A 57184-nucleotide genomic window follows, 5' to 3' on the forward strand; every position below is an offset into this window, starting at 1 on the left:
TCTACCGGGACTGGTTCCGCACCGAGGTCGGCGGCCTGGAGCACGTGCCGACCGACGGTGCCGGCCTGGTGGTGGGCAACCACTCCGGCACCGTGGCGCTGGACGCGCTGATCCTCTCCACCGCGCTGCACGACCGGCATCCGGGCCACCGCTACCTGCGCCTGCTCGGCGCCGACCTGGTCTTCCGGATACCGGTGGTCTCCGAGCTGGCCCGTAAGACCGGCGGCACGGTCGCCTGCAACCCGGACGCGGAGCGGCTGCTCGGCAACGGTGAGTTGGTCGGCGTGTTCCCGGAGGGCTTCAAAGGCGTCGGCAAGCTCTACGCCGACCGCTACAAGCTCCAGCGGTTCGGCCGGGGCGGGTTCGTCTCCGCCGCGCTGCGCACCGGCACGCCGATCGTGCCGGTGGCGATCGTCGGCGGCGAGGAGATCTATCCGATGCTCGCCGACATCAAACCACTCGCCCGGCTGCTCAAGCTGCCCTACTTCCCGGTGACGCCGACGTTCCCGTGGCTGGGGCCGTTGGGCATGGTGCCGCTGCCGAGCAAGTGGCTGATCGAGTTCTGCCCACCGATCCCGACCGCGCACCTGCGCGACTCGGCGGACGACCCGCTCGTCGTGTTCAACCTCGCCGACCAGGTGCGGGAAACCATCCAGCAGACGTTGCACGGGTTGCTGGAGCGCCGGCCGGACCCGTTCGGCCCCTGACCGGCGCGGCTCCGCTCAGGCGCGCTGGCGGCGGCGGTGCAGCGCCAGGCCGGCGGTGACCGCGCCGGCGAGCAGGCCGGCGGCGGCGGTCGAGGGCACCGCGATGCGTACGGCCCGGCGGCCGGTGCGGAAGTCGCGGACGTCCCAGCCCTGCTCGCGGGCGCGCCGCAGCAGCGCCGGATCGGGGTTGACCGCCACCGCGTGGCCCACCGCGGACAGCATCGGCAGGTCGTTGGCGGAGTCGCTGTAGGCCGTGCACCGGGCCAGGTCCAGCCCCTCCACGGCGGCGAGCTGGGTGACCGCCTCGGCCTTCGCCGGCCCGTGCATCAGGTCGCCGACCAGCCGGCCGGTGTAGGCGCCGTCGACCACCTCGGCGACAGTGCCGACCGCGCCGGTCAGGCCGAGCCGGGTCGCGATCACCCGGCCGATCTCCACCGGGGCGGCGCTGACCAGCCAGACCCGCTCGCCCGAGTCGAGGTGCCGCTGGGCCAGCCGGCGGGTGCCGGCCCAGATGCGCGGCGCCATCAGCTCGTCGAAGATCTCCTCGGTGAGGCGCTCCACATCGTCGACCCGCCAACCCTGCACGAAGGCGAGCGCGGCCTCCTTCGCCTGCGACATGGTGCCCGCGTGCTCGGTGGCGAGCAGCCGGAAGCGGGCCTGCTGCCAGGCGAACCGGGCCAGGTCACCGGCGGTGAAGTAGTCGCGGGCGGCAAGCCCCCGGGCGAACCAGTAGATCGACGCGCCCTGCATCATCGTGTTGTCCACGTCGAAGAACGCGGCGGCGGTCGGATCCGGCGTGCCGGCTGTCGCGGGTGCCGCCGGGGTCTCCGCCCAGCCGGCGGTGTGTCCGTGGGCGTCGGTGCTGACCGTCACCCGGTGGGACTCGGTCATGGCGACCTCCCTCCCTCGACGACGGCGTACGGGGCCCGTGTCGAGCGTATCCGGCCCGTCGTGACGGCCGGGTGACCGCCGGGAGAAGTGTGGCCGCGGGCTCAGCGCTCGCCGGGGCAGGTGCTCGGCGCGGGGCCGAGCGTGTCACTGGCGGCCGGTGCGGGCAGCCCGCAGGCGATCGCCTCACGCAGCGCGTCGGCGCGCCGGCCGGCCGCGTCGAGCAGCGCCAGCGAGCGGCGGGTGCGGTCCCGGTCGGCGTGGTCGGGGCGGTCGAGCAGGCCGCTGACCACCCGGCGCTGGCCGGCGAGGAAGGTGTCCACCGCGTCCAGCGCCGTCGGGTCGGAGCGCTGCGCGGCCACCGTGGTCAGCAGGCGTACGCCCTGGCGGGTGTCCGCGTCCATGTCGTCCAGCACGGCGCTGAAGCCGAGCCGGTCGTGGCGGACCGAGGCGGCCTCGTCGAGCCGGGTGCGGGCGAAGTCGAGGAAGAGCTGACCCCGGCTGATGTCCGAGTTGGCCAGCGCGAGCTGGGCGCGTTCGGTGGAGCGCTTCATGCCGTAGAGCGCGTCACCGGGCAGCGCGTTCTCGCTGGCGGCGGAGATGCCGGAGAGCGCGATGGCGCCGGCCGCCACGCCGACCAGGATCGCACCCCGGGCCCGGGCCCGCCGGCCGGTGATGGCGGGCAGCAACGCGCCGCGCAGACCGGCCCCGGAAGCGGTCGCGGCCGTGACGCCCTCGCGCTCGGCGGTGGCCACGAGCATCGCCCGCAGGCCGGTGCGGAACCCGGGATCGACGTCGACGGTGGGTCGTTCGACGGTGAGCCGTCGGCCCACCGCGACGAGCGCGGTCAGCTCGCCGTCGGCCCGGGACCGGACGTGGTGTCGGCGTCCGCCGTTGGCCTCGTCGAGGAGTTGCGCGAAGCGCTCGGCTCGCCGACCGGAGAAGAGGTCGCTGTCCACCGCGGGCACCCCCTTCCGCTGGTCACGGCCGGGTGGCCGTCATCGTCACCAGCGACCGGTGGCAGCGTGTGGCCGATTGTCGACCGGGACGGCCGACCTGACCCGCCGGACCGGGTGGCCCGGGGGACGCCGGGACAACCACTGGTCGCACCCGGAGAAACGGTTCGCGCGGGTCGCCGGTTACGGCCCGATCGGCGGCGAAATCACCGGGTCTGACGGGCGCTGCGGAGGGTGTCGGAAACACGCCGACCACCGGCGCCTGCGCCGGTGGTGCGGACGGGTCGGGTCAGCCGTGGAAGCCGTCGGGCAGCAATCGGGCCAGGGCCCGGACCGCCCGGTACTGCAGGGCCTTGATGGCGCCCTCGTTCTTGCCCATGGCGCGGGCCGTCTCGGCGACCGAGAAGCCCTGGAGGAACCGCAGCACGATGCATTCCTGCTGCTCCGGGTTGAGCTGCTTGACGGCGGTGAGCAGGGCGACGTTGGTGATGTGCTCGACCACCGCCGCCTCCGGGCTGCCTTCCGGTCCGCGGTCCTCCCGTTCGGCGTCCAGGACGTCGCCGGTGGTCACCTCCAGCCGGTAGCGGCCGGACTTGAAGTGGTCGGCGACCAGGTTGCGGGCGATGGTGACCAGCCAGGCCCCCAGGTCGCGCCCCTGCCAGGTGAAGCTGCCGATCCGCTTGAGCGCCCGCAGGAACGTGTCGGAGGTGAGGTCCTCGGCGAGTTGGCGGTTGCCGACCCGGAAGTAGACGAACCGGAAGACGGTGTCGACGTACCGGTCGTAGAGCAGGCCGAACGCCTCGGCCTCGCCGGCCTGCGCCCGTTCGACGAGCGCCCAGACCTCGGTGGCGGGGTCGGACGGGTCGGGGCGGCTCGGGAAGCCGGTGGCCGGGGTGGCGGCGGGGACGGCCGGCAGCACCGCGGTGTCGCCGGCGGTCACCGCGGGCAGCACGGCGGTCTCCGCGGCGGACGGCTCCGCGCTGGTGGCGGCCTCGCCCCGCCGGACCTGGGTCGGTGGGCCGGGACGGGGCGGGGCGCCGAGCCGGCCGCCGGCCGGTTTCGCGTTGGTCCCGGGCAGCGCCGGGCGCAGCGGCGCCTCGTTGCCGTGGTGCGTGCGGCTGCGCGTTCGCCGGGCCGCCGCCTCGCTGCGTGCCGTGAGCAGGCCGTCGACGCGCGGGGTCGGGTCGGCGCGTTCGTTGAGCGGGTTCCGCTGGGTCGGGCCGGTCAACCCGGCCGGCCGGTCCGCGTAACCGAAGGTGGTCACCGTGCCTCCCCGATCCAGGTGGACAGCGACCGCGCCGGAACCGCGAGGCCGGGTAGGACCCGGTCGGGCACGGCCGGTCCGGGACGTGCCGGCGGGCGGCAGATCCCCTTGAGGTGCTGGTCCAATGCGCTCACGGGCACGGGGGCCTCCTCGGGCTGAGGGGTGTCGACTCACGGCAAATGGGGTGAGCCGACCCGAGTGATGATAGGCCCAACGTCACCCGCGCGTGGCAAGTCCGTTACACAGAGCGGAAGTATTTCCCGTCCGGTCGCACTGCCGGCGGACCCGTTGTCCGTCGTCGGTGGTTGACTTTCGCGACGGAACCTGGTGAATGATGGAAGTCCAGGTAGGACCCGATTTTCTTTTCGCCGGGCGTGTCGCGGCGGCGATCCGGGCGGCTCGGGGCGCGCACTCCTCCACCGCCTGATGAAGATCTAGATCCCATCGCCGGGAATCCCATGAGATATCAATTGCAGGTCCCGTGCGGCGGACCCGGGCCGGTGTTCGGGCATGGTCCGGCGGACGCGCCTGTGCCAGACTCAGCCACCGTGCAGGACGCCGCCGACAGCCCCGCGCCGAACCTCGCCGACCGGCTCCGCCGGGCGGCGACCGACCACGGCGGCCGGGCCGCGCTGCACTGGCGCGACCGGACCCTCTCCTGGTCCGCCCTGGACGCCGCGGTCACCGCCACCGCCCACGCGCTGCGCGCCGCCGCGCCGGCGCCCGATCCGACACCGCACCCGCCCCGGGTGGCGGTGGCGTTCGGCAACACGCCCGACTTCGTGGTCACCTACCTGGCCGTGCTGCGCGCCGGCCTGGTCGCGGTACCGGTCAACCCCACGCTCACCGCCCGGGAACTCCGGCACGTGCTCGCCGACTCCGGCGCCGCCGTGCTGGTCGGCGCCCCCGAGGTCACCGCCCGGGTGGACACCGCCGACCTACCCACCCTGCGCGCGGTGCACACCACCCCGCCCGTCGCCGCCGAGGACGCCCCCGCCCGGTTCCCGGAGCGCGGCGGCGAGGACCTGGCCGTCCTGCTCTACACCTCGGGCACCGAGGGTCGGCCCAAGGGCGCGATGCTGTCGCACCGGGCGTTGGCCGCCAACCACGACCAGGTCGACCGGATCGACCCGCCGGCGGTCGGCGCCGACGACACCGTGCTGCTGGCGCTGCCGCTGTTCCACGCGTACGGGCTGAACTCCGGGCTCGGGGCCGTGGTGCGCCACGGCGCCACCGGGGTGCTCGTCGACGAGCCCGGCCCGGACGGCGCGCTCGACGAGATCGCCCGGCACCGGGTCAGCGTGCTGCTCGGCGTACCGTCGATGTTCCTGGCCTGGGCCGACGCGGGCGCGGCGCTGGCCGGCGTGCGCCTCGCGGTGTGCGGCGCGGCGCCGCTGCCGCCGGCGGACGGGGCGCGCTTCACCGAGCTGACCGGGCACCCCGTGCACGTCGGCTACGGGCTGACCGAGACCGCGCCGGTGCTCACCTCCACGCTCGTCGGCGGCGAGCCGAAGCCCGGCTCGATCGGTCGCCCGCTGCCCGGCGTCGAGCTGCGCCTGGTCGGGGCGGATGGCGGCGAGTTGTGGCGCGACGGGGTGCCCGCCGCCGAGGCCGACGACGACGGGATGGACCTCTCCGACGACCCGACCGGCACCGACCCCGGGCAGATCGTGGTGCGCGGGACGAACCTGTTCACCGGCTACTGGCCGGACGGGCGGGGCGGGCCGGCCCCGGACGGCTGGTGGGCCACCGGCGACGTGGCCTACGCCGACGGCGACGGCGACCTCTTCCTGGTCGACCGGCTCGGCGAGCTGATCCTGGTCAACGGCTTCAACGTCTACCCGCACGAGGTCGAGCTGGTGCTCCGGGCCCACCCCGGGGTGGCCGAGTCGGCCGTCCTGGGGGTGCCGCACCCGCGGACCGGCGAGACTGTCCGGGCGTACGTGGTGCGGGCGGCCGAGGTGTCGGCGGAGGAGTTGCTCGCCCACTGCGCGCGTAACCTGGCCCGGTTCAAGTGCCCGACCGCCGTCGAGTTCGTCGACGCCCTGCCGTACTCGGCGATCGGGAAGGTGCGCAAGACCGAGCTGCGCCCGGCGCCCGTGGTGCCGTCGCCGTCGCCGTCGACCGAGATCCGCACGGAGGTACCCGATGTCCAGTGACCCGCGGCTCATCCTGATCACCCGGCCCGGCTGCCACCTCTGCGACGACGCGAAGGCGGCGCTCGACCGGGTGGTGGCGGTCACCGGTGACCGCTGGGTGGAGAAGGACGTGACCGGCGACGTCGAGCTGGAGCGCGACTACGGCGACCGGCTGCCCGTGGTGCTGCTCGACGGCAAGGAGCACGGCTACTGGCGGGTCGAGGAGGACCGGCTGCTGCGGGACCTGACCACCCCGCAGCTTTAGCTATGGTGCTCGGGTGACGAGGACGCGGCGCCACCTGGTGTGGGACTGGAACGGGACCCTGCTCGACGACCTCGACCTGGTGGTGCGCGCCACCAACGTGGCGTTCGCCAGTGCCGGCGGTCCGGCGGTCAGCGCCGACGAGCACCGGGTGCGGTTCCGCCGGCCGATCGTCGACTACTACGCCGAGCTGCTCGGCCGGGCGCTGGACACGGAGGCGTTCGCCACGCTGGACCGGACCTTCCACGACACCTACCGGGCCGGGCTGACCACCTGCGCGCTGACCGCCGACGCCACCGCCGCGATCGCCGCCTGGCCGGGCAGCCAGTCGCTGCTGTCCATGTGGTTCCACGACGAGCTGGTGCCCACCGTGCACACCTACGGCCTGACTCCGCACTTCGACCGGGTGGACGGGCTGCGGGCCACGGTGGGCGACGGGCACAAGGCCGGGTGGCTGGAGAAGCACCTGGCGGAGCTGGGGCTGCCCGGTCGCGAGGTGGTGCTGATCGGTGACTCGCTGGACGACGCCGACGCGGCGGTGTCCGTCGACGCCCGCTGCGTGCTCTACACCGGCGGCCTCTCCGACCCGGCGGTGCTGCGGGCCAGCGGCCATCCGACCGCCGACACCCTCACCGGAGCGGTGACCCTGGCCCGCACCCTCCCCTGACTGCCCGCGGCTCGTCGGGCAACCGGCCGCGAACGGGGTCAGGCGCGCAGGTGGGCCAGGACGGCCAGCACCCGGCGGTGGTGGGTGGTGGCGTCCGGCGGCAGGTCCAGCTTGGTGAAGATGTTGCGGACGTGCTTCTCGACCGCGCCGTCGCTGACCACCAGCGCCCGGGCGATCGCGGTGTTCGAGCGCCCCTCGGCCATCAGCGCCAGCACCTCGCGCTCGCGCGGGGTCAGCGCCGCCAGCGGATCGTCGCGCCGACGCCGCACCAGGAGCTGGCTGATCACCTCCGGGTCGAGCACCGTCCCGCCGGTGGCCACCCGGGCCAGCCCGTCCAGGAACTCGTCGATCGCGGCCACCCGGTCCTTGAGCAGGTAGCCGATGCCGCCGCCGGCGCCGCCCGCGGTGTCCAGCAGGTCGTCGGCGTAGGAGACCTCGACGTACTGCGAGAGCACCAGGATCGGGGTGCCCGGCACCCGGCGGCGGGCCTCCACCGCCGCGCGCAGCCCCTCGTCGGTGTGCGAGGGCGGCATCCGCACGTCCACCACCGAGATGTCCGGCCGGTGCGCCAACACGGCCTCGACCAGGGCGTCCCCGTCACCGACGGCCGCCACCACCTCGTGCCCGGACTCGGTCAGCAGCCGGATCAGCCCCTCCCGGAGCAGTACGGCGTCGTCCGCGATCACCACCCGCATGGGTCCGGTGTCTATCACGTCCGGGTCCCACGGTGGGGTCTCCGCCGGGCCGGGAGCGTCGCCGGCGGACGTCACCGGGGCAGTTCGGCGTGGATCCGGGTCGGCCCGCCGGCCGGGCTGTGCACCGCCAGCGTGCCGCCGGCCGCCCGGACCCGGTCGGCGATGCCGCTGAGGCCGTGCCCCTTGGCCAGGTGCGCGCCGCCGACCCCGTCGTCGTGGACGCTGATCTCCAGCCGGCCCACCTTCCGGGTCACCTCCACCCGGCAGGCGCCGGCCCGACTGTGCTTGGCCACGTTCGTCAGCGCCTCGGCCACCACGAAGTAGGAGGTGCTCTCCAGCCCCGGGTCGAGCCGTCCGCCGACGGTGCCCAACTCGTCGTCGACCACCAGCTCGGTCGGCGCCAGGGCCTGGGCGGCGAGCGCGGCGAGCGCGCTCGGCAGGCCCCGGTCGACCAGGATCGGCGGCGCGATGCCCCGGGAGAGGGCGCGCAGCTCGTCGAGCGTCTCCCGGGTCTGGGCGACCGCCTCGTCCAGGGTGCGCCGGGCCGCGTCCGGGTCGGCGGCGAGCTGCTGGCGGGCCCGGCCCAGGTCCATGGCGAGCCGGACCAGGCGCTGCTGTGGCCCGTCGTGGATGTCGCGCTCCAGCCGGCGCAGCGCGGACGCCTCGGCCGACGCGGCGGCCCGCTTCTGCTCCTCCAGCGTGACGATCCGTTGCCGCATCTCGGCCACGCCGGTGAGCAGGGAGTACGCCAGGGCGGCCTGGACCCGGGCCAGGGCCCGCGCGACCAGGGGGAGGGTGAGCAGGGCGAACAGCCCGATCGCGGTGTTCAGCGCGATCCGCGCTCCGGTCCCGTCGCCCATCCCGAGGAGCTGGCTCAGGTCCTGGTCGTCCGGGCCACGGGGGATGGCCCAGTCGTACGCGCCGTAGAGCGTGCCGGTCAGCGCCAGCGCCCACCACACCAGCATCAGCACGAACGTGGGCAACGCCACCACCAGCCGGAGGAAGGCGTGCAGCAGGTCGAGCCAGGACTGCGGGTCGCGCATCGGGGTGAACACCCGCCGCCAGAAGCCGGCGCCCCGCGCCGGCGTCAGATAGACCGGGCGGACCCGGGGCCGCGCGAGCACCCCGGGGAGCCGGAGCCGTTCCAGGTCGGCCAGCCCGCGGGCGGCGTAGAGCACGCCGGCGAGGACCGGCAGGCCGAGCGTGGTGACCAGCAGGCCGGCGGTGAGTGAGATCCCCGCCACGGCGAGCACGAAGCCGATGACCGCCAGCGGGAGGCTGAAGAGCACGTAGCCGGTGTCGCGGGTGAGCTGACGGAGGAAACCGCGGGCGGGCGAGGCGGGGACGGGAAGGGCGGCCATGGTTCGAGGCTATGGGCGTGGCGGAGCCCGGCCCATCCCGCTCGCCGGCCTCTCCCGGGTGGGGTTCTCCCTACTCCGGAACGTGAGCCGCGCCTCGCCCACGCCGATCACGGAGCGCTACCGGGCGCGCGCGATTGGTCAGAGAAGTCTGGATTGAGCAATAATCGCCACGCGCCGCGGAGGAAGCGCGGTTTATCGATCTTGTAGGAATGGAGGAGCAGGTGGAGCCGCGTCGCGAGTCATCAAGATCGCGATTTGTGCACCTCTTCACAAGCGCCTACTCTGTAGTTCCGACGCGCCCTGCTAGCACAGCCGGCAACATCGGTCGCCAGCGGGAGTCCCGAAACGGCCGGCCCCCGACGCCGGTCGAGGATCGCACCGCACGGAGTCTCATGAGTCAGCACCGTCCTTCTGGCGCGCCCGGCCGCACCGGTGCCGTACCGGCGCTACCGGAGCTGCCCGAGGCGACCGTGTCCCGGCTCCCGGAATACCTGCGCGCGCTGCACACGCTCGCCGACTCCGGTCACGAGACCGTGTCCAGCGAGGGCCTGGCCAGCGCCGTCGGCGTCAACTCCGCCAAGCTCCGCAAGGACCTCTCCCACCTCGGCTCGTACGGCACCCGGGGCGTCGGCTACGACGTCGCGCTGCTGATCGACCAGATCTCCTCGGTGCTCGGGCTCACCCAGTGCCGGGCCGTCGCGCTGGTCGGCGTGGGTAATCTCGGCCACGCCCTGGCCGGCTACGACGGCTTCGCCAGCCGGGGCTTCCGGATCGCCGCGCTGCTCGACGCCGACCCCTCCCGGGTCGGCGAGGAGATCCACGGCCTGGTCGTCCGGCACGTCCACGAGCTGCCCCGGGTGGTCGCCGAGGAGTCGATAGCGATCGGCGTGATCGCCACCCCGGCGCCGGCCGCCCAGGCGGTCGCCGACCAGCTCGTCGCCGTCGGCGTGACGAGCATCCTCAACTTCGCGCCGTGCGTACTCTCGGTCCCGGAGGGGGTCGACGTGCGCAAGGTCGACCTTGCGATCGAGCTGCAGATCCTCTCCTTCCACGAGCATCGCAAGGCGTCGCTGACCGCGCTGCCCGCCACCGGCGGGACCGGCCTCACCGCCCTGCCCGGCGGGCTCGCCACCCCCGACACCCAGGAGGCGATCGGCACGTGAAACTGCTCGTCGTCGGCGCGTCCTACCGCACCGCCCCGGTCGCCGCCCTGGAACGACTGGCCGTCCCGCCCGCGGATCTCACCCGCACGCTGGACCGGCTCGTCGCCCAGCCGTACGTCGCCGAGGCCGTCCTCGTCTCCACCTGCAACCGGGTGGAGGTCTACGCCGCCGTCTCCGGGTTCCACGGTGGGCTCGGCGACATCTGCGCGGTCCTGGCCGAGCAGGCCGACTGCCCGCCGGCGGCGCTCGCCGGTCACCTCTACGTGCACTACGACGCCGCCGCCGTCGACCACGTCTTCCGGGTCGCCGCCGGGCTCGACTCGATGGTGGTCGGCGAGGCGCAGATCCTCGGGCAGCTCCGGGACGCCTACCACTTCGCCGGCGGCGCCGACACGGCCGGGCGGCTGCTGCACGAGCTGATGCAGCAGGCGCTGCGGGTCGGCAAGCGCGCCCACGCCGAGACCGACATCGACCGGGCCGGGCAGAGCGTGGTCACCGCCGCGCTCGACCTCGCCGCCGACCTGCTCCACGGCGACCTGGCCGGCCGAACCGCCATGGTGGTCGGCGCCGGGGCGATGGGCTCGCTGGGTGTGGCCACCCTGTCCCGCCTGGGCGCCGGCCCGCTCACCGTCACCAACCGGGGCGCCGCCCGCGCCGTCCGGCTCGCCGAGTCCTACGGCGCGACCGCCGTGCCGATGGCCGACCTGGTCGAGGCGCTCTCCACGGTGGACGTCGTGGTCGCCGCCACCGCCGCCACCGAGGCCGTGCTCACCCGCGACGTGGTGACCCGGGCGCTGGCCCGCCGGGACGCCGACCGGGGTCCGCTGGTCCTGCTCGACCTGGCCGTCCCGCGCGACGTCGAGGCGGGCGTGGCCGAGCTGCCGGGCGTCGAGGTGATCGACATCGACCGGATGGCAGGCGTCCTCGCCGACGGGCCGGCCGCGGCCGGCGCCGCCGAGGTCGGCCGGATCGTCGCCGGCGAGGTCGAGGCGTTCCTGAGCTGGCTGCGCGGCGCCGACGTGGCACCGACCGTGGCCGCCCTGCGCGGCCGGGCCGACGACGTGGTGACCGCCGAGCTGCGCCGGCTCGGCCAGCGCCGCCCCGACCTCAGCGACGACCAGCGCGCCGAGGTCGCCCGCACCGTGCACCGGGTCGTGCAGCGGCTGCTGCACCAGCCGACCGTACGGGTCCGCCAGCTCGCCGCCGAGCCCGGCGGCGACCAGTACGCGGCCCTGCTGCGCGAGCTGTTCGACCTGGAAGTTCCGCAGACGTCCCCGGTCGACACCGTCCCCGACGTGGTCGCCACCGACCTCGACGGCCGCTCGTCGTTCGACGCGGCCGACGTCCCGCCCACCGGAGGTGCGCGATGACCGCCCCCCTGCGCCTCGGCACCCGGGGCAGCACCCTGGCGATGGCCCAGTCCGGCCACGTGGCCGAGGCCCTCACCGCGGCCACCGGCCGCCCGGTCGAGCTGGTCGAGGTGGTGACCGCCGGCGATCGCTCCACCGCCCCGGTGCAGCGGCTCGGCGTCGGCGTCTTCGTCTCCGCGCTGCGCGACGCGCTGACCGCCCGGAAGATCGACTTCGCGGTCCACTCGTACAAGGACCTGCCCACCGCGGCGGCACCCGGCCTGCACATCGCTGCGGTGCCGCCCCGGCAGGACCCGCGCGACGCGCTCGTCGCCACGGACGGCCGTACGCTCGCCGAGCTGCCGCCCGGCGCGCGGATCGGCACCGGCGCGCTGCGCCGGATCGCCCAGCTGCACGCGCTGGGCATGCAGTTCGAGGTCACCCCGATCCGGGGCAACATCGACACCCGGCTCGGCCGGGTGCTCGGCGAGGACGCCGACCTCGACGCCGTCGTGCTGGCCCGGGCCGGGCTCGCCCGGATCGGTCGCGCCGACGCCATCACCGAGACGCTCGACCCGATGCTCATGCTGCCCGCGCCCGCCCAGGGCGCGCTCGCCGTCGAGTGCCGGGCCGACGACCACGACCTGGTCGAGCTGCTCGCGCGGCTCGATCACGCGCCGTCCCGCGCCGCGGTCACCGCGGAACGGGCGCTGCTGGCCACCCTGGAGGCCGGGTGCAGCGCACCCGTGGCCGCCTACGGCGAACTCGCCGAGGGTGAGACCGGTGAGGAGATCTACCTGCGCGGTGCGGTGATCAGCCCGGACGGTTCCCGTGACCTCCGACTGTCCCGCACCGGAACGCCCGCCGACGCGGCGGAGATCGGCAAGGCACTCGCCGCCGAACTCCTCGAACTCGGCGCCGACTCGATCCTCGGCCAAGAAGGACACGCCGGCCCGGGGACCCAGCAACTTGGGAGCACAGAATGACCCGCACCCGTAAGCCCGTAGGCCGGATCGCTTTCGTCGGGGCCGGCCCCGGCGACCCGGGCCTGCTGACCCGCCGGGCGCTCGACGCCCTGGTCGAGGCCGACCACGTGGTGTACGACCGGGGAGTCCCCGAGTCGCTGCTCACCCACGTCCGCGCCCAGGCCAGATCGGACGCCGAGTTCAGCCCCGCCGAGGGCGTGCCGGGGGACGTGGCGAAGGTGCTGATCTCCGCGGCCCGCTCCGGCCAGAACGCCGTGCACCTGGTCGCCGGCGACCCGTTCGGTCACGACTCGGTGGTCAAGGAGGTGCAGGCGGTCGCGCGCACCGCCGCGCACTTCGAGGTGGTGCCGGGCGTCGGCCAGGCCGAGGGCGTCGCCACGTACGCGGGCGTCCCGCTGCCGGGCGTCCGTACCGCCGCCGACGTCGAGGACGTCACCACGCTGGACTTCGACGCGCTCGCCGCGGCCGTGGGCCGGGGCTCGCTGGCGCTCGCGGTGGACGCCGGTGACCTGGCCGCGGTCCGGGACGGGCTGCTGGCCGCCGGCGTCGACGGCGCCACCGCGGTCGGGGTGACCGGCGACGGCACCGGCGAGACGCAGTACACCACCACGTCGAGCGTGGACTCCTTCGTCGCGGCGGCGCTCGGCTTCACCGGCCGCGTCGTGCTCACCGTCGGCGCGGGCGTCACCGACCGCGACAAGCTGAGCTGGTGGGAGAACCGCCCGCTGTACGGCTGGAAGGTGCTGGTGCCCCGCACCAAGGAGCAGGCCGGGGCGATGAGCGCGCGGTTGCGCGCGTACGGGGCGATCCCGTGCGAGGTGCCGACCATCGCGGTCGAGCCGCCGCGCACCCCGGCCCAGATGGAGCGCGCGGTCAAGGGCCTGGTCGACGGCCGGTACGCCTGGGTGATCTTCACTTCGGTGAACGCGGTCCGGGCGGTCTGGGAGAAGTTCGGCGAGCACGGCCTGGACGCCCGGCACTTCGGCGGCGTCAAGATCGCCTGTATCGGCGAGGCGACCGCGGACGCGGTCCGCGCGTTCGGCATCCAGCCGGAGCTGGTCCCCGCCGGGGAGCAGTCCTCCGAGGGCCTGCTGGCCGAGTTCTCGCCGCACGACGAGATCCTCGACCCGGTCGGCCGGGTGCTGCTGCCCCGGGCCGACATCGCCACCGAGACGCTGGCCGCCGGCCTCACCGAGCGCGGCTGGGAGGTCGACGACGTGACCGCGTACCGGACCGTGCGGGCGGCGCCGCCGCCGGCCGAGATCCGCGACGCGATCAAGTCGGGCGGGTTCGACGCGGTGCTCTTCACCTCGTCCTCCACGGTCCGGAACCTGGTCGGCATCGCCGGGAAGCCGCACGCGCGTACCGTTGTTGCCGTCATCGGGCCCAAGACGGCGGAGACCGCGACGGAGTTCGGCCTGCGGGTCGACGTGCAGCCGCCGCACGCCTCGGTGCCCGACCTGGTGGAGGCGCTCGCCGCCTACGCCGTCGAGCTGCGCGAGAAGCTCGCCGCCATGCCGGCGAAGCAGCGTCGTGGCTCGAAGGTGCAGGGGCCGACCGCCCTGAGGTTCCGCTGACAGGAGGCACCCCATGCCGTACCCCGAGATCCGGCCCCGCCGGCTGCGCCGCAACGCGGCCGTGCGGCGGCTGGTCTCCGAGACCCGCGTCGCCCCGGCCGAGCTGGTCGTGCCGATGTTCGTCAAGGAGGGGCTGGCCGAGCCGCGGGCCGTCGCGTCGCTCCCGGGGGTGCTCCAGCACTCCCGGGACTCGCTGCGCAAGGCGGCCGTCGAGGCGGTCCAGGCCGGGGTCGGTGGGATCATGCTGTTCGGGGTGCCGGCCGAGCGGGACGAGACCGGCTCCGGCGGCCTCGACCCGGCCGGCATCCTCAACGTGGCCATCCGGGACGTGATCGCCGAGGTCGGTGACTCGACGGTGGTGATGAGCGACCTCTGCCTGGACGAGTTCACCTCGCACGGGCACTGCGGCCTGCTCACCCCGGACGGCGGAGTCGACAACGACGCCACGCTTTCCGCCTACGCCCGGATGGCGGTCGCTCAGGCCGACGCCGGGGTCCACGTGGTCGGGCCGTCCGGGATGATGGACGGCCAGGTCGGCGTGGTCCGCAGGGCGCTGGACGCCGCCGGGCACCAGCACGTCTCGGTGCTCGCGTACGCCGCCAAGTACGCCTCGGCGTTCTTCGGCCCGTTCCGCGACGCGGTGGAGTCGGCGCTGGACGGCGACCGGCGCGCCTACCAGCAGGACCCGGCGAACCTGCGGGAGTCGCTGCGCGAGGTCGAGCTGGACGTCGCCGAGGGCGCCGACATGGTGATGGTCAAGCCGGCGCTGCCCTACCTCGACGTGGTGTCGGCGGTCCGGGCCGCGGTGGACGTCCCGGTCGCCGCCTACCAGGTCTCCGGCGAGTACGCCATGGTCGAGGCCGCCGCCGCCAACGGCTGGATCGACCGGGAGCGGACGATGCTGGAGACGCTCACCTCGATCCGCCGGGCGGGCGCCCAGATCATCCTCACCTACTGGGCGGTCGAGGCGGCCCAGATGCTCCGCGATCGCTACTGACCGTACGGCCGTCGCTCGCGCAGCGCGTCGCCCCACCAGCTCAGCTCGTCGAGCGTCGCGTCGGCGGCCCGCTCCAGGGGGCCGTCGGCGGCCAGCTTGCCCCGCCGGTCGAGGCGGTTCCACGGGCCGGTGAGCACCACGCCGCTGCGGGTCGTCATCGCGTGCAGCTCGGCGAAGACCAGCCGGAGCTGTTCGACCGCGCGGATCCCGCCGGAGCCGGCGCCGTAGGAGACGAACCCGACCGGCTTGGCGACCCATTCCCGGTGGTGCCAGTCGATGGCGTTCTTCAGGGCCGCCGGGAAGCTGTGGTTGTACTCGGGCGTGACCACGACGAACGCGTCGGCGGCGTCGAGGCGTCCGGCGATCGGGCTGGCCGGGTTGCCCTCGGGCGGCGTGTCGGCGAGCGGGAGCGGCACCTCGGCGAGGTCGACCAGGTCGGTGCGAAGGCTGTCACGGTGTGCGGCGTGGCCGACGAACCAGTCGGCGATCATCCGACCCATCCGGGGGCGACGCACGCTGCCGACGAGCACGGCGATGGTGAGCGGCGATTCTTGCGTCGTCATGGGATGGACGCTAAGACTTAAACAATTGTTGAAGTCAAGTCGTTGCGGGGTGGACATGCTGACGGTCGGAGAGGTGGCGCGCGAGGCGGGGGTCAGTGGTTCCGCGATCCGCTTCTACGAACGCCAGGGCCTGATCGAGGCCGGCCGGACCAGCGGCAACCAGCGCCGGTTCGGTCCGGACGCGGCGTGCCGGGTGCGGGTCGCCCGGGTGGCGCAGCGGATCGGCCTGAGCGTCGGTGAGATCCGCGACCTGCTCGCCGCCCTGCCGCCGGAGCCGGCCCTGACCGACTGGCAGCGACTGCACGGCCGGCTCACCGCCGAGGCGGAACGGCGCATCGCCGAGCTGCACGCCGCGCTCGACGACGTCCGCTCCGGCCGCCGCCTCTGCGACCTGTGACCCCGGCCCGGCCCGCTGTCTCGCGCGTGGGCACGGCGCCTCGGTCCGGACCCGGCCGGCGGCTCGCCACGGATAGCCGACTCGGCTATCCGTGCGCCGGATGCGGCCGAGCGACCCGCCTTGGTTACGTAACGTCACATTCGTCTGCCCACCGCAGGGCACTCGCTGCCGCCTTTGCTCTGCAGCCATCGACGCAGCGGCAATCCTCAGTGACCACTGCCTCCGTGGCTGCAGAGCAAAGGCACCGTTGGATGCGTGGGCCGTCGGGCCAGGCCGACAGGAATTGTCCGTTGAGCGGCTTATCCGGGCCCGGAGCGAGGTGGAGAGGCATCACTAGGCGTAACGGACCGTGAATGTCACAGTCCGTGAGTATTCGAGCTGGCGAACACCGCTTCGAGGGGCGCGGACGACCGCCGCACGGCGGGTTTTCCACAGCCGCGACGGGCGAGGTTGCCGGTCCGGCGGGGAAGCGCGAGCGTGGCGCTATGACCGGCCCTACCGACGACGCCGCGACCGAAGCGACCCCGACCTCGACCTCGGCCCCGACCTCGGCCCCGATCCAGGCCCCGATCCCGGCCCCGGGCCGGGTCCCGGGCCGGGATGCCGCGCCCGAGCCGGCGGCCATGGGTGGCGGTGTCGGCGGGTCCGAGGAGGACGAGCGGCCCGCGCTGCTCACCGAGCGGTTCGACGTGCCGTTCCCGGCCGCCGGGATCGTCCGGGCGGTCCGCCGCCGCGCCGACGCCAGCCAACGGGAACTGGCCCGGTTCGCGCGGGTGCACCCGACCACGGTCGGGCGGATCGAGGCCGGCGCCCTGGTGCCGAGTCTCGCCATGCTGTGCCGGCTCGTCGGCACGGCCGGCTTCCGACTCGTCGTCGTCGACGCGTGGGGCACGGTCCTCCAGCCGATGCGGGACCGGGCGGACCTGCGGGACGGCGCGGAACGCCGATACCCGTCGCACCTCGACGTGGTCACCGACCCGCGGCCCGGGGAGTGGTGGGCCGACATCTACGGGCTGGCCCGGCCGCCGGAGACGTTCTACCGGAACCGGGCCGTGCGGGACGCGCTGCGGCGGCGCAGCCAGTGGGAGGTCCGGGTGGCCAAGTACCGCAACGTGCCGCCCCCACCCGACCTGCAGCGGCGCGAATACGGCGGCGGCCCGCCGCCCGGCTGGAGAGCCGGATGACGGGCCGCCGCGCGGAACACCGCTCAGTCGTCGTTCAGAATCGTCCCGACACCGGACGGGTCGACCAGCCGGAGACCCGGCACCCCTGCCACGTGCAGGGTGAGCCGCTCGTCCGCCTCCCGCTTGCGGTCCCCGCGCACGGTGACCGGGAAGGCCAGCGACGTCCGGCCCGCGGCCAGCACCCGGCAGCCGACGTACGGGTCGTAGTCGGAGCCGGCCTGCGCCGTGGTGCCGTAGGTGGCCGCGCAGAGCAGGGCCGGCTCGGAGAGCGGTCGGGACACGGTGACGGTGAACGTCATCGTGGTGGTGCCCCTGTCGCCCTCGGTCACCGAGGTGTCGGCCACCCGCAGCGCGGCCCGCGAGGAGAACCGGGCCACCGTCGGGTCGTGGTCGCTGGCGCCCCGGTCACCCAGCTCCGGTGCGTCGGTGGGGTAGTCGGCGTTGATGTGCGCCGTCCGCACCTGCACCAGGTCCTCGTGCATCGGGTCGTTGACGAACATGTTGTCGAGCGTCTGCGCCTGCCCGCTGAAGGTGTACGAGTAGGCCGCCGCCGGCGCTTCCGCCACCAGGTCGTCCCAGAGGTTGTGCAGGCCGGCCTGGTAGAGCGGGGCGAGCTGGTCCGACGGGGTGGGGTTCTGCCCGGTCGCGATCGGGTCGTCGGGGCGCGGGAAGACGTTCAGGTCGCCGCCGTAGACCACCCGCGCGTCCGGGTCGGTCGCCTCGACCGCCCGCACCATCGCGGCGCCGTACGCGGCCTGCTCGCGGCGCTGCCCGACCCGACTGTCCGGACCGGACGAGAAGTGGTTAACCACCGCCCAGAGCGTGAACCGCTCGCTCGACCCGGGGGCCGCCCTGACGGTGAACCGCGCCAGCTGCGCCGCCCGGGTGTAGACGTTGCTGCCGTCCACGCCTGTCGACCGATCCACGTCGGTCGGCAGCACCGCGTTGAACGCCTTCGGGTTCTGCACGTCCGCGTTGGACGGCAGGGCGGCCGAGCGATAGTCGACGGTCGGCGCGGCGCCCAGCAGCGGGTTGGTGGCGGTGGCCTGGGCCAGCGTCAGCCGGTCGGTGCGATAGAGGAAGGCCGAGGCGATGCCCCGGGCGTCCGCGCCGGTGCGGTCGTACGCGGCGGCGTAGGCCGGGCCGCCGGCTGCCGCGACGGCGAGCGCCAACTCCTGCACGGTGTCCGGCGCGCCGTCGGCGTCATTGGTGTCGCCGCAGGCCAGGCTGCCGTCGACCACCGAGCAGATGTCCTGGTCCTCGGCCTCCTGCACCAGGATCAGGTCCGGGCTGTGCAGCGAGTTGACGATCTGCCGAGCCTGCGTGGCCAGCTTGGCCGCGTACGCCTCGGGGCTGGCCGGCACGTAGTCGAACGGCGGGCTGACCCCGGGGCAGCCGGTGTTGCCGGCGAAGTCGCAGCCGTCGAACGGGTCGTCCCGGTAGTCGTACAGGTTCTCCACGTTGTAGGTGGCGACCGCGACCTCGCTGTTGCGGTCAGCCGGCCGCGGCGGGTGGTTCTCCGCCGGGTCCGCGCCACCGGTCAGGGTGAGCTGCTCGGGCTGCACGCTGTACTTGCTGAACGCGTACGAGACGGAGCCGAAGGCGTCCTCGGTCAGCGTGTCGAACGTGCGCGCCTCGGGCAGCAGCGCGCCGGAGTCACCGGCGGTCGCCTTCACGCCACCGGCCCCCAGCAGGATCCGCTGGTTGTTGCCGTTGTCGAAGAGCGTGCCCGGAATGTCGTCGAGCGGGTGCGCGTCCCGGAACACCCGGCGGGCGTACGGGTCGGACCGCTTCATGATCGGGTCCTCGCGGTCGAGCACGTAGATCTCGGAGTCCGCGGTGGAGGCGTAGATGTGCCGGGGCGCGGAGACGCCGCTGCCGGCCCGGACCCGCATCCGCTCACCCTCGTGCCGCTCCCAGAACCTGTCGGCGGCGTCCGCCTCGGCCGGCGGGATCGCGTCGTCGGCCCGGACGGCGGTGTCCACGTCGAGACCCGAGTCGAGCTTGCGGACCAGCGAGGCGCTGGAGAGCTGGGTCTGGTTGAAGTATTCCGAGACCCGCCCGCGGAGCACCACCTCGTCGCCGACGGTCGGCGCGTAGCCGCCGATCAGCGTGGTGAAGGAGCCCGTGAAGACGAAGATGCCGTCCGAGGTGAGCGGGTCACCGTCCTCGGTGCCGAGCCGGCTCTGCAGGTAGAAACCCCACTGGTCGGCCCCGGCCGAGCTGCGGGTCAGCGACTTGCTGGTGATCACGCCGCGTACGTCGTGCAGCGTCGTGCTGGTGCCGTTGCCGCTGGCCGGCGCGAGCGGAGACCGGTCGGTGCGGCCGCTCTCGTCGTCGCCGGTGCGACCCTGCACCTCGCCGACGGAGAGCACGCTCGTCGCCTGCACGGCGAGCGTGCAGGTGGCGGTGCCGCCCTCGGCGTCCGTCGAGGTCACCGTGACGGTGTAGCCGCCGGCCGGCAGGCCGGTCGCGGTCAGCGTCGCCCGGGCGGTGCCGCCGGCCGCGGTCGCCGGGGTGAACGCGGTACGGCTGATCGAGCCGCTCGCCGGCGCCGGGACGACAGAGGTGACGGCGAGGTCGGTGATCGTGTCGTCGGCGTCGGTCGCGGTCACCTCGCGGGTCGCGGTGGCGCCCGCCTCCAGGGTCAACGCGCCGCCGCAGGCCACCGTGGCCGGCTGGTCGACCGGGCCGCCGCCGTCGACGGTGTGGCTGCCCAGCCCGTCGAACGTGTCGGTGGCGAAGCCGGCCCACTGGGCGGCCGGGTCGAACGCGTCGGCGGGGTCGGTGTCGCCGGCGCTCACCGAGGGCAGCCGGCGCAACGTGTTGTCGGCTGTGCTGATGAGCCCGCTGCCCCACTCGGTGCCCGGGTCGACGCCGACCTGGCCGATCGAGTCGACCACCGTCTCGCCCTTGCGCAGCACGATCGCGTCGTCGCCGTTGAACAGCGCGCCGCCGTACGTCTGGTCGGCCTGGGCGAGGATCGCCGGCGCCGCCGACGCGGCGGCGAAGACGAACACGTCCCCGGCGGCGACGGTGCCGCTGAGCGCCACGTTCGTCGAGGTGGTCGCGCCGTTGAAGAAGAGCTGGAGCTGGTAGCCGCCGGCGGCCAGGTCGACCGGGGCGCCGGTGCCGTTGAACAGCTCGACGGCCTTGTTGTTGGACGACCCCTCGACGTATTCGGAGATGAGCAGGTCGGTGGGCGCGGCACTGGCCGCGGGGGGTGCGATGCCGATCGCCGTGGCGGTGACGGCGGCGGTGGTCGCGAGCGCGGCCAGTGTGCGGCGCGGGCGCATGGAGCCTCCACGATGGGTGGGCGGGAACTAACGCACGTTAAGGGGCGCGGCCGTCCGTCGTCCATCCCCCGGGCAGCCGTTTGGTGAACAAGGGTCAGCGGTGACTGTCCAGCCGGTGCACCAGCTCGCCGACGTCCACGCCGTATTCGCACCAGTCGCGGTCGGGCCGGTAGCCCAGCTCGGCGTTGACCTTGAGCATCGACTCGTTGACCTGCGCGTTCCAGGTCTGCACCTCGGCCACCTCGGGCTCGGCCGAGCGCAGCTCCAACAGCATGCGCGCCTTGATGGCCCGGTCGATGCCGTAGCCGCGGTGGTCGCGGACCACGATGGTGTCGTACTGGTCGGCCCGGGTCGGGTGCTGCGCCGGCACCACCACCTCGGTCAACCCGGCCACCTCACCGGTCTGCTCGTGCAGGGCCAGCACGATGTACGGCTTCATGCCCCGTCGGTGCAGGGTGGCGAGGCTGTCGCGGAGCCGCTCCGGATCGTAGGAGCTGGGCCGCAGCTCACCGTCGTCCACGTCGCGCACCTCTGCCTTCGCCCGCGCGTACGCCTCGATCAGCTCGTCGGGCGGACCGCCCGGGCAGAACTCGACGTGGTAGCCCGCGCCCACCTCGGTGGCCATCTCGGTCAGCGCCGGCCAGTCCACCGCGCCGAGGTCGAGCACGCTGCGGGTTTCGACGTATTCCCTGGTGAAGCCCAGCGCCTCGTAGAACCCGACGGCGGGGGTGTCACCGACCACCTCGACGCCGATCGACTGGAAGCCCTCGTCCCAGACCCGGCGGGCGGCCACCCGCACCAGCTCGCGGCCGATGCCGGTGCGCCGGCGCGCCGGGTGCGTCAGCACCTCGAGCACGCCGATGCCGCCGAGCAGCAGCACGTGCACGTGCCCGACGATCGCGCCGGGGGTGCCGTCGGGCGCCGGGTCGTCCTGGGCCACCCAGGAGATCCGTCGTTCACCGGGCATCACCTCGGACAGGTATTCCCGCAGGGAATTCGCCCGCCAGGGAGGATCCTGCGGAAGATCCGCCGCCAGGACCGCGTTCAGCGTGTCCAGCAGCGACGCGATCTCGGCGGACGACGCGGTCCGAGGGTCCCACTCGCGCACCATCACCCGTCTAGCTTGCCGTCAACCGCAGCTCGGGGGAAGGGTTGAGTCCGCGAATGTACGCGCGTCGTCACATCACGTGCCGCTGGAGCGCCCGTACTCGTCGGCCTTCGTGAAGACCTCCTGAGCGTAGCGCCGCACATCGTTGTAGGAGAGGATCGCGCCCCACCAGTCGCCCGGGATGGTCAGGTTCCGGCCGCCCTGGCACAGGTATTCGCCGGCGGCCAACGCCGCGTCGTCGATGTCGTGCGGGTTCTTCACGCCGTCGTTGTCGGCGTCCGCGCCGATCTCCTGCCAGGTGCTCGGGATGAACTGCATCGGCCCGAGCGCCCGGTCGTAGGTCTTGTCGCCGTCGAGCCGGCCCTGTTCGGTGTCGAGGATCCGGGACCGGCCGCCCTGCCCGTCGAGCGGCGCTCCGAGGATCTCCTTCGAGGTGAGGCCGTTGGGCAGCAGGGTCGCCCCGCCGAACGAACCGTGCCGGGACTCCACGTAGCCGATCGCGGCGAGCGTGGTCCAGCTCAGTTGGCAGCTGCGGTGGGTCTGGGCCAGCACCAGCTCGGCGTAGCCGTACGCCTGCACCGCCACCGCGGGGATCCCGGTGGTGGCGGCGACCCGCTGCGCCCATCCGCTGAGCGCGTCGGCCGGGCGGCCGGTCGGCAGCACCGGGGTGGCGGTGGCGCCACCGGCCGACGGCGTGCCGGTCGGGCCCACCGTGCCGGGCAGGCCCGGCCGGCCGGTCGGGACGGGCGTCGCGGTCAGCCCTGGCACGGCGCCGGTCTGCGGCACGCCCAGGACCGGCGCGGCGCTGGTGGCCTCGACCGCTACCGGCTCGGGCTTGCGGACGGCGGCCGGCACCAGCACCGCGCCGGCCGCGACGGCTGCGCCGACCAGGACGAGCAGGAAGAGCGCGGGGACCGTGGTGCGCCCGCTCGGCCGGCGCGACCAGGCCCGGGTGGCCCGGGCGGCGCCGACGGCGAGCTGCCGCGGGCGGACCCGCCCGGCGTGCGCGAACGGCACCCGCCGCCGGCCGGCCGTCGGCGGCTTCGGCTCGGGGGCGGCGCCGTCCGTGCCCGTCGGGCCCGACTCGGAGGTGGGGCCGTCCGAAACCGGCTCGGCGTCGGGAGTGGTCGCGCCGGTCTCCGGTTTCACGCCGGCTCCGGGCCCGCTCTCCCGTGCGGCCACGGCCGCGGACGCGCCGCGTCGAGGGCGGGGGACCGGCCCGGCGTCGCCGTCGGGCGGCGCGGCGGGTCGCAGGGGCCGGACCGTCGGTCGCCGTTCGCCGTCCACCACCCGTCGAGTATCACCCATCCGTGCGACGGCGTCAGGCCCGGCCGTACGCTGGCGGCATGCCCCGGTACGAGTTCCGTTGCCGCGCCTGCGGCGACACCTTCGAGGTCAACCGCCCGATGGCCGAGGCCGGCCGGCCCGCCACCTGTCCACAGGGCCATGCCGACACGGTGAAGCTGCTCTCCACGGTGGCGTTCACCGGGCGGGGCGGCGGCGCCGGGCCGGCCGGTGGGGCGTCCACCCCGGCCGGCGGTGGCTGCTGCGGCGGCGCCTGCGGCTGCTGATCCGGGCGGCGGGCCACGCCTCGTCCGTGGGAACGTTTGGTCGGAACCTGCCCGACCGTTCTCACGATGCGTGACGACGCGATCATAGGGCAGCATGAACCCGACGTCAGCGGGCGGAGGTTCGACGTATGTCGCCACGGATCCACCTCCCGAGCGGGTGGGTGACCTTCGTGTTCACCGACATCGAGGGTTCGACACGGCTGGCCCGCATGCTCGGCCCGGTCTACCGGCCGGTGCTGACGGAGCATCGCCGGCTGCTGCGCGACACGCTCACCGGCACCGACGGGGCGGAGCTGCTGACCGAGGGCGACTCGTTCTTCCTCGCCTTCCCGGACGCGGCCGCCGCGGTGCACGCCTGCCTGACGGCGCAACGTGCGTTGGCCGCCCACGAGTGGCCGAACCCCGACGCCACGCCCCGGGTGCGGATGGGCCTGCACACCGGCTACGCGGAGCCACGCGACGGCGAGTACGCCAGCCCGGAGGTGCACCGGGCGGCCCGGGTGGCCGCCGCCGCGCACGGTGGTCAGGTGCTCTGCTCGGCCGCCACCGCGCGGCACGCCGACCCGTTGCCCGACGGCGCGTCCCTGCTCGATCTCGGTCTGCACCGGCTGCGCGGCTTCGACGACCGGGAGCGGCTGTTCCAGCTCGTCGCGCCCGGCCTGGAGCGGCGGTTCCCGCGTCCGCGCACCGCCGACGCGGCGGCGCACAACCTGCCCACCCAGGTCACCTCGTTCGTCGGGCGGCACTTCGAGCGGGCCGAGCTGGGCCGGCTGGTGGAGGCGTACCGGCTGGTGACCGTGCTGGGTGCGGGTGGCGCGGGCAAGACCCGGTTGGCCGTGGAGCTGGCCTCCGGGATCGTCGAGAACTATCCGGACGGGGTGTGGTTCGTCGACATCGCCGCGGTGACCGACCCGGGGCTCGTCGCGTTCGAGATCGCCGCCGTGCTGGGGCTCCGCCCGGAGCCGGGCCGGCCGATGGTCGACACCCTGGTCGAGTACGCGGCGCCGCGCCGGATGCTCGTGGTGCTGGACACCTGTGACGCCCAGCCGGCCGCCTCGGCCGAGGTGATCTCCCGGCTGCTGGCCGGTGGCCGGGGGGTGCGGGTGCTGGCGACCAGCCGGGAGTCGTTCGGGGTGCCGGGCGAGGTGGTGTGGCGGATCCCGCCGCTCTCGGTGGACGAGGGCCCGGGTGTCGGCGGTAGCGACGCGGTGGCGCTGCTGCTGGACCGCACCGCCGCGGCGCGGGGTGGTCGGCCACCTGACCCGACGGAGCAGGACGACCTGCGTCGGGTGGTGCGCCGGCTGGACGGCCTGCCGCTCGCCATCGAGTTGGCCGCGGCACGGTTGCGGGTGCTCTCCGCCGGGCAGTTGGCCGAGCGGCTCGACGACATGCTCGGCGCCCTGGACGCGGGGCGGGACGCCGCGGAGCCGCCGCCGGTGGAGGCCGGCTGGAGCGGCAACCAGCAGGACACGGTCGACCTGGTGGCCGCCGCGACCGGGTCCGCCCCGCCGACGCCGGCGTCCCGGGCGGTGCAGCGGTCGGCCAGCGAGCGGCACCTGACCATCCAGGCCACGGTGACCTGGTCCTACCGGACACTCGGCGCCCGCTCGTCGCGGCTGCTGCGGTGGATGGCGGTCTTCGCCGGCCCGGTGGACCTGCCGACCGTGCAGTGGTTGCTGAACGAGGATCCGCTGGATCCGCTGTCGGTGCTGGTGGACAAGTCGATGGTGCTGGCCGAGCCGCACGCCTCGGGCAGCACCTACCGGATGCTGGACCCGATCCGGGCGTACGCGGCTCGCCGGCTGATCTCCACCGGCGAGGAGCAGACCGCCCGGGACCGGCACGTGGCCTGGTCCCGGCACGCGCTGGACCGGGCGCACCTGGGCCCGGACGGCCGGCCGGTGACGCTGTCGCTCTATGCGTTGGACCCGCTCGCCGGGGAGTTGCGGGCCGCGTTGCGGTGGTGCGCCACCGGCGGCAGCGCCCGGTCGGGGCTGCACCTGGCCGGCGGGTTGGACCAGTGGTGGCGGGAGCGCGGGCTGGCCCGGGAGGGTCGGCTGTGGCTGTTCCGGCTCTACGGGCGGATCGCCGAGACCGGCGAGGACATCCCGGAGGCCGAGCTGGCCGCCGCCTACCACATGCATTCGCTGCACGCGGGTGCGGACGGCGAGTTCGCCGAGGAGTTGCGCTACTCGCAGCGGGCCGAGGCGGCCGCCCGGCAGGCCGGCGATCTGGGCCTGCTGGCCCGGGTGCTGGCCGGGCGCGCCGCGCCGCTCGTCGACATGGGGCAGTTCGCCGAGGCGGAGCGGGTCTGCCGGGAGGTGCTCGACTGGGCGTACGCGCAGGACGTGGTGGGTGACGCGTTGCTCGCCGTCTACAACCTGGCCGAGCTGCTCTGGCGGCGGGGTGCGCTGGACGAGGCGGCCGAGGTGCTCGGCGCGGCCCGTCCGGTGGAGGCGGGCCGCCCGGTGGAGCGGGGCCGCCGGTCGGTGGACATGCTGCTGGGGATGGTGGCGCTGGCCCGGGGTGACCTGGTGGCGGCGCACGAGCACCTGCTGGTGGCGTTGCGGTCCCGGATGAGCCACGGCTACCTGGGCCGGGCCTGCGAAACGATCAACGCGATCGCGGTGCGCTGCGCGCTGGCGGGGGATGCGGTGGCGGCGGCCCGGCTCTTCGGCGCGGCGCAGGCCACCCGGGCGAGCCTGCGGGCCACGCCGGGCATCTTCGAGCCGTACTGGCTGGCCCGGCAGGCTGATCTGCGCCGGTCCCTGGGCGACGAGGCATTCGACGCGGCCTACGGCGCGGGGGCCGGGCTGCGGCTGGACGAGGCGGCGGCGTTGGCGTTGCACGTCGAGCATCCGGACCTGACCACCGACTCGTTCTGGTTCGGCCCGTCCGGCTCGCGGCCGGCGGCCGAGCCGCGCAGCACGGCGGGCTGAAGGTACCCGAGCCGGCCGCCGGGGAGCCCGACGGGCGGGCTCCCCGGCGGCCCGGTCAGCTCCGGACGGCGGCGCGACGCTCGGCGTCGGCCTTCATCCGCGCGGCGCGGTCGATGTCGGCCTGCTTGACCGCGGCGACCGATCCGAACACGCTCACCGCCTGGTAGTAGGTCCAGGCGAGGCTGTAGCAGGCGGGCCGGACGATCGCGTTGTAGGTGGCGCAGACCCGCTTCAGGTCCTCGTAGAACGCGCTGTCCAGGCGGGACTTGTTGGCCGGGAAGATGCCCATGGCCTTGTGGTTGCGGTAGCCGAAGTCGTGCCGGTAGCAGGAGAGGTTGAACGAGAAGCCGAGCGGGTTGTCCGGGCTGGACGAGCAGTAGTCGGTGGACCAGTCGAAGCCGTACTCGGCCCAGGGCGTCTTGTTGAGCCGGGCGCTGTTCCAGGCGTTGTAGCTGCTGGCGCTGGTCTGCGTCCAGCTGGACAGCACCGACAGCTTCTGTTGGGTGCTCACCGCGGCGGCGGCCGGTGAGGCCAGGCCGAGCACGGTGAGCAGGGCGATCAGGCCGGTGGCGAGGGTGGTGGCGAGGCGTCGGGACATGGGGGACCTCCGCGTGGTCGGCATCGGGTCGGCCGCTCCGGGATCTCCGGAATTCCAAGATTGTCGATCAATGCGGTGACGTCGGGGGATGGTCGGGAAGGCCGCTTGCTGACATCCGCCCAAACAGACGAATGACTCCCGGCGGGGATCCGCATATGCTCGCTTACGAGTAATCGGATGCGAGGAGTCGGTCGTGGCGAAGCGACGCCGGGTCGGGAACCTGCTGGCGCTCGCCGTGCTCTCCGTGCTCGTCGAGCGCCCCCGCCATCCGTACGAGATCGCCACCGTGCTCCGCGAGCGCGGCAAGGATCAGGACATGCCGATCAAGTGGGGCTCGCTCTACACAGTGGTGGCGAACCTGGAACGGCACGGCCTGCTCGCGGCGGTGGAGAGCGGGCGGCAGGGGCGGCGTCCGGAGCGGACCGTCTACCGGATCACCGACGCCGGCCGGACCGAGCTCGTGGACTGGACCCGGGAGCTGGTCGCCGTGCCGGAGCGGGAGCATCCTCGCTTCGAGGCCGGTCTGTCCGTGCTCGGCGCGCTCCACCCGACTGAGGCGACCGAGCTGCTGCGCCGGCGCCTCGACCGGCTGACCGGGCAGCTCGACGCGCAGCGGGCGGCGCTGGCCCGGCACGCCCGGGAGGTGCCCCGGCTCTTCCTCGTCGAGGCCGAGTACGACCTGGCCGTCCGCGAGGCCGAGGCGACCTGGGTGCGCGGGCTGCTCGACGAGTTGACCACCGGCTCGTTGCCCGGGCTGGCCGCCTGGCGGGCCTGGCACGAGACCGGCGCCATGCCGCCCGAGTGGGCCCAACCGGCGGAGAGGGGGACCGAGGAGCACTGACCCACGGACCCCGGCGGGGTGCGGTAACACCGCCGCCGGGGCCCTGACCTGCGAACCGATACCGCGGGAACGGCAACCCGGCCGCAAGGTGGCAACCGCAACGATAACCGGGCGTCCGTCCCCGGGTCGGTTCGTGTCCGCACGAATCGAGACGGAGGAAGAGATGGGTACGAAGGATCTGCGCGCGCCCAAGCGCAAGGTGATGCCCGAGATGGAGGGGGCGGCCGCCCGCTGGTACGCCCGCAACCGCGGCTCGGCGGCGCAACTGGTGGAGTACCGCCGGCAGGCCGTGCGGCTGGCCGAGGGGCTGCCCGACGGGGCGGCCGTGCTGGAGGTCGCGCCCGGCCCCGGCTACCTGGCGATCGAGCTGGCCCGGCTCGGGGCGTACCGGATCACCGGGTTGGACGTCAGCCGGACGTTCGTGGCGCTGGCCGGCGAGGCCGCCCGGCGGGCGGGCGTGGTTGTCGACTTCCGCCAGGGCGACGTCCACGACCTGCCGTTCCGGCGGGCACCTTCGACCTGGTGGTCTGCCAGGCGGCGTTCAAGAACTTCGTCCGCCCGGTGCGGGCGCTGGACGAGATGCACCGGGTGCTGCGGCCGGGCGGCCGGGCGGTGATCCACGACCTGCGGGCCGACGCCTCGGCGGCGGACATCGCGCGGGAGGTGGCCGGGATGGGCCTGGGCCGGCTGGACGCCTTCTGGACCCGCTCGGCGTTGCGGATGCTGCGCCGGCGGGCGGTCACCGGCGACACCTTCGCCCGGCTCGCCGGGCGAGCGCGTTCGGCGGCGCCGAGGTGGACCGGGACGGGGGGATCGGCCTGGAGGTCCGGCTCACTCGGGCCGGCTGACCTACGCGGGAGGCGCCCGGGGCTCCCCGACGGGAGCCCCGGGCGTCAGCGGTCAGCGGTCAGCGGACGAAGCGCGGCGGGCTCGCCGGGCTCTCGTTCGCCAGGCGGTCCAGCGCGGTCACGTAGTAGGTGTAACGGCTGCCGGCGACCGCCGTGGTGTCCACCCAGGACCGGGTGGCGCCGTCGGTGGCCCGGACGGTGCCGACCAGGTGGGACGCGTCGGCGAAGTCGCAGCGCCCGGCCAGGCCGAGACCGTCGAACCGGTAGATCGCGTACGAGGTGGCGGTGCCGAGCGGGCCCTTGCCGTCGGCGGGCTGCCGCCAGCTCAGCCGCACCCCGTCCGCCTCCCGCTGGGCCTTGGTGACCACCGGGAAGAGCAGCGGCTTGTGCGGCAGGTGCGTCATGGTCGGCACCAGCGCGGGCCGCGAGTAGTGCTCGGCCGCGTAGATGTCGGTGGCGCCGAGCCGGTTCGCCCGCACCTGCACCGCCGAGAAGTGCACGTTGCCGAGCACCTCCGGGTACGACCGGTTCAACGTCAGGTGGTTCGACAGCTCCTGCGGGTTCATCCAGAACGACCCGTACGCCGGTTCGCCGCTCTTGTAGTCGGCCTGGCCGATGTAGAGCTGGACGTGGGTGCCGCGCACCTGCTCCGCCCACCACGGCACGAGCCGGGCGTAGTCGGCGGCCGGGTACTGGCCGATGTACCAGTAGAGCTGCGGCACCACGTAGTCGATCCACTCCTCCTTGATCCACTTACGGGTGTCGGCGGAGATGATGTCGTACGACTGCGAGCCGGTGGTGTCCGAGCCGTTCGGGTCGGCGGACGCGTTGCGCCAGATGCCGAACGGGCTGACCCCGAACTTCACCCACGGCTTGGCGGCCTTGATCTTGGCGTTCATCTCCTGGACCAGCAGGTTGATGTTGTCCCGCCGCCAGTCGGCCTTGTCCGTGAAGCCCCGGTTGTACTGGGCGAAGGTGGCGTCGTCGGGCACCTGGTAGGTGCCGCTCGGGTACGGGTAGAAGTAGTCGTCGAAGTGCACGCCGTCGACGTCGTACCGCTTGACCGCGTCCATCATCGCGGTCTGGACGAACTCGCGGACCTCGGGGATGCCGGGGTTGTAGTAGAGCCGGCTGCCGGCGACGCCGGCCGGCGGGTAGGCGAACACCCAGTCCGGGTGGGCCCGGGCCGGGCTGTCCGGCGCGAGTTGCGACAGGTCGGCGCCGGCGCCGCCGGGGGCCGGCATGGAGACGCGGTACGGGTTGAACCAGGCGTGGAACTCCAGGTTCCGCTTGTGCGACTCGGCGACCAGGAAGGCCAGCGGGTCCCAGCCGGGGTCCTTGCCGCGCACGCCGGTCAGGTACTCCGACCACGGCTCGTACGGCGAGGGCCAGAACGCGTCCGCGGTCGGGCGGACCTGGACCACGACGGCGTTGTGGTTGAGCTTCTGGGCGAGGTCGAGCCAGCCCAGGTATTCCGCCTTCTGCTTGGCCACCTGGTCCGGCGCGGTCCAGGAGTCCTTGCTGGGCCAGTCGATGTTCGTCACCGAGGCGATCCACATGGCCCGGAACTGCCGCTTGGGGGTGGCCGGGTTCGTGACGCAGTCGGCGGTCGGGGAGGTTGTCGTCTCGTTCGGGGCGGCCTGCGCCGGTGCGCCGGCGACCAGCGCGCCGAGCAGCGCCACGGCCAGCGCGGCAGCCCTGAGCGGAGTTGCCTTCATGCGGTGCGGTCCCTTCGTGGGGTCCGGGGACGGACGGCGGCTACGGCAACATTCGCCGCTCAGTTAAAGCCACCGGTAGAAAACTTTCATCTATCCCGACCTGGCGCAAGACCCCGGCCCGGATCGATGCGCCATCGCCCGCCGCCCGGGCCACGGCGAGGGGCGCACCTCGCGGATGGTGGCCATTCCGACACCGCCCGTACGGGATTGGGTGGGGGGAGCGGCTGGCTAGCCTGGCCGGTCACACGAGCCGCCGACCGCGGCGGTTCGCACCGTTGGGGGAGGTGATCCATGTCAGTCCCGCGCACCAAACCGATCAAGGACGTGCTCGCCCAGGGCGACGCCGACGGCGAGGACGGCAAGCCCGGGCTCAGGCGCCGGCTCGGCCCGGTCGACCTGATGGGCTTCGGCATCGGGATCGTGATCGGCACCGGGATCTTCACGCTGACCGGCGTGGAGGCGAAGAACAGTGCCGGCCCGGGCGTGGTGATCTCCTTCGGCATCGCCGGCGTGGTCGCGCTGCTCGCCGCGCTCTGCTACGCCGAGCTGGCCTCCAGCGTGCCGACCGCGGGCAGCGCCTACACCTACGCGTACGCCACCATGGGCGAGATCGTCGCCTGGATCATCGGCTGGGACCTGCTGCTGGAGTTCGCGCTCGGCGCCGCCGTGGTGGCCCGCGGCTGGTCCGGCTACCTCGCCGACCTGTTCGGCCTGCCCAGCGCCTGGTTCGCCGAGGAAGGCAGCATCGTCAACCTCGGCGCGATCGGCATCGTGCTGCTGCTCGGCGTGGTGGCCATCGTCGGCATCCGCGAGTCCGCCCGGGTCACCAACGTGCTGGTGCTGGTGAAGGTGGCGATCTGCGCCTTCGTCGTCATCGCCGGGCTGTTCTTCGTGAAGGCGGCCAACCTCACCCCGTTCATCCCGTCCAGCGAGCCGGCCGGCGCCGGCGACGACGGCATCAAGCAGCCGGTCACCCAGGCGCTGTTCGGGCTGGAGCCCTCCGTCTTCGGCTTCGTCGGGGTGCTCACCGCCGCCGCGGTGGTGTTCTTCGCGTACACCGGGTTCGAGGCCGTGGCGAACCTGGGCGAGGAGACCCGCAAGCCCAAGCGCGACCTGCCGCTGGGCCTGCTCGGCACGCTCGTCATCTCCACCGTGCTCTACATCGGCGTCTCGCTGGTCGTGGTCGGCATGGTCAGGTACACCGAGATCGACGAGGGCGCGCCGATTGCGTCCGCGTTCCGGGCGGTCGGCGCCGGCTGGTCCGCGACGCTCGTCTCCATCGCCGCCGTCGCCGGCCTCACCAGCGTGATCCTGGTCGACCTGGTGGCCATGGGGCGGATCGGCTTCGCCATCGCCCGGGACGGGCTCATCCCGCCGTCGATCGCCAAGGTGCACCCGCGCTGGGGCACGCCCTACCGGATCGCCGCGATCATGACGGTGGCGGTCGTGCTGCTGGCCGGCTTCCTGCCGCTGTCCGCGCTCGCCGATCTGGTCAGCATCGGCGCGCTCTGCGCGTTCATGCTGGTCGCGATCGCGGTGCCGATCCTGCGCAAGCGGCGTCCCGACCTGGACCGGCCGTTCAAGGTGCCGTTCTCGCCGGTGCTGCCGATCGTGACCGCGGTGGCCTGCCTCTACCTCAGCCTCAACCTGTCGGTGGAGACCTGGGTGCGGTTCCTGATCTGGATGGCGCTCGGCGGGATCATCTACTTCGGTTACGGGCACCGCAAGAACCGGCTGGCCCGCCGCGAGCACGCCGAGGACACCCCCGAGCCCGCCCCCACCCCCTGACCCCGGTGTAAGCAGGGGCCCCCTCTTAACACCCGGTGGTGAGAGGGGGCCCCTTCTCTACCGGAGGCGTTAAGAGGGGGCCCCTCCTTACCGGGTCACCTCGCGGAGTGGGCCGCGTACCGAAGGCTTGCCGTCGGTCCAGACCAGCTCGTTCAGCCACACCTGGCGGCCCGGGTCGGTGGTGCCCTCCTGGCCGGGCGGCCAGGCGTGATACAGCAGCCAAGTGCGGCCGTCCCGCTCGACGATGGAGGCGTGACCCGGCCCGGTGGCCACGTCGTTGCTCTTCAGGATCGGGTTCTCCGGCGCCTTCACGCACGGCCCGGTCGGGCCCTCGCAGACCGCGTAGCCCTCGGCGTAGGTGTCCTTGTCGTAGGCGTTGGCGGCGAAGAACAGGAACAGCTTCCCGTCGTGCCGGTGGAAGAACGGCCCCTCGATCAGGGTGCCCTCCCACGGCTCGGTCTGCCGCAGCAGCTTCGTCGCCGGGCCGGTCAACCGCAGTCCGTCCGGCGTCAGGCGCTGCGACCAGAGCCAGGTGTCCACCCCGATCGCGTTGCCGTCGTTCTTCCACAGCAGCCACCGGCTGCCGTCGGCGTCCCGGAACGGGCTGGCGTCGATCGAGCCGCCCAGCTCCGGCTGGCAGACCAGCGGCTTGTCCGAGTCGTCCGCGTACGGACCGAGCGGCGTGTCGGCCACCGCCCGGCCCAGGCACTGCCGGCCGGAGGCCCGGTCGGCCACCGTGTAGTAGAGGACGAACCGGTCCGGGGCGAGCTGGATCGCCTCCGGCGCCCAGGTCTTCCCCGCGTCCGCCCAGTCCGGCAGCTCCGGCAGCGCGTCGCCGGCCGGCGTCCACTCGACCAGGTCGGGCGAGGTCAGCACCGGCACGTTCTGGCCGCCGGCGTTGGTGTGGAACAGGTACCAGGTGTCGCCCACCCGGATCGCCTGCGGGTCGGGGGCGTCGGTGCGGATGACGGGATTGGTGAATACGGTCGTGCCCTTCGGCGTACTCGATTCGGTGGTGGGCCCGCCGCCGCAACCGGCGGCGAGCAGCGCGGCGGCCAGGGCCGCCGCGCCGCGCCGGGACCGTCGGCCGGTCATCCCTTCAGGCCGCTGCGGGAGACACCCTGGATGACGTGGCGCTGGGCGAACACGAACAGGATCAGCACCGGCACGCTCGCCAGCATCGCACCTGCCATGATCACCGGGTAGTCGGTGACGTACGCGCCCTGGAGCAGGCCCAGACCCGCCGGCAGGGTCAGCCGTTCCGGGCTGAACAGCACGTACACCGGCCAGAGGAAGTCGTTCCAGTTGGTCAGGAACGACAGCACCGCCAACGTGGCCAGGGCCGGCTTCGACAGCGGCAGCAGCACCTGGCGGAAGATCTGCCACTGGTTCGCCCCGTCCAGCACCGCCGCCTCCTCCAGCTCCGCCGGGATGGAGAGAAAGAACTGGCGCAGGAAGAACACCCCGAACGCGCTCGCCGCGCCCGGCACGATCACCACGGCCAGCGTGTCGATCCAGTTGATCCGCTCGGCGATGATGAAGTTCGGGATGATCAGCGAGGTGGGCGGCAGGAAGAGCGTGCCCACGATCAGCGCGAACAGCACCCTGCGGCCGCGGAACCGCATCCGGGCCAGGGCGTACGCGGCCATCGACGCGGTGACCAGCACCAGCAGCGTGTGCAGGCTGGCCGCCAGCATGCTGTTGACGAACCAGCGCAGCACCGGATTGGCGGTGCTGTGCAGGATCTGGTCGTAGCCGTAGGTGGAGAACGGGTCCGGCAACCAGCTCGGCGGGACCCGCTGCGCGGCGTCGTAGGTCTTCACCGACGTCAGCAGCATCCACACCAGCGGGGTCACGAAGATCGCGGTGATCAGGAGCAGTACGCCGTAGCGCAGCACCGGACGGACTTTCGACATGGTCGGTCCCTCAGTCTTCCCGGTAGCGGAACAGCCGGAAGTTGACGATGCTCACCACGGCCAGCATCAGCGCGAAGAACACGCTCATCGCGGCGGCCCGACCGGCGTCGTAGTCGCGCAGGCCCTCGTCGACGATCCGCCACACCACCGTCCGGGTCTGCTCCCCCGGCGCGCCCTGGGTGATCAGGAAAGCCTGCCCGAAGACGTTCGCCGAGGCGAGGATCGTGGTGGTGAAGACGAAGAGCATGACCGGGCGCAGGCCGGGGATCGTGACGTGGCGGAACCGGTCCCATCCGCCGGCCCCGTCGACCTTCGCCGCCTCGTACAGCTCGGCCGGGATGTCCTGGAGGCCGGCCAGGTAGATCACCGCGTTGAAGCCGCAGGTCCACCACACGGTCACCCCGACCAGGGAGACCCAGGCCCACGGCACGTCGGTGACCCACGGCGTGTCCGACGGCAGCCCGACCGCGCCGAGCAGTCGGTTGACCAGGCCCAGGTTGGCGTCCAGCAGGAACCGCCAGAGCAGGCCGATCACCGCCACGCCCAGCACGTACGGGGCGAAGAACGCGGCCCGGAAGAACGTGCGGCCGGGAAACGAGCGGTTGAGCAGCAACGCCAACCCCAGCGGGACGACCACCAGCAGCGGCACCGAGAACAGCGTGAAGATGCCGGTGGCCCGGACGCTGGACCACCAGTCGCCGTAGATGGCCGACTCGCTGGAGAAGAGGTCCCGGTAGTTGTCCAGCCCGATGAACGGCCGGTTGGGCAGTTGCAGGTCCCACTGGTGCAGGCTGATCCAGGCCCCGAACAGGATCGGCGCCAGGCCGAAGACCCCGAACAGGATCAGGTACGGCGCGAGGAAGAGGTACGGCGTCGCCCGGTTGCCGCGTTCCGTCGCGCGCCGGCGACGGGTGGGCCCCGCCGGGGGCGGCGCGCTGTCCCGCGCCGCCCCGGCCTCGATCACGTCCGCCACGACGGATCAGTTCCCGTACTTCTTGCGGTTGTCCTCGAGCTGCTTGTTCGCCTTGGCCACGCCGTCGTCCAGCGCCTGCTTCGGCGACTTCTTGTTCAGCGCGGCCTCGTTGAAGGCGTTGTAGAACGTCAGGATGACCTCGCCGAGACCCGGGGTGGCCGGCGGGAACGCCGCGTACTCCAGCTCGGGGGCGAGCGCGTTCACCTCGGTGAGCGCCTTGAACTCGGCGCTGTCCCGGACCGCCTTGCGGGCCGGCACCTGGCCGCCCTTGGCCCAGTCCAGCGAGTGCTGGCTCAGCCAGTTGATGAAGACCTTCGCGCCGGAGACCTTGTTCTCGTTGGTCGAGCGCTGCTTGACGATGGTGAAGTTGTGCGAGTTCGCCCAGGCGGCCTGCTGGCTGCCGATCTGCGGCAGCGGCGCCACGCCCCACTGCACGTTCGCGCTCTTCTTCAGGTCGTTGATCTGCCAGATGCCGTTCCAGTTGAAGGCGTTCTTGCCGCTCTTGAACGCCAGGTAGTCGGCGTCCTGGCCGACGTTGGCCGGCGAGTGGCCCTGCTTGATCAGGTCGACCAGCCAGGTGCACGCCTCGACCGCCGGGTCGGAGTTGAAGGTCGCCTTCGCCACCTCGTCGTCGAAGAGCTTCCCGCCCCACTGGTGCAGCAGGCTGTAGAACGTCATGCCGCCGGTGAACTGGAACGGGCTGACCCAGAAGCCCTGCACGCCCGACTTCTTCAGCTCGGTCAGCGCGGCGGTGTACTCGTCCTTCGTCGCCGGCGGCTTGTTCGGGTCGAGGCCGGCCTTCTGCATGACGGCCTTGTTGTAGTAGAAGCCCAGTGGGTGCATGTCCAGCGGGATGCCGTACCGCTCGTTGTGGTAGAGGCCGCCCTGCCACACGGTGGGCGCGAAGTCGCCCTCGTTGAGTTCCAGGTTCTTGGCCACGTCGTCCAGCTCGCTGATCGTGCCGCGGGCGGCGAACGTGGCGAGCTGGTCCATGTGCATGACCGCGATGTCCGGCCCGTTGCCGCTGGAGACCGCGCCGGGGAGCTTGCTGTAGTAGTCCTCCCACTGGTAGGTCACCACGCTGACCGCGATGTTCTGGTGCTCGCTGTTGAACTGCTGCACCAGCGACTTGAAGATGTCGCCGTCGCCGCCGGTGAAGCCGTTCCACAGCTTCAGGTCGACCTTCGGACCGGTGTAGTCCTTGCCACCGTTGCCCGCCGAGCCGGCGCGGTCCGGGCTGCTGCTGCCGCCACCGCAGCCGGCCAGGGTCAGCGAGGCCGCGGTGCCGAGGCCGACACCGAGGCCGAGCAGGCGCCGCCGGCTCATCTCGTTCTGGATCATGCGAACTCCTTGGGGGACGGAATTGGAGTGTTGACTGGTCACGACTGCGGGACGAAACGCAGCAGGTTCCAGGAGGTGGCGGGCAGCGCCACGGTGCAGCGGCCGCCGTCGAGGGCGGGGGTGGTGAGCTCCCGGGGCGTTACCCGCTCGGGGTCGGCCTCGGTGTTGGTGGCGGCCGGGTCGGCGCCGGCCGCGACCGTGGTGTGCCCCTCGCCGCGCAGTCCGGGCAGGCCGCGCAGGTCCAGGTCGAGCGGGAGGTCGTCCGGGCCCCGGTTGACCGCGAAGACGGCCAGGCCGCCGGTCTCCTCGTCGTGCACGGCGACGGTGTCCAGCACCGGCACGTCGCCGTACCGCTTGGTCGGGTAGGTCGGTCCGACCGGCTCGGTGCGCAGCACGCTGCCGCGCGCGTACCGGGCGGTGAGGGCGAACGGGTGGAAGATGCTCTGCCGCCAGGCGGGGCCGCCGTCGCGGGTGCGGATCGGGGCGATCACGTTGGCGAGCTGCGCCTGGCAGGCCACCCCGATCCGGTCGGCGTGCCGGAGCAGGGTGATCAGCAGGTCGCCGACCACCACCGCGTCCTCGGCGGTGTAGTCGTCCTCGATCAGCGCCGGCGCCTCGACCCAGCCGCGCCGGTCCAGGTCGGCCTGGAGACGGGACTGGTACCAGACGTTCCACTCGTCGAAGGAGATCTTCAGCTTGCGCTTCTGCCGCAGCTTGGCGCCAACGTGATCGGCGGTGGCGGTGACCTCGGTGATGAAGGCGTCCATGTCGACCGCGGAGGCCAGGATGCTGGCCCGATCGCCGTCCGAGGGGTCGTAGTAGGTGTGGGCGGAGATGTAGTCGACGTGCTCGTAGGTGTGCTCCAGCACGGTCGCTTCCCATGAGGCGAACGTGGGCATGCCCCGGTTGGAACTGCCGCAGGCGACCAGGCTGATCGACGGGTCGATCATCTTCATCGCGCGGGCGGTCTCGGCCGCCAGCCGGCCGTACTCGTCGGCGGTCTTGTGCCCCACCTGCCACGGCCCGTCCATCTCGTTGCCCAGGCACCACAGCCGTACCCCGTACGGCCGCTCGGCGCCGTGCTTGCGGCGCAGGTCGGAGAGCTGGGTGCCGCCCGGGTGGTTGGCGTACTCCAGCAGGTCGCACGCCTCGGGCATGCCGCGCGTGCCGAGGTTGACCGCCATCATCGGCTCGACGCCGGCCTCGGCGGCCCAGGTCATGAACTCGTCCAGCCCGAAGGCGTTGGTCTCGATCGTCTTCCAGGCCAGGTCGAGCCGGCGCGGCCGGTCGCCGACCGGGCCGACGCCCTCCTCCCAGCGGTAGCCGGAGACGAAGTTGCCGCCGGGGTAGCGGACCACCGAGACGCCCATCTCGCGGGTCAGGTCCAGCACGTCGCGGCGGTAGCCGCGCGGGTCCGCGTTCGGGTGCCCGGGTTCGTAGATGCCGCCGTAGACGCATCGCCCCATGTGCTCGACGAAGGAGCCGAAGATCCGCCGGTCGGCCTCGCCCACCCGGAACGCCGGGTCGACCGTGAGCTGCGCGTTCGGCACGGATGCCACCTTTCCCTCGGAGCCGCTTGTCGGTGACGACGGTCACCGTGTCCCTGGTTTCTACAACGTTGTAACCCGTGCTGTAAAGAGGTCGTTACGACGTCGTGACGCGGTAGAGTGCGCCCGGAGCGCTCGGCGGGGAGGAAGTTCAGTGCGGCACAGGCTCAAGGACGTGGCGGAGCGGGCCGGCGTGTCGGTGAAGACCGTCTCGAACGTCGTGAACGGCTACCAGCACGTGCGCGCCGACACCCGGGCCCGGGTCGAGGAGGCCATCGCCGAGCTGCACTACCGGCCCAACCTGTCGGCCCGCAACCTGCGCAAGGGGCGCACCGGCGTGATCGCGCTGGCCGTCCCCGAACTCGACATCCCCTACTTCGCCGAGCTGGCCCGCCACGTCGTCGCCGCCGCCGCCGAGCACGGCTGGACGGTGCTGATCGACCAGACCAGCGGCGGCCCGGAGCAGGAACGCAAGGCCGCCAGCGGCATCGGCGACCACATGATCGACGGTCTGATCCTCAGCCCGCTCGCGCTCACCGCCGAGGACCTCGCCGGCCTCGACGGCCTGCCCATGGTGCTGCTCGGCGAACGGGTCGACCACGGCCCGGCCGACCACGTCATGATCGACAACGTGGCCGCCGCCCGGGAGATCACCGCCCACCTGGTCGGGCTCGGCCGCCGTCGGATCGCCGCCATCGGCTCCCAGCGCACCCCCGAGGGCGCCAGCGCCCGGCTCCGCCTGGCGGGCTACGCCGCCGCGCTGGCCGAGGCGGGCATCGGATACGACGACAGCCTGGTGGCGCCCGCGCCGGCCTGGCATCGCGCGGACGGCGCGGCCGCCATGCGGCACCTGCTCACCTCCGGGGTACGCCCCGACGCCGTCTTCTGCTTCAACGACACGCTCGCCCTGGGCGCGCTGCGCGCCCTGCACGAGGCCGGCCTGCGCGTGCCGGAGGACGTCGCGGTCGCCGGCTTCGACGACATCGAGGACGGTCGCTTCTCGATCCCCACGCTCAGCACCGTCGCTCCCGACAAGGAGCGCATCGCCCGCCTGGCGGTCGAACTGCTGGCGGGCCGCCTCACCACCGACCGAGACGCCCCGCCCCGCGAACTGGTCGCCCCGCACCGCCTCTCCCTCCGCGAATCCGCCCCCCGCCCCTGACCTCCACCCCCTCCCTCCGCGATGTTGCAGTTGGTGCCCCGGCATTCGGGGCGAATGCCCCGTCCGAGGGGCACCAACTGCAAGATCAGCGAGGTGGGCGGCGGGGTCAGTCGAAGAAGCGGGCCAGGTGGGACGGGGATGGCGGGGGAGCATCGGCGGGGAGCGGGGTGAGGTCGGCGAAGACGGAGGCGCCGTCGCAGGCCACGTGCAGCGGGTGCCAGCGCGGGGCGCCCGGTGGGCGTTGACCGCAGATGCCCTTGAAGGTCTGCACGTCGAGCAGGCGGACGTGGGTGGGGTCGGCCACCGCGTTGACGTGCCGCCACCACGGGCTCATCACGTGCAGCACCCCGCCGGGCCGCAGCACCCGGTGGCACTCGTCGAACAGCGGCAGGAAGTCGATCAGATGCTCGACGATGTGTACGGCGAAGAAAACGTCCACCGAGCCGTCCCGCAGCGGCAGCGAGCCGGAGAGGTTGGCGACCGCGTCCACCCCCGGCGCCGGATAGATGTCCAGCCCCAGGTTGCCCGGCCACTGCTTGGTCGCCCCGCAGCCCAGGTCCACCACCACCGGTGGCCGGCCGGCCACGCCGACCCGGCACCACACCCCGAGCACCCCGTCCAACCGGCCGATCAGCTCCCGCACCAGCCGCAGCTCGGCCGGTTCGGCGACCTCCCCGGTCAGGTGGGCCACGCCCCGGTCGAAGCGCACCTCCACGGTGGTGCCGCGCAGTCGTTCGTCGTGCCGCGCCAGATCGGCCCACGCCTCGGCGAGGAAACCGTCGGCCTGCCGGAGCCGTTCACCCGAGAGCGCGGCCTGCCCCATCGCCACCATGCGCCACCTCCGGCCGCGCGTTACCCCCATTCCGCCCCGATACACGCCCGGCCACCCTGCCCCGCGCCTTCGCGTTTGCGCCCGCCTTCGCGTCGCGCCCGCCTGGACCGGTGGCCCCCGGGCGTGTCGCCGCCCCCAAGAGGCACCACTTCAGAGCGTTATACCTCAGAGGCATAAAGTCGGGCGCGTCGATGCCCGACGCGAACTCCTTGGTCAACTCCGAGGGGGGCGTCGGGCGGGTGGGGAGGGGTGGGGGTCAGGTGGAGAGGGTTCGGCGGGAGGGGCGCATGCGCTGGCGAGGCTGCGGAGCGGCCGGCTTCGGGCGTTTGAGGTGGTAGCGGTGCAGCTCGTTGCTGCCGGGCAGCGACGGGTCCTCGCTCATCGCGACCAGCTCCCAGCCCTGGTCGCCGGCCCGGTTCAGGTGGGCCAGGGCGGTGTCGCCGTAGGGCGTCACGTCGACCATGGAGCCGTCCGGGCCGTACCAGATGAAGACGATCTCCCAGCCGGCGTCGGTGGTCGCGGCCTGGCGGCGGCGGACCAGCAGCGCGTACTCCCACTTGGGCATGGGCTCATTGTGGCCCCGCGCGGGCCGGTCGGCACGGATCAGTCCTCGGCGATCCGTCCGTCCGTCACCCGCAGCCGCCGGTTCACACTCACCGCGTCGAGCATCCTCCGGTCGTGGGTCACCAGCAGCAGCGTGCCGGGATAGCTGGCCAACGCCGACTCCAACTGCTCGATCGCGGCCAGGTCGAGATGGTTGGTCGGTTCGTCGAGCACCAGCAGGTTGACGCCACGGCCCTGGAGCAGCGCCAGCGCGGCCCGGGTCCGCTCGCCGGGGGAGAGCGTCGCCGCCGGGCGCAGCACGTGGTCGGCGCGCAGGCCGAACTTGGCCAGCAGCGTCCGCACGTCCGCCGGGGCGAGATCGGGTACGGCGGCGGCGAACGCGTCGAGCAGGGGCTGGTCGCCGAGGAACAGCCCGCGGGCCTGGTCGACCTCGCCCACCACCACGCCCGGGCCGAGCGCGGCGTGCCCCTCGTCCAGCGGCAGCCGGCCCAGCAGCGCGGCCAGCAGGGTGCTCTTGCCGGAGCCGTTCGCCCCGGTGATCGCCACCCGGTCCGCCCAGTCGACCTGAAGGTCCACCGGGCCGAGCGTGAAGCCGCCCCGGCGTACCACCGCACCTCGCAGCGAGGCCACGACGGCGCCGGCGCGGGGCGCGGCGGCGATCTCCATCCGCAGCTCCCACTCCTTGCGCGGCTCCTCGACCACCTCCAGCCGCTCGATCAGCCGGGCGGTCTGCTTGGCCTTCGCCGCCTGCTTCTCGGTCGCCTCGGCCCGGAACTTCCGACCGACCTTGTCGTTGTCGGTGGCCTTGCGCCGGGCGTTCTTCACGCCCTTCTCCATCCAGGCCCGCTGGGTCCGGGCGCGCGCCTCCAGGTCGGCCTTCGTGTCGGCGTACTCCTCGAACTCCTCGCGGGCGTGCCGGCGCGCCACGGCGCGCTCCTCCAGGTAGGCCGCGTAGCCGCCGCCGTAGTGGTTGACCTGCCGCTGGTGCAGGTCGAGTTCGACGATCCGGTTGACCGTGCGGGTGAGGAACTCCCGGTCGTGGCTGACCAGCACGCTGCCGGCGCGCAGCCCGGTGACGAAGCGTTCCAGCCGGTCCAGCCCGGCCAGGTCGAGGTCGTTCGTGGGCTCGTCGAGCAGGAAGATGTCATAGCGGCTGAGCAGCAGCGACGCCAGCCCGGCGCGGGCCGCCTGCCCGCCGGAGAGCCCGACCGTCGGATGGTCCAGGCCCACGTCGAGGCCCAGCTCCGCGGCGACCTGCTCGGCCCGCTCGTCCAGGTCGGCGCCGCCCAGGTCCAACCACCGTTCCAGGGCCATCGCGTACGCGTCGTCGGCGCCGGCCGCCCCGGCCGTGAGCGCCTCGGTGGCGGCGTCCAGCGCGGCCTGCGCGGCGGTCACCCCGGTGCGCCGGGACAGGAAGTCGCGGACCGTCTCGCCCGGCCGGCGTTCCGGCTCCTGCGGCAGGTAGCCGACCGTGGCGCCGGGCGGGTTCAACGCCACCGAGCCCCGCTCCCGGGGCTGGAGGCCGGCGAGCGTGCGCAGCAGCGTGGACTTGCCGGCGCCGTTCACCCCGACCAGGCCGACCACGTCACCGGGCGCGACGACCAGGCTGAGGTCTTCGAAGAGGAGGCGGTCACCGTGGCCGGCGGTGAGATCCTTGGCGATCAACGTGGCGCTCATCAGGTCACCGAGCCTACCGGCGCGCACCTACGGATTACCGCGACCCGCGCTCGGGGCGACGCCGGTCTGAGGGAGACTCACAGCCGTGGCGACCACACTGGCGATCGACTGCGGGGGCGGCGGGATCAAGGCCTCCGTGCTGGACGCCGCCGGCACCATGCGGGCCCGCCCGCTGCGCGTGCCCACCCCGTACCCCCTGCCCCCGAGCTTGTTCGTGGAGACGCTGCGGGATCTCGGCGCCCGGCTGCCCGCCGCGGACCGGCTCACCGTCGGCATGCCCGGCATGATCCGGCACGGCGTGGTGGTGGCCACCCCGCACTACGTCACCCGCGCCGGGCCGCGCAGCCGGGTGGAGCCGGACCTGGTCGCGGAGTGGTCCGGGTACGACGCGCGCGGCGCGCTGGCCGAGGCGTTCGGCATGCCCGCGCTGGTGCTCAACGACGCCGAGGTGCACGGCGCCGGCGTGGTCGCCGGGACCGGTTGCGAGCTGGTGCTGACGCTCGGCACCGGGCTGGGCAGCGCGCTCTTCGACGGCGGGACGATCGCCCCGCACCTGGAGCTGTCGCACGCGCCGGTGCGGTGGAACACCACCTACGACACCTACGTCGGGGAGCCGGAACGGCGGCGCCTCGGCGACGCGTTCTGGTCCCGGCGGATCCGGCAGGTGGTGGACGGCCTGCGGCCGGTGTTCCGCTGGGACCGGCTCTACCTGGGTGGCGGCAACTCGCGGCTGATCCGGCCGGAACAGGTGGCCAGAATGGGGGACGATGTCGTGGTCGTCCCCAACACGGCGGGAATCGTGGGTGGTGTCCGGGCCTGGGAGCTGGTGGGCGACAGATACGACCCCACGCCCTGATCTTCACCCGGCGGAACACTCGCGGTTCCTCCGGTGTTGTGCCAGCGTCGGACAAAGGGCTGACGCGACACGAGGAGGTGGGTCGAGTGGACCTTCTGGCGGAGTACCGGCGGGCGACCATGTTCTTCGACTCGGGGGACCCGACCGGGGCGGCCCGGCTGCTCGAGCCGATCATCGAGGCGGAGCCCGACAACTCCTCGGTGCGGCAGTTGCTGGCCCGTGCCTACTTCCAGTCGGCCCAGCTCAACCGGGCCGAGGAGCACCTGCGTGAGCTGGTCGACCGGGACCCGAGCGACCACTACGCGCACCACGTGCTCGGCCGCACGCTGGAGCGGATGAACCGGCCGACCGACGCGCTGCGCCACCTGCGCATCGCGGCGGCCATGTACTCGACGAACACCGACTACACCACGGCCCTGCGCCGGGTGGAGGGCAAGGTCGGTCGTTGAGCCCCGTCGAAGGGCAGCCCGGGTGGGCTGCCCTTCGGCGTACCTAGGATGGGATCGTGAAGCTGAAGCTCGACCTCCACGACATCTACAACAAGGGCCACGACATCGACCGCGCGCTGCGCGGGATCATGGACGAGGCGGTGGCGAAGAAGGCCACGCTCGTGGAGATCATCCCGGGCAAGGGCTCCGGCGCGCTGAAGAAGAAGGTGCTGCGCTTCCTCGACCAGAAGGACGTCAAGCAGCTCTACCACCGGGTCGAGAAGGACTCGAAGAACTTCGGCCGGCTGTTCGTGCACTTCCGCTGGAAGTAGCGGTCCCGCATCGGGCTAGACGCAGACCCAGCAGTACAACCGCTCGCCGGCGGTTGCCCGCCGGGCCAGACCGGCCAGCTCGATCAGGATCTCGGCCAGGAGTGACGGTTCGCCCCGACCCCAGAACTCCTCGGTCTCCGTTCGACGACCTCGAAACCGGGCTCGGACGCGGCGCGCGGACCACCCGGAACGTCGGCGGTCGTGGCGGCCGCCTCGTCGGTGGGGGCCGAGAAGTAGTCACAGAGGATGCCCACGGCGCGGATCATGCCAGCCGGGGCCGACACCGGGGACAGGTCTACAGCCCCCGGACGGCGACCGTCTGGCCGCCGCTCCGCTCACCCGTCGGCCGGAAGCCCAGCTTCAGGTAGAACCCCTCCGGGCCGCCCGGCCGGGGCTCCCAGGTGACGTACGCCCGGTCGCCGCCCCGGGCCCGGATCTCCGCGCACACCGCCTCGACGGCGAACCGGCCGTAGCCGTGGCCCTGCGCGTCGGCGGCGATGTTCAGCCGCCAGAGGCCGGCCCGCACGTCGTCCGGGTCGTCGCCCCACGGGATGCCGAAGAACGCCATGAGGAAGCCGACCAGCCGGTCCCCGTCGTAGATCAGTCGCGGCCAGGCGTGCTCCGGGAAGACGTACGCCTCGGCGAGCGACTTGACCACCGGCTCCACCAGGTCGTCCTGATCGGGGCGTACCGACAGGCCGAGTGCCGCCTCGTAGTTGTCCGGGGTGACCTTCTCCAGCCGCGTGCGGCGCAGCCTAGCGAGCGGTCAGGGGCCGGGCGAACGGGTATCTCCGAACCCCGATCCGGGTCAGGAGGGCGGGACCCAGTGGTAGCCGTAGCGGTGCTGGAGGTCCGGCAGCCGCCAGTCCGCGGCGGTGACGAGTCGGCCCGCCGAGCCGGGACACCGCCGTCCCGGTCGGGATGGGGGCGCGGGCGAACAGGCCCGCACCCGAGATCCCGGACGGGCGGACCTCGACGTCGGGGTGGAGCCAGCATTCGGCTTCGGGCGTGTGCCACACCCGTCCACCATGACCTCGCCGGGCCGCTCGGTTCAACCGGTCGCGCCGCGCAGGTCGGTGAGTAGGCGGCGGTACTCGTCCGCCGTGCCGATGGCGGCCCGGTGCTGCGGGTGGGTGACGTAGTGGCTGACCACGGCGGCGAGGAACCGGGGGTCGACGCTGTTCACGGGCACGGTGGCGCGCCCGACCAGGCCACGCCGCCGCGCCAGTGCGGGCGTCGCGATCGTCAGGCGGAGACGCGACGCCCGCTCGACGTCGCTGGGCACCGCGACGCCCGGCCCGGCCTCCCACGGCACCCTGCGCGACCCGAGGAGCCCGATCGTGCGCACGCCGGTCGGGCTCAGCAGCACGTCGTGTCCGCGCCACGCCGCCGCGACCAGCAGCGCGATCACCCCGAGCCAGAGCGCGCCGACGACGGCGTCGAACGTGGTCCCGATGCCCGCCTCGGTGGAACGTAGGTATGCGCCGACGGTCGCGGAGGCCGACCCGAGGAGACCCAGGGTGAGAAGGGGCAGCCGCGCCGGGACCGGCGGGGCGAAGGCCGGGTGCTGAGGCAGCACCACCAGGGTGGCGGGCCGGCTGCCCAGGCTGATGATCGCCAGGGTGAGGGCGGCCAGGGTGAGGAGGAGAAGCGGGAGGAACAACGCCCGTGCCACGTCCGGCGCGTACCCCATCGCGGCGGCGTTCCCGGCCGCCACCAGCACACCCGCCAGCAGGACGGGACGTCGATGCCGAACCACGGCGGCCGAGATCGCGTCTATCACGCAGGCGACCGTAGCGAGCGGGGTCCACCCTGCTGACCGAGTGAAGTTGGGTCGCGACCTCGCTGACGCACCACATCAGCTGGTGAGCGGATGGGAGCCGGCGCCCACGGGAGCCTCGCCAAGGGTGATCATGCATGGGTGGCTGAATTGATCGTGGAGGTCCACGTCCCGTTGGTGCCGGCGACCGGCCTTGCCGCCGACGCCTATCCCTTCCCCTGGATCGACGACGTCGAGGCGGACGAGGTCGGGCAAGGGCGCCGGGTGGAACTCGGCGCGTACTGACCGCGCGGCGCGGCGTGCAGGCCCTGCCCGGCAACTCGGGACCTGGGGACCTCAGTCCTCGTCGGTGGGCCGGGGCTGGCGGTGCTCCTTGATCCACGCTTCGACGTCTTCGGCCAGCCACACTTTCATCCCACGAAGCTCCTGGTACGGCTTCGGGAAGGTGGGGTAGCGGGCAAGCTGCTGGAACCGCTGCCGCGAGACGCCGAGGCGCTGCGCGATCTCGTACGGCCCCATCAGGCGGCCTGGCCCACGGTCCACGCTTCCGAACGTAGGTAGATCGGGCCTATCCTTTTGGCTATAGCTAGTTGACTAGACCATTGGGTGGGCGGGATCGTGGACGCATGACGCGATCCGTCTCGTACGGGGAGTATCTGGCCGCCGTGGCCCTGACTCTCGCTCGTAGGCACCGACCGGTCTGGTCATGGCCGAAGTGGCGCTACGTATGCCGCTGCGGGGGCGATCTACCGTGCCGATTCAGGCACCGGGTTCCGATCAGTCGGGGTCACTGGCCGAGGGAGGGGGAGTGAGCACCCACGGTCCGGTCGTTCCCCTGTGGGTGTGCGCGGCATGTGAACGCCCCTGGCCCTGCCCGCCGCTGGGAACTGCTCGGAGAGTACGCGGACTCACCGGGCGACCTGGCTCTCTACATGGCGGCGCACCTCACCGCCGCATCCGACGACCTGAGCTGGGCTACGCCGGGCACCCTGTGTCGCCGGTTCCTCGGATGGCTGAGGTGAAGGCCGGCGACATACTGCTCATCGGGCGCGCCGCCAGCGTGCAGTTCGGAACCCCGATCCGGTTCCGGCTCATCCGCCAACTCGACTGGACCACGTACGACGGCTGGGTGTGGCTCGACGGCTACCAGGTCGACGAGCGCGGCGACGCCGTGGTGCGACGCTCGATCTTCGTCAAACGGGCGGGCCTTCGAGCCGCCCCGGTCCCTGTGGCGATCAAGGGGCCGGGGCGTCAGCGGAGGGGGATCAGACAGGACGCGGCACCCGGTAGGCCAGGTGGGTGACGCCGACCCCCTCGACCACCCGGAACGGCCCTTCCAACCGCACCGGCGCGATGCCCAGCCCGGAGAAGAACGGGATCCCGTCGCCGAGCAGCACCGGCACCAGATCCACGTGCACCTCGTCCAGCAGCCCGGCCTCCAGCACCTGCCGGGCGATCGTCCCGCCGTTCACCCCGACCTCCTTGCCGCCGGCCAGGGCGTGGGCGCGCTCGACGGCCCGCTCGATGCCGTCGGTGACGAACACGAACGACTCGCCCTCGGCGTCCCAGCCGTCCGGCACCCGGTGGGTCACCACGACCACCGGCTTGTCCATCGGGTGCCGGCCGCCCCAGCCGTTGGTGATGTCGAACAGCGTGCGGCCGACCACAAGCGCTCCGGTGCGCTCGACCAGCGCGCGGATGTGCGCGGCGCTGGCCGCCGACGTCCGGAACGTCATGTCGGCATGAGCCGTCGGCACCTCCACGTCGCCGTAGCCGTACCACTGGAAGAGGTGCTCGAACCCGCCGTGCTTCGGGTCCGCGACGTAGCCGTCCAGGGACATGGTCGCGCCGGTGGTCACCTTGCTCATCGTCTGCTCCTCGGGTCGCGTCAACCAGCTTTCACCCGGGGGTAGAAACGGTCCGACCGTCCCTCGACATCCGGCGCAGAAAAACTAGAGCGTGTACGTCTGCGCCACCGCCAGCATCTCCGAGCTGTGCGAGCCGACCACGCCCACCGTCGCCGGCCGCTGCCGGAAACCGGGCAGCGCGGACAACCCGTCGCTGGCGTCCATCACCCGCAGGCGCACCGAGTCGGCGGACGGCACCAGCGTCAGCGTCACCTCGACGCCCTCCGGCGGCGGGGCGTGGAACACGATGCCGAAGCCCCACCGGCCCGCGCGCGCCTTCACCGGCACGTCCCGCCCGGCCACCGAGGCGGCCCGCACGGTGGCGGTGCCGGTGTCGACGTGCAACGTCAGCAGCCGAACCTGCCGCTGCGGCGTCACCCGCAGCCGCAGCACCCGCTGGTCACCGTTGCGGTCGTCGGCGAGCGTCTCCACCTTCGGCGCGGGCAGGGCCGCCGCCTCGGCCGGGCCGGCGCGCAGCTCGCCGTCGCCGATGCCGGGGAAGTCGTCGGCCACCGAGATGGTCCGGTCGACGTAGCGGTCGGTCCAGGGCTGCGGCTTCTCCTCGTGGCTGAGCCAGGCCGCCTTCTTCGTGCCGGCGTCCAGCGCGTACATCAGATGGGTGGGCACGGGGTGGCCGGCGTCGAAGCGGTCGACGGCCAGGCCGACCCCGGCGAACACCGCCGCCGCGACGAACGCCGCGCCGGTCGGCAGCGCGCCGAGGCGGCGGGCGCGCAGCGCCAGCAGGCCGCGCTGGCCGCCGGCGCGCGGGTGCAGCAGATCCACCACCGGCAGCAGGGCCAACCCGAGCAGCACCGCGACCAGCGCGGCCACCGCGCCCATGCCCATGCCGAGCGCCGGGAAGAGCAGCACCACCGGGGGCAGCAGGACCACCACGGCCACCGCGCCGGCGAGCGTCACCGCGACCACCGGCCACGGCCCGTCCAGCCGGGTGGCCAGCGCCGCGAGGCCGGCGGCGGCGCCGGCCAGCGCCGGCAGGGTGGTGAGGTACGCGCCGCCGGGTACCAGCACCGCGAGCAGCACGCCGAACAGGGCCAGCCAGAGCAGACCGCCGAACGCCAGCGCGGCCGGGCCGACCCGGCGGCGGGACAGGGCGTACCAGCCGAGCAGCACCGTGGCGGCGAGCGCCACCACGGCGAGGCGGTACCAGACCGGACGGTACGGGTCGAGCAGCTCGGCGTACCCGGGACGGATCGTGGTGATCGCGGCCCAGAGCAGCCACGCGCCCAGCGGGGCCACGACGACCGGGGCCAGGGCCAGGCCAGCGCCGGCGGCGAGCGTGCCGACGGACGCCCGGCCACGGCGGCGCAGCAGCCAGCCCAGCGCGCCGACGGCGAGCAGCGCGGCGACCGCGAGCGGCAGGGTCAGCCAACCGGGGTAGCGGACCAGCCCGCCGAGCACCGGGAAATAGGTGTCGTCGTGGCCGGAGCGCAGGTCGCCGAGGTCGGTGCGGCCGAACTCGCGGGCCAGGCCGAGCGCGTTGTCGCCGTGCATCTGGAGGCTGCCCCGGTCCATCCGGGCCGGCACGTCCAGCGGGGTGTGGTAGATCGCCCCGCCGTCGATGTAGGCCGAGTTCAGGCCGACGAACTTCTGGTCGAGAAACGCGGTGAAGTCGGTGTCGTTGGGCAGCGCCCGGTAGATCTCCACCGCGAACGAGGTGCCCACCGGGTGCGGCGCGGCCCGGCCGAACACGTCCACCAGCTTCGCGTTGTTCCGCGACGTCTCGAACATGATCACCGGGCCGGTCGAGCCGCGCGCCTCCAGGTTGAGCACCACCCCGCCGTCGGCGGCCAACGGGTGGTCGGCGGCGAAGCCGGCCGCGCCGCAGAGGCACGCCTCCTCCGCGTCGGTGAGCACGAACACCACGTCGTTGCGGGGACGCGGGCCGGTGGTCAGCGCCCGGGCCACCTCCAGGATGGTGGCGGTGCCGGCGGCGTCGTCGTTGCCGCCCGGCCCGGTCTGCACCGAGTCGTAGTGCGCGACCAGGAAGACCTTACCGGTCGGGTCGGTGCCGGGGAGTCGGGCCACCACGTTGCGCACCCGGGCCAGCGTCGCCCCGCCGGCCGCGCCGCTGAGCTGACCGGCCTCGGGCGCCACCGCGTCCTGCACCTCGGTCTGCAGGCCCAGCCCGCGCAGCGCGCCGACCAGGTGCTCGCGGACCTGGTCGTTGGCCGCGCTGCCGGCCACGTGCGGCCGGGCCGCGATCACCTCGACGTTCCGGTACGCCCGGGCGGCGCTGAACTCGCCGGCCGGCGCGTCCGCCGGGCGTGGCGTCGGGGTGGCCAGGCCGACCAGGACGCCCGCCCCGACGGCGAGCAGCGCCACCAGCGCGGCGACGGCGGCGAGCAACCGGCGGCGGGGCTTGGCGAACGCCCGGTCGGCGGGGCGGGTGGGGGGTGCGCCCACGGGAACTCCTCGGGGTGGATCTACGGGGGTGGGCATCATCCTGCACCCCGCCCGGGCGCGGCGGCACTCCCCGGTCGGTGCGTTGCCGGGCCGGCAGCGCTCCCGCGTAACATCGTGGGTCGGCCGCGTCGCTGTCCGGGTGGACGGGTCACCCACCCGCCGCCACGGCGGGGCTCGTGTCGTGTGCGACCGTTGTTCCCGCCAGGATCTGCAAGGGCACTCGGAAGGAGCCCGCCATCACCAGCGAACTCCCGCGTCTCGCGGCGGTGGCCCGGCCGCACCGGGGGACCACCGCGCCGGGCGCTCCCGTGGTGCCGCGTGCCGGCGCCGGGCTGCACGGCGGCCTCCCGCCGGGCGAACGGCTGCGGGTGCTGCTGGTCGAGGACGACGAGGGCGACGCCTTCCTGGTCGGTGAGCTGCTCGCCGAGACCAACTCGATGATCGACCTGCTGGTCGCCACCAGTCTCAGCGAGGCCCGGCAGCGGGTGATGGGCGTCGACTGCGTCCTGCTCGATCTCGGCCTGCCCGACGCGCAGGGCCTCGACGGGCTGCGCCGGGTGCTGGAGATGGCCAGCGGCGCCGCGGTCTGCGTGCTGACCGGGCGCTCCGACGAGCACCTCGGCATCGTGGCGGTCGCCGAGGGCGCGCAGGACTACCTGGTCAAGGGGCAGGTCGACGGCGTCCTGCTGACCCGGGCGCTGCGCTACGCGGTGGAACGCAAGCGGGCCGACGAGAACGCCCGCCGGCTGCGCGAGGTGGAGCTGCGCCAGGCCGAGTCGGCCCGCCTGGAACGTGGCCTGTTGCCGCAGCCGCTGATGACCACCGACGAGGTGTCGGTGCACACCTTCTACCGGCCCGGCCGGCACGCCGCGCTGATCGGCGGCGACTTCTACGACGTGGTGCAGACCCGCCCGGACCGGATCGACCTGATCGTCGGCGACGTCTGCGGCCACGGCGTGGACGAGGCCGCGCTCGGGGTCGAGCTGCGGGTCGCCTGGCGGGCGCTGGTGCTGGCCGGCGTGCCCGACGACGAGGTGCTCCCCGCGCTGGAGCAGGTGCTGATGAGCGAGCGCCGGCTCCAGGAGATCTTCGCGACGGTGGCCACCGTGCGGCTCGACCTGGCGTCCGCCCGGGCCACCGTGCGACTCGCCGGTCACCCGCCGCCGCTGCTGCTCAGCGGCGGTAGGGTCGCCCCGGTGCCGGCCAAGGGCGGGCTGCTGCTCGGCGTCCGGCCCCGCCGCCCCGTCGCCTTCGACCTGGAGTTCGACGCCGACGACTGGTCCCTGCTGATGTACACCGACGGCCTCATCGAGGGCCGGGTCGACGGCGGCGACGAACGGCTCGACGTGCCCGGGCTGACCGGCCTGCTCGCCGAGCCGGCCAACCACGCGGTGCCGCTCTCCGAGCTGCCCGCCTGGCTGGTCGGGCGCGCCGAGCAGATCAACGGCGGCCCGCTCGCCGACGACGTGGCGATGTTGCTGGTGACCCGGGGCAGCGGTCGGTGAGGGTTCGAATGGAAGAGGGGCGATGAAGGCGTACCAGCAGGGGTGGACGCTGCGGCGGCGGGTGGTCGCGCTGCTCGGCGTGGTCCTGGCGTTGCTGCTCGGGTTGGCCGCGGCGGAGGCGGTGGTCGCCGCGAAGAACCGGCAGAACATCGACTCGGTGTTGCTCAAGACCGGCCCACTGCGGGTCCAGGCGCAGGAGTTGATGAGCGTCCTGCTGGACCAGGAGACCGCGGTGCGCGGCTACGCGGTGAACGGCGACCGCAACGACCTGGTTCCCTACCGGGAGGGCGTCGAGCGGGAGCAGGAGCTGATCGCCTCCATCCGTAGCCTTTCCGCCGGCTACCCGGACGTGCGCCGGGAGCTGGCCGTGGTCGAGCGGCAGACCACGCAGTGGCGGACCCAGGTGGCCGAGCCGGTGGTCGCGGCCACCGACCGTGGGGGGCCACAGGCCGGCCGGGCGCTGATCACCGACCAGACCCGCCAGCAGTTCGACGGAATACGAGGCGCGATCAACTCGCTCCAGGACGAGGTCCTGACCATTCGGAGGGAGACCGCCGAACGGGTCAACTCGACCAGCAACGCGCTGGTCGTGCTGCTGATCATCGCGGCGCTGGTGGTGGCGGTGGCCGGCGCGGTCATGCTGCTCTCGCTCGACCGGATCCTGATCCGCCCGCTGGCCGGCCTGGTCGGGCAGGTGCGCGAGGTGGCCGCCGGCGACTACCAGCACCACATCGCCGGCTCCGGCCCGCCGGAGTTCCGCCGGCTCGCCGACGACATCGACCTGATGCGGCAGAAGATCGCCCAGGAGCTGGACGAGGTACGCCAGGCCCGGGAGCGGATCGAGTGGGTCAACGACCAGCTCCAGAAGCAGGCCGAGGAGTTGACCCGCTCCAACCGCGACCTGGAGCAGTTCGCCTACGTGGCCTCGCACGACCTCCAGGAGCCACTGCGCAAGGTGGCCAGCTTCTGCCAACTGCTCCAGCGTCGCTACGCCGGGCAGCTCGACGAGCGGGCCGACCAGTACATCGCATTCGCGGTGGACGGCGCGCAGCGGATGCAGCGACTCATCAACGACCTGCTGGCGTTCTCCCGCATCGGCCGGCTCACCACCGGGTTCACCGAGGTCGACCTGAACCGGGTGATGGGCGACGTGGCCGGGCAGACCGAGGCGGCCCGCCAGTACGCCGACGCGGAGCTGACCTGGGACGAGATGCCCACCATCCGCGGCGAGGAGCCGCTGCTGACCAACCTGCTGGTCAACCTGGTCAGCAATTCGGTGAAGTTCCGCCGCCCGGGCGTGCCGTCGAAGGTGCACGTCTCGGCCCGGCTGGTCGACGGCGAGTGGGAGATCAGCTGCCGGGACAACGGCATCGGGATCGAGCCGGAGTTCGCCGACAAGATCTTCGTGATCTTCCAGCGGCTGCACTCCAAGGACGCCTACCCGGGCACCGGGATCGGGCTCGCCATCGTCAAGAAGATCGTCGAATACCACGGCGGTCGGGTCTGGGTGGACACCGATACCGAGGAGGGCACCACGATCCGGTTCACACTGCCGGCGTCGGAGGCCGACATCGAGGCCGCCGCCGCCGCGGAGCAGGCGGAGGCGGCCGGGTCGGACGAGGCCGCCGCCGAGGACGCGCCGGCAGACGTCGCGGAACAGCCGGACGGCGCGACCCGCGCGGAGTCGCCCGCGGAGACGGCCCGACAGGATACAAACGGTGGCATGAGGGAGACGGTGGGATGACCGCGCCGGCGGATGGTAAGAGCCCGATCGAGGTCCTGCTCGTCGAGGACGATCCGGGCGACGTGCTGATGACCCAGGAGGCGTTCGAGGAGCACAAGCTCCGCAACCGCCTGACGGTCGTCTCCGACGGGGCTGAGGCGCTGGCCTACCTGCGCCGCGAGGGCCCGTACACGGACGCGGTCACGCCCGACCTGATCCTGCTCGACCTGAACCTGCCCCGCCGCGACGGTCGGGAGGTGCTGGAGGAGATCAAGAAGGACGAGGTCCTCCGCCGGATCCCGGTCGTGGTGCTCACCACCTCGCAGGCCGACGAGGACATCCTGCGCAGCTACCAGTTGCACGCCAACGCCTACGTGACCAAGCCGGTGGACTTCGAACGCTTCATCTCGGTGGTCCGCCAGATCGACGAGTTCTTCGTCAGCGTGGTCAAGCTGCCGCCGCGTGGCTGACCCCCTGCTGGACGACGTCGCCGCGCTGCTGCGGGAGGCCGCGGCCGACGTCGTCGTGCCGATGTTCCGCCGGCTCGACCCGTCCGACATCTCCGAGAAGGCGCCCGGCGAGGTGGTCACCGTCGCCGACCGCGAGGCCGAGAAGCTGATCTCCGAGGGCCTGCGGCGGCTACGCCCCGGCTCGGTGGTGGTCGGCGAGGAAGCCGTCGCCGAGGATCCCGACCTGCTGCGGCACCTGGGCGGCAGCGGTGACGTCTGGCTCGTCGACCCGATCGACGGCACGTCCAACTTCGCCGCCGGCAAGCGGCCGTTCGCGTTGATGGCGGCGCTGCTCACCGACGGCGTACCGGTGGCGTCCTGGGTCTACGACCCGCTGGACGGCACGATGGCGGCCGGCCGGCTCGAGGCCGGGGTCACGCTCGACGGCACACCGGTGCGGACCGACCGGCCGGCGCCGGCGGCGGTCGCGCTGCGCGGCACCGCGATGACGAAGTTCCTGCCCGGTGACGTCCGCGGCGACGTCGAGGCCGGTGGCCGCCGGATCGGCGAGCTGCTGCCCGGCCAGCACTGCGCCGGTCGGGAATACCTGGACGTGCTCACCGGCGCGCAGCAGTTCGTGCTCTTCTGGCGCACGCTGCCCTGGGACCACACCCCCGGCACGCTGCTGGTCCGGGAGGCCGGCGGGGTGGCCCGCCGCTTCGACGGCACCGACTACCACCCCGCCGACGAGGGCCGGGGCCTGCTGGTCGCGGCCAGCCCGGAGATCTGGGACGAGGTGTACGCGGCGCTGCTGGCCCGGTGAGCAGCGGTACGCGACGCCCGCGCCACGCTGCGTCGACGATCCGGGTCGTCGACGGTCACGGATCTGGCGCGACGCGCCCGGTCCGGTATCGTGACCGCGGTTGACGGAAGGACCATCACGTGCCCAGGACCAGGCTCACCGGCCGGCGCGTCCGCCGGTCACTGCTGGCGCTGCTCGCCGCGACGGCCGTGCTGCTCGGCGCCGGCCTCGCCACCGCCGGCCCGGCCGCCGCCGCGCCCAGCCCGAACGCCCCCGACGAGGGCGACAGCAAGCAGCTCCGGGCGGCGCTGGAGGCCGCGGCGAAGGGGCACATCGACGCCCAGAACAAGCTGGACAACTCGAAGCGCCGCCAGAAGGAGTTGGCCGCCCAGCTCAAGGACATCGAGGCGCGCCTGGTCGGGTTGACCGCGCAGGCCGGCGAGGTGGCCGTGCAGTCCTACCGGCAGGGCCGGCTGACCCCGGTGTCGATGCTGCTGGCCAGCTCCGGGCCGAACGACTTCCTGCACCGGGCGGCCGAGCTGGACATGATGGCCCAGCGGGACAGCAAGCGCCTCGGTGACCTGGCCACCGCGAAGGCGCAGGCCGCCGAGTCGAAGCTGGCCCTCGACGCCGAGGTGCGCGAGCAGACCAAGCAGGTCGCCGTGCTGGCCCGGAAGAAGAAGGACGCCGAGGTGGCGCTCGCGAAGGTCAGCTCCGGCGCCGGCTCCGGCTTCAGCGGCGGCTCCTCGTCGGCCAAGCCGGCCCCGCGCAACTCGGACGGCTCGTGGCCGTCGGAGTCCTGCTCGGTGAACGACCCGACGCCGGCCAGCGGCTGCATCACGCCGCGCACGCTGCACATGCTCCAGCAGGCCAAGGCGGCGAGCTTCACGCGCTACGCCTCCTGCCACCGCAGCGGCGGCGGCGGCGAGCACCCCAAGGGCCGGGCCTGCGACTTCTCCGCCGCCAGCGGTGGGTTCGAGGACCGCACCGCCACCGGCGGCGACAAGGCGTACGGTGACCGGCTGGCGAGCTGGGCGAAGAGCAACGCCAACCGGCTCGGCATCATGTACGTGATCTGGTATCGGCAGATCTGGATGCCGAACACCGGCTGGCGGGCGTACAGCGGTGGGGGCAGCCCGGCCGCCGACCACACAAACCATGTTCACATCTCGATGTACTGACCTGAACCGCCAGGAACGCCGCGTACCCTCGCGACGGTGAGCAGCACATCGTCCGACATCGTCATCGGGCCGGCGACCGACGCGCCGGCACCGCCGCGCGCGCTGCCGAACGGGCTCGCCGCCTTCCTGGTCTTCCTCTCCAGCGGTGCGGTGCTGGTGCTGGAGACCGTCGCGCTGCGCCTGGTCGGCCCCTATGTCGGGGTGACCCTCCAGGTGACCAGCTCGGTCATCGGCATGGCGCTGGCCGCCATCGCGTACGGGGCGTGGATGGGCGGGTGGCTCGCCGACCGGCGGGACCCGCGCGCCCTGCTCGCCCCGGCCCTGGTGCTGGCCGGCATCGCCACCGCCGTCACCCTGCCGATCGTCAGGTACGCCGGTGAGGCGCTGCGCGGCGGCGCGGCGAGCGCGGTGCTCCTGCTGACCGCGCTGACCGTGCTGCTGCCCGCGGCGCTGCTGGCCGGGATCACCCCGCTCGTGGTGAAGCTTCAGTTGGCCGACCTGCGCCGCACCGGCCAGGTGGTCGGCAAACTCTCCAGCATCGGCACGCTCGGCGGGATCACCGCCACGCTGGGCACCGGCTTCATCCTGGTGGCCGCGCTGCCCAGCTCGGTGATCGTGTTGTCGCTGGCCGGGGTGCTCGGCGTGACCGGGCTGGCGCTCGGGTTCTGGCTGCGGCGGCGGGACGGCGCGGTGCTGTCGACGCCGGGGCGGGCCAGGGCGGCGCTCGCGCTGATCGGCCTCTCCGCCGCCGGGCTCACCGCCGCCGCGCCGAACCCGTGCGACGTGGAGACCGCGTACCACTGTGCCCGGGTGGAGGCGGACCCCGGCTCGCCGGACGGGCGCACGCTCTTCCTCAACTCGGCGCGGCACTCCTACGTCGACCTGACCGACCCGACCCACCTGGAATACTCGTACACCCGGTGGATCGGCCTGGTCGCGGACCTGGCTCGGCCGGCGGGGCAGCCGGTGGACGCGCTGCACCTGGGCGGCGGCGGCTTCACCGTGCCGGGCTACCTGGCGGCGACCCGTCCCGGCACCGACAACCTCGTCTTCGAGGTCGACGGCGGCCTGGTCGAGCTGGACCGGCGGGAGCTGGGTCTGCGCACCGGGCCCACGCTGCGCGCCGAGGTCGGTGACGCACGGGTGCTGCTCGGCGGCGAGCCGACCGACAGTCGGGACTTCATCGTCGGCGACGCGTTCGGCCACCTGGTGGTGCCCTGGCACCTGGCCACGAGGGAGATGGCCGTGGACATCCGGCGGGTGCTCCGCCCGGACGGGATCTACGTGCAGAACGTGATCGACTATCCGCCGGACCGGTTCGTCCGGGCCGAGCTGGCCACCGTCGCGGCCGTGTTCGACCACGTGGCGTTGATCGCCCCGCCGGGCGCGATCGCCGGGCAGCACGGCGCGAACTTCGTCATCGTCGCCTCGGACGTGCCGCTGCCGCTGGCCGGAATCCCCGCCGGGCTCAGGGGTCTTCCCGAGCCGGCCGAGCTGCTCGACGAGGCGAAGACGGCCGCCTGGGCCGGCGACGCGAGAGTGCTCACCGACGACTTCGCCCCGGTGGACCAACTGCTGGCGACCGCCTGATCGGGTGACTTTGCTGACCGATTACGACCGGACAGGTGTACCGGGGGCCACTTCGGGCAACTGCACCGACCATGGGTGCATCGGTCAGGAACGGCGTGCAGCTGCTGGGTGAGCGCTACCGCCTGGTCGAGCAGTTGGGCGCGGGCGGCATGTCGGTGGTCTGGCGCGGCTACGACGAGGTGCTCGGCCGGCAGGTGGCGGTCAAGGTGCTCGCCTCCCGGCTCGCCACCGACAAGGCGTTCCGGCACCGGATCCGCGTCGAGGCGCAGGCCGCCGCGCGGCTCTGCCACCCCAACATCACCAACGTGTACGACTACGGCGAGTCGGTCCAGGT

53 protein-coding genes (2 of these 53 running past the window's edge) are annotated in these 57184 nt (G+C 73.2%); 29 read left to right on the top strand and 24 right to left on the bottom strand.

Annotation, left to right across the window (positions count from 1 at the left end; translation table 11 throughout):
- On the top strand, nt 1-707 hold the 3' portion of the coding sequence (locus tag O7618_RS28840; protein WP_278110186.1) for a lysophospholipid acyltransferase family protein. The gene continues 151 nt to the left of window position 1, outside the view; 707 of the gene's 858 nt are visible here — the last part of the coding sequence; the start codon falls outside the window, past its left edge; it ends in the stop codon at nt 705-707.
- A 15-nt stretch (nt 708-722) separates the two neighbouring features.
- Here the strand turns inward: O7618_RS28840 and O7618_RS28845 are convergent, their stop codons facing one another.
- From O7618_RS28845 to O7618_RS28855, 3 genes are all read right to left on the bottom strand, one after another.
- Nucleotides 723-1598 carry an HAD-IB family hydrolase gene (locus O7618_RS28845; RefSeq protein ID WP_278109285.1) on the bottom strand — a complete coding sequence of 292 codons (876 nt, stop codon included), beginning with the start codon at nt 1596-1598 and terminating at the stop codon, nt 723-725.
- Between the two features lie 101 nt (nt 1599-1699).
- Nucleotides 1700-2554: a DUF5667 domain-containing protein gene (locus tag O7618_RS28850; RefSeq protein ID WP_278109286.1), complete on the bottom strand. Its 855-nt coding sequence runs from the start codon at nt 2552-2554 to the stop codon at nt 1700-1702.
- Nucleotides 2555-2840: 286 nt separating this feature from the next.
- Nucleotides 2841-3815, bottom strand: coding sequence for an ECF subfamily RNA polymerase sigma factor, BldN family (locus O7618_RS28855; protein ID WP_278109287.1), 975 nt, complete (start codon nt 3813-3815; stop codon nt 2841-2843).
- A 500-nt stretch (nt 3816-4315) separates the two neighbouring features.
- Between O7618_RS28855 and O7618_RS28860 the strand changes: the two genes are divergently transcribed.
- Genes O7618_RS28860 through O7618_RS28870 form a run of 3 tightly spaced genes read left to right on the top strand, consistent with a single transcriptional unit; the run spans nt 4316 to nt 6882 of the window.
- The gene (locus O7618_RS28860; protein ID WP_278109288.1) at nt 4316-5974 is read left to right on the top strand and encodes an AMP-binding protein; all 1659 of its coding nucleotides are present in this window, start codon (nt 4316-4318) and stop codon (nt 5972-5974) included.
- Nucleotides 5964-6218 (top strand): glutaredoxin family protein, encoded by a 255-nt coding sequence (locus O7618_RS28865; protein ID WP_091065377.1) that lies wholly within the window; start codon nt 5964-5966, stop codon nt 6216-6218. The genes O7618_RS28860 and O7618_RS28865 overlap by 11 nt, the downstream gene beginning before the upstream one ends.
- Nucleotides 6219-6231: 13 nt before the next feature.
- Nucleotides 6232-6882, top strand: coding sequence for an HAD hydrolase-like protein (locus O7618_RS28870; RefSeq protein WP_278109290.1), 651 nt, complete (start codon nt 6232-6234; stop codon nt 6880-6882).
- 38 nt (nt 6883-6920) lie between these two features.
- Here O7618_RS28870 and O7618_RS28875 read toward each other — a convergent pair whose 3' ends face one another.
- Both O7618_RS28875 and O7618_RS28880 read right to left on the bottom strand, forming a co-directional pair.
- Entirely contained in the window at nt 6921-7577 is a 657-nt protein-coding gene (locus tag O7618_RS28875) for a response regulator transcription factor (protein ID WP_278109292.1), read from the bottom strand.
- Nucleotides 7578-7648: 71 nt separating this feature from the next.
- Nucleotides 7649-8938: a sensor histidine kinase gene (locus tag O7618_RS28880; protein ID WP_278109293.1), complete on the bottom strand. Its 1290-nt coding sequence runs from the start codon at nt 8936-8938 to the stop codon at nt 7649-7651.
- A 392-nt stretch (nt 8939-9330) separates the two neighbouring features.
- On the opposite strand from O7618_RS28880, the gene O7618_RS28885 reads away from it, so the two are divergent.
- The 5 genes from O7618_RS28885 to hemB are packed head-to-tail and all read left to right on the top strand — an operon-like array spanning nt 9331 to nt 15010.
- Nucleotides 9331-10101: a redox-sensing transcriptional repressor Rex gene (locus O7618_RS28885; protein ID WP_278109294.1), complete on the top strand. Its 771-nt coding sequence runs from the start codon at nt 9331-9333 to the stop codon at nt 10099-10101.
- On the top strand, nt 10098-11471 hold the full coding sequence (locus O7618_RS28890) for a glutamyl-tRNA reductase (protein WP_278109295.1): 1374 nt from the start codon (nt 10098-10100) through the stop codon (nt 11469-11471). The genes O7618_RS28885 and O7618_RS28890 overlap by 4 nt, the downstream gene beginning before the upstream one ends.
- Nucleotides 11468-12436, top strand: a complete 969-nt coding sequence (gene hemC, locus O7618_RS28895) for a hydroxymethylbilane synthase (protein WP_278109296.1) — start codon at nt 11468-11470, stop codon at nt 12434-12436. Before O7618_RS28890 ends, hemC begins: the two co-directional genes overlap by 4 nt.
- On the top strand, nt 12433-14013 hold the full coding sequence (locus O7618_RS28900) for a uroporphyrinogen-III synthase (protein ID WP_278109297.1): 1581 nt from the start codon (nt 12433-12435) through the stop codon (nt 14011-14013). The genes hemC and O7618_RS28900 overlap by 4 nt, the downstream gene beginning before the upstream one ends.
- A 13-nt stretch (nt 14014-14026) precedes the next feature.
- Entirely contained in the window at nt 14027-15010 is a 984-nt protein-coding gene (gene hemB, locus O7618_RS28905) for a porphobilinogen synthase (RefSeq protein WP_278109298.1), read from the top strand.
- Here the strand turns inward: hemB and O7618_RS28910 are convergent.
- A complete protein-coding gene (locus O7618_RS28910; RefSeq protein ID WP_278109299.1) occupies nt 15004-15573 on the bottom strand; it encodes an NAD(P)H-dependent oxidoreductase in 570 nt (189 codons plus the stop codon). The two genes, hemB and O7618_RS28910, sit on opposite strands and share 7 nt — an antisense overlap.
- Before the next feature lie 55 nt (nt 15574-15628).
- On the opposite strand from O7618_RS28910, the gene O7618_RS28915 reads away from it, so the two are divergent.
- Both O7618_RS28915 and O7618_RS28920 read left to right on the top strand, forming a co-directional pair.
- Nucleotides 15629-15970 carry a MerR family transcriptional regulator gene (locus O7618_RS28915; RefSeq protein ID WP_278109300.1) on the top strand — a complete coding sequence of 114 codons (342 nt, stop codon included), beginning with the start codon at nt 15629-15631 and terminating at the stop codon, nt 15968-15970.
- A 485-nt stretch (nt 15971-16455) separates the two neighbouring features.
- Entirely contained in the window at nt 16456-17154 is a 699-nt protein-coding gene (locus O7618_RS28920; protein WP_278109301.1) for a helix-turn-helix domain-containing protein, read from the top strand.
- A gap of 23 nt (nt 17155-17177) precedes the next feature.
- Here O7618_RS28920 and O7618_RS28925 read toward each other — a convergent pair whose 3' ends face one another.
- From O7618_RS28925 to O7618_RS28935, 3 genes are all read right to left on the bottom strand, one after another.
- Nucleotides 17178-20450, bottom strand: coding sequence for a lamin tail domain-containing protein (locus tag O7618_RS28925; protein ID WP_278109302.1), 3273 nt, complete (start codon nt 20448-20450; stop codon nt 17178-17180).
- Between the two features lie 94 nt (nt 20451-20544).
- On the bottom strand, nt 20545-21561 hold the full coding sequence (locus O7618_RS28930) for a GNAT family N-acetyltransferase (RefSeq protein WP_278110187.1): 1017 nt from the start codon (nt 21559-21561) through the stop codon (nt 20545-20547).
- A gap of 72 nt (nt 21562-21633) precedes the next feature.
- On the bottom strand, nt 21634-22848 hold the full coding sequence (locus tag O7618_RS28935) for a lytic murein transglycosylase (protein ID WP_278110188.1): 1215 nt from the start codon (nt 22846-22848) through the stop codon (nt 21634-21636).
- Nucleotides 22849-22904: 56 nt separating this feature from the next.
- Here O7618_RS28935 and O7618_RS28940 point away from each other — a divergent pair, with 56 nt between their 5' ends.
- Together O7618_RS28940 and O7618_RS28945 are read left to right on the top strand one after the other, a co-directional pair.
- Entirely contained in the window at nt 22905-23129 is a 225-nt protein-coding gene (locus tag O7618_RS28940) for a zinc ribbon domain-containing protein (protein WP_278109303.1), read from the top strand.
- 128 nt (nt 23130-23257) lie between these two features.
- Complete coding sequence (locus O7618_RS28945) at nt 23258-26068, top strand: adenylate/guanylate cyclase domain-containing protein (protein ID WP_278109304.1); 2811 nt, start codon at nt 23258-23260, stop codon at nt 26066-26068.
- 55 nt (nt 26069-26123) lie between these two features.
- Here the strand turns inward: O7618_RS28945 and O7618_RS28950 are convergent, their stop codons facing one another.
- Nucleotides 26124-26666, bottom strand: a complete 543-nt coding sequence (locus O7618_RS28950) for a phospholipase (protein ID WP_278109305.1) — start codon at nt 26664-26666, stop codon at nt 26124-26126.
- Between the two features lie 193 nt (nt 26667-26859).
- Here O7618_RS28950 and O7618_RS28955 point away from each other — a divergent pair, with 193 nt between their 5' ends.
- Nucleotides 26860-27507 (top strand): PadR family transcriptional regulator, encoded by a 648-nt coding sequence (locus O7618_RS28955; RefSeq protein ID WP_278109306.1) that lies wholly within the window; start codon nt 26860-26862, stop codon nt 27505-27507.
- Nucleotides 27508-27670: 163 nt separating this feature from the next.
- Nucleotides 27671-28123, top strand: coding sequence for a class I SAM-dependent methyltransferase (locus tag O7618_RS28960; protein WP_278109308.1), 453 nt, complete (start codon nt 27671-27673; stop codon nt 28121-28123).
- A 291-nt stretch (nt 28124-28414) separates the two neighbouring features.
- Here O7618_RS28960 and O7618_RS28965 read toward each other — a convergent pair whose 3' ends face one another.
- Nucleotides 28415-30073, bottom strand: coding sequence for a family 10 glycosylhydrolase (locus O7618_RS28965; protein ID WP_278109310.1), 1659 nt, complete (start codon nt 30071-30073; stop codon nt 28415-28417).
- A 291-nt stretch (nt 30074-30364) separates the two neighbouring features.
- On the opposite strand from O7618_RS28965, the gene O7618_RS28970 reads away from it, so the two are divergent.
- The gene (locus O7618_RS28970) at nt 30365-31861 is read left to right on the top strand and encodes an amino acid permease (protein WP_278109311.1); all 1497 of its coding nucleotides are present in this window, start codon (nt 30365-30367) and stop codon (nt 31859-31861) included.
- 87 nt (nt 31862-31948) lie between these two features.
- Here O7618_RS28970 and O7618_RS28975 read toward each other — a convergent pair whose 3' ends face one another.
- The 5 genes from O7618_RS28975 to O7618_RS28995 are packed head-to-tail and all read right to left on the bottom strand — an operon-like array spanning nt 31949 to nt 37641.
- Nucleotides 31949-32956, bottom strand: coding sequence for a glycoside hydrolase family 43 protein (locus O7618_RS28975; RefSeq protein WP_278109312.1), 1008 nt, complete (start codon nt 32954-32956; stop codon nt 31949-31951).
- Entirely contained in the window at nt 32953-33777 is an 825-nt protein-coding gene (locus tag O7618_RS28980; protein ID WP_278109313.1) for a carbohydrate ABC transporter permease, read from the bottom strand. The genes O7618_RS28975 and O7618_RS28980 overlap by 4 nt, the downstream gene beginning before the upstream one ends.
- A 10-nt stretch (nt 33778-33787) precedes the next feature.
- The gene (locus O7618_RS28985; protein WP_278109314.1) at nt 33788-34750 is read right to left on the bottom strand and encodes a sugar ABC transporter permease; all 963 of its coding nucleotides are present in this window, start codon (nt 34748-34750) and stop codon (nt 33788-33790) included.
- A 6-nt stretch (nt 34751-34756) separates the two neighbouring features.
- Complete coding sequence (locus tag O7618_RS28990; protein WP_278109315.1) at nt 34757-36091, bottom strand: ABC transporter substrate-binding protein; 1335 nt, start codon at nt 36089-36091, stop codon at nt 34757-34759.
- Nucleotides 36092-36129: 38 nt separating this feature from the next.
- Nucleotides 36130-37641, bottom strand: a complete 1512-nt coding sequence (locus O7618_RS28995) for an alpha-N-arabinofuranosidase (protein WP_278109316.1) — start codon at nt 37639-37641, stop codon at nt 36130-36132.
- 151 nt (nt 37642-37792) lie between these two features.
- Here O7618_RS28995 and O7618_RS29000 point away from each other — a divergent pair, with 151 nt between their 5' ends.
- Nucleotides 37793-38800 carry a LacI family DNA-binding transcriptional regulator gene (locus O7618_RS29000; protein WP_278109317.1) on the top strand — a complete coding sequence of 336 codons (1008 nt, stop codon included), beginning with the start codon at nt 37793-37795 and terminating at the stop codon, nt 38798-38800.
- Nucleotides 38801-38906: 106 nt separating this feature from the next.
- Here the strand turns inward: O7618_RS29000 and O7618_RS29005 are convergent, their stop codons facing one another.
- The 3 genes from O7618_RS29005 to O7618_RS29015 all read right to left on the bottom strand — a co-directional run bounded on the left by O7618_RS29005 (nt 38907) and on the right by O7618_RS29015 (nt 41873).
- Complete coding sequence (locus O7618_RS29005; protein WP_278109318.1) at nt 38907-39632, bottom strand: methyltransferase domain-containing protein; 726 nt, start codon at nt 39630-39632, stop codon at nt 38907-38909.
- A 256-nt stretch (nt 39633-39888) separates the two neighbouring features.
- Nucleotides 39889-40197: a hypothetical protein gene (locus O7618_RS29010; protein WP_278109319.1), complete on the bottom strand. Its 309-nt coding sequence runs from the start codon at nt 40195-40197 to the stop codon at nt 39889-39891.
- 38 nt (nt 40198-40235) lie between these two features.
- Nucleotides 40236-41873: an ABC-F family ATP-binding cassette domain-containing protein gene (locus tag O7618_RS29015; RefSeq protein ID WP_278109320.1), complete on the bottom strand. Its 1638-nt coding sequence runs from the start codon at nt 41871-41873 to the stop codon at nt 40236-40238.
- 85 nt (nt 41874-41958) lie between these two features.
- Here O7618_RS29015 and O7618_RS29020 point away from each other — a divergent pair, with 85 nt between their 5' ends.
- The 3 genes from O7618_RS29020 (at nt 41959) to O7618_RS29030 (ending at nt 43489) form a co-directional block, all read left to right on the top strand.
- Nucleotides 41959-42729 carry an ROK family protein gene (locus O7618_RS29020; protein WP_278109321.1) on the top strand — a complete coding sequence of 257 codons (771 nt, stop codon included), beginning with the start codon at nt 41959-41961 and terminating at the stop codon, nt 42727-42729.
- Between the two features lie 86 nt (nt 42730-42815).
- Nucleotides 42816-43178 carry a tetratricopeptide repeat protein gene (locus O7618_RS29025; RefSeq protein ID WP_278109322.1) on the top strand — a complete coding sequence of 121 codons (363 nt, stop codon included), beginning with the start codon at nt 42816-42818 and terminating at the stop codon, nt 43176-43178.
- Between the two features lie 56 nt (nt 43179-43234).
- Nucleotides 43235-43489: a Smr/MutS family protein gene (locus O7618_RS29030; RefSeq protein WP_013288724.1), complete on the top strand. Its 255-nt coding sequence runs from the start codon at nt 43235-43237 to the stop codon at nt 43487-43489.
- Nucleotides 43490-43784: 295 nt separating this feature from the next.
- Here O7618_RS29030 and O7618_RS29035 read toward each other — a convergent pair whose 3' ends face one another.
- Nucleotides 43785-44243 carry a GNAT family N-acetyltransferase gene (locus O7618_RS29035; protein ID WP_347405432.1) on the bottom strand — a complete coding sequence of 153 codons (459 nt, stop codon included), beginning with the start codon at nt 44241-44243 and terminating at the stop codon, nt 43785-43787.
- 297 nt (nt 44244-44540) lie between these two features.
- Nucleotides 44541-45272, bottom strand: a complete 732-nt coding sequence (locus O7618_RS29040) for a hypothetical protein (RefSeq protein WP_278109324.1) — start codon at nt 45270-45272, stop codon at nt 44541-44543.
- Nucleotides 45273-45410: 138 nt separating this feature from the next.
- Between O7618_RS29040 and O7618_RS29045 the strand changes: the two genes are divergently transcribed.
- Entirely contained in the window at nt 45411-45554 is a 144-nt protein-coding gene (locus O7618_RS29045; RefSeq protein ID WP_278109325.1) for a hypothetical protein, read from the top strand.
- 51 nt (nt 45555-45605) lie between these two features.
- Here the strand turns inward: O7618_RS29045 and O7618_RS29050 are convergent, their stop codons facing one another.
- Nucleotides 45606-45812, bottom strand: coding sequence for a hypothetical protein (locus O7618_RS29050; protein ID WP_278109326.1), 207 nt, complete (start codon nt 45810-45812; stop codon nt 45606-45608).
- Between the two features lie 466 nt (nt 45813-46278).
- On the opposite strand from O7618_RS29050, the gene O7618_RS29055 reads away from it, so the two are divergent.
- Nucleotides 46279-46572, top strand: coding sequence for a hypothetical protein (locus O7618_RS29055; protein WP_278109328.1), 294 nt, complete (start codon nt 46279-46281; stop codon nt 46570-46572).
- On the opposite strand, the gene O7618_RS29060 is transcribed toward O7618_RS29055, so the two are convergent.
- Nucleotides 46535-47137, bottom strand: coding sequence for a dihydrofolate reductase family protein (locus O7618_RS29060; RefSeq protein WP_278109329.1), 603 nt, complete (start codon nt 47135-47137; stop codon nt 46535-46537). The two genes, O7618_RS29055 and O7618_RS29060, sit on opposite strands and share 38 nt — an antisense overlap.
- A gap of 84 nt (nt 47138-47221) precedes the next feature.
- Nucleotides 47222-49600 (bottom strand): M28 family peptidase, encoded by a 2379-nt coding sequence (locus O7618_RS29065; protein WP_278109330.1) that lies wholly within the window; start codon nt 49598-49600, stop codon nt 47222-47224.
- A 308-nt stretch (nt 49601-49908) separates the two neighbouring features.
- On the opposite strand from O7618_RS29065, the gene O7618_RS29070 reads away from it, so the two are divergent.
- From O7618_RS29070 to O7618_RS29100, 7 genes are all read left to right on the top strand, one after another.
- Nucleotides 49909-51105 (top strand): fused response regulator/phosphatase, encoded by a 1197-nt coding sequence (locus O7618_RS29070; protein ID WP_278109331.1) that lies wholly within the window; start codon nt 49909-49911, stop codon nt 51103-51105.
- 22 nt (nt 51106-51127) lie between these two features.
- Nucleotides 51128-52849 carry a sensor histidine kinase gene (locus tag O7618_RS29075; protein ID WP_278109332.1) on the top strand — a complete coding sequence of 574 codons (1722 nt, stop codon included), beginning with the start codon at nt 51128-51130 and terminating at the stop codon, nt 52847-52849.
- Complete coding sequence (locus O7618_RS29080; RefSeq protein WP_278109333.1) at nt 52846-53298, top strand: response regulator; 453 nt, start codon at nt 52846-52848, stop codon at nt 53296-53298. Before O7618_RS29075 ends, O7618_RS29080 begins: the two co-directional genes overlap by 4 nt.
- Nucleotides 53291-54100 carry an inositol monophosphatase family protein gene (locus tag O7618_RS29085; RefSeq protein ID WP_278109334.1) on the top strand — a complete coding sequence of 270 codons (810 nt, stop codon included), beginning with the start codon at nt 53291-53293 and terminating at the stop codon, nt 54098-54100. Before O7618_RS29080 ends, O7618_RS29085 begins: the two co-directional genes overlap by 8 nt.
- Nucleotides 54101-54291: 191 nt before the next feature.
- Nucleotides 54292-55260: a hypothetical protein gene (locus O7618_RS29090; protein ID WP_278110190.1), complete on the top strand. Its 969-nt coding sequence runs from the start codon at nt 54292-54294 to the stop codon at nt 55258-55260.
- A 36-nt stretch (nt 55261-55296) separates the two neighbouring features.
- Complete coding sequence (locus O7618_RS29095) at nt 55297-56850, top strand: fused MFS/spermidine synthase (RefSeq protein ID WP_278109336.1); 1554 nt, start codon at nt 55297-55299, stop codon at nt 56848-56850.
- Nucleotides 56851-56921: 71 nt separating this feature from the next.
- Nucleotides 56922-57184 carry the start of a serine/threonine-protein kinase gene (locus O7618_RS29100; protein WP_278109337.1) on the top strand. 1366 nt of this gene lie beyond the right edge of the window, so only the first 263 of its 1629 coding nucleotides appear in the window; the start codon lies at nt 56922-56924; its stop codon lies off the right edge, out of view.

The sequence above is a fragment of the Micromonospora sp. WMMD980 genome, assembly GCF_029626035.1.
Lineage (GTDB): Bacteria > Actinomycetota > Actinomycetes > Mycobacteriales > Micromonosporaceae > Micromonospora.

Bases quoted from the DNA above. Each gene is read 5' to 3' on its own strand.
- O7618_RS28900 (WP_278109297.1), top strand. From the start codon at position 12,433: ATGACCCGCACCCGTAAGCCCGTAGGCCGGATCGCTTTCGTCGGGGCC.
- O7618_RS28875 (WP_278109292.1), bottom strand. From the start codon at position 7,577: ATGCGGGTGGTGATCGCGGACGACGCCGTACTGCTCCGGGAGGGGCTG.
- hemC (WP_278109296.1), top strand. From the start codon at position 11,468: ATGACCGCCCCCCTGCGCCTCGGCACCCGGGGCAGCACCCTGGCGATG.
- O7618_RS28965 (WP_278109310.1), bottom strand. From the start codon at position 30,073: ATGAAGGCAACTCCGCTCAGGGCTGCCGCGCTGGCCGTGGCGCTGCTC.
- O7618_RS29010 (WP_278109319.1), bottom strand. From the start codon at position 40,197: ATGCCCAAGTGGGAGTACGCGCTGCTGGTCCGCCGCCGCCAGGCCGCG.
- O7618_RS28940 (WP_278109303.1), top strand. From the start codon at position 22,905: ATGCCCCGGTACGAGTTCCGTTGCCGCGCCTGCGGCGACACCTTCGAG.
- O7618_RS28845 (WP_278109285.1), bottom strand. From the start codon at position 1,598: ATGACCGAGTCCCACCGGGTGACGGTCAGCACCGACGCCCACGGACAC.
- O7618_RS28975 (WP_278109312.1), bottom strand. From the start codon at position 32,956: ATGACCGGCCGACGGTCCCGGCGCGGCGCGGCGGCCCTGGCCGCCGCG.
- O7618_RS28980 (WP_278109313.1), bottom strand. From the start codon at position 33,777: ATGTCGAAAGTCCGTCCGGTGCTGCGCTACGGCGTACTGCTCCTGATC.
- O7618_RS28925 (WP_278109302.1), bottom strand. From the start codon at position 20,450: ATGCGCCCGCGCCGCACACTGGCCGCGCTCGCGACCACCGCCGCCGTC.
- O7618_RS29080 (WP_278109333.1), top strand. From the start codon at position 52,846: ATGACCGCGCCGGCGGATGGTAAGAGCCCGATCGAGGTCCTGCTCGTC.
- O7618_RS29060 (WP_278109329.1), bottom strand. From the start codon at position 47,137: ATGAGCAAGGTGACCACCGGCGCGACCATGTCCCTGGACGGCTACGTC.
- O7618_RS28930 (WP_278110187.1), bottom strand. From the start codon at position 21,561: ATGGTGCGCGAGTGGGACCCTCGGACCGCGTCGTCCGCCGAGATCGCG.
- O7618_RS28865 (WP_091065377.1), top strand. From the start codon at position 5,964: ATGTCCAGTGACCCGCGGCTCATCCTGATCACCCGGCCCGGCTGCCAC.
- O7618_RS29015 (WP_278109320.1), bottom strand. From the start codon at position 41,873: ATGAGCGCCACGTTGATCGCCAAGGATCTCACCGCCGGCCACGGTGAC.
- O7618_RS28970 (WP_278109311.1), top strand. From the start codon at position 30,365: ATGTCAGTCCCGCGCACCAAACCGATCAAGGACGTGCTCGCCCAGGGC.
- O7618_RS29005 (WP_278109318.1), bottom strand. From the start codon at position 39,632: ATGGTGGCGATGGGGCAGGCCGCGCTCTCGGGTGAACGGCTCCGGCAG.
- hemB (WP_278109298.1), top strand. From the start codon at position 14,027: ATGCCGTACCCCGAGATCCGGCCCCGCCGGCTGCGCCGCAACGCGGCC.
- O7618_RS28910 (WP_278109299.1), bottom strand. From the start codon at position 15,573: ATGACGACGCAAGAATCGCCGCTCACCATCGCCGTGCTCGTCGGCAGC.
- O7618_RS29075 (WP_278109332.1), top strand. From the start codon at position 51,128: ATGAAGGCGTACCAGCAGGGGTGGACGCTGCGGCGGCGGGTGGTCGCG.
- O7618_RS29055 (WP_278109328.1), top strand. From the start codon at position 46,279: ATGGCTGAGGTGAAGGCCGGCGACATACTGCTCATCGGGCGCGCCGCC.
- O7618_RS28920 (WP_278109301.1), top strand. From the start codon at position 16,456: ATGACCGGCCCTACCGACGACGCCGCGACCGAAGCGACCCCGACCTCG.
- O7618_RS28950 (WP_278109305.1), bottom strand. From the start codon at position 26,666: ATGTCCCGACGCCTCGCCACCACCCTCGCCACCGGCCTGATCGCCCTG.
- O7618_RS28990 (WP_278109315.1), bottom strand. From the start codon at position 36,091: ATGATCCAGAACGAGATGAGCCGGCGGCGCCTGCTCGGCCTCGGTGTC.
- O7618_RS28915 (WP_278109300.1), top strand. From the start codon at position 15,629: ATGCTGACGGTCGGAGAGGTGGCGCGCGAGGCGGGGGTCAGTGGTTCC.
- O7618_RS28885 (WP_278109294.1), top strand. From the start codon at position 9,331: ATGAGTCAGCACCGTCCTTCTGGCGCGCCCGGCCGCACCGGTGCCGTA.
- O7618_RS28880 (WP_278109293.1), bottom strand. From the start codon at position 8,938: ATGGCCGCCCTTCCCGTCCCCGCCTCGCCCGCCCGCGGTTTCCTCCGT.
- O7618_RS28945 (WP_278109304.1), top strand. From the start codon at position 23,258: ATGTCGCCACGGATCCACCTCCCGAGCGGGTGGGTGACCTTCGTGTTC.
- O7618_RS28960 (WP_278109308.1), top strand. From the start codon at position 27,671: ATGGGTACGAAGGATCTGCGCGCGCCCAAGCGCAAGGTGATGCCCGAG.